Raw genomic sequence first — 57671 nt, 5'->3', positions numbered from 1 at the left:
CGGATCGGGGGCTGGCGAAAGTTCTCCTACGTCGTCCGCATCGATACACCCGGTGACATCGACCTCGGTGAGCTCGCGCTACCGTACTGGGATCCCGAACGTGAGTCGTACGATGTCGCGAGCGCACCCCTCGGCACGATCAAGGTCCGGCCGAGCGCCGACGTGGCCGCGCTGACCGCGCCCGAGGGCGACGCGATCGCCGACGCCATGACCCCGCGCAAGAGCCTGGGTGCCGCGGGCGGCACGCGATTTCTCCTGTCCGACGACGCCCGCTTCTGGTGGGCGATCTTTCTGGCGCCGCTCGGGGTGGTCTTGGCCGGAGCCGGGAGAAGACTCGGCAAGCGCCTGTCCGTGAGGCTGCGCGAGCGCGAAGCGAGCCATGGCTCCCTCGCTGCGCGCGCGCTCGCCGACGCGCGCGAGGCCCTGGCAAAGAGCGACGAGGCCGGAGCCGCAACCGCCAGCGAACGCGCGGTGCTGCTCGCGCTCGAGGGAGCGACGGGCCTCGCGGCGCGCGCGGTCCTGAAGAGTGAGCTGGCTGAAAAACTCGCGGAGCACGGGCTCGCGTCAGGGCTCGTCGACGACATCGTCATCTTGCTCGAGCGATGCGACGACCTGCGCTTCACCGGTGGCGAAGTCGAGGGTGGTGCGGCTGACCTGGTAGCGCGCGCGCAGACCATCGTGAAGGCCATCGCTCGCGGCGCGGGCAAGACATGAAGCGGAGTCGGCACGTCATGCTGCTTGCCTGTGTCGGCGCGCTCTTGACCGCAGCCGCCGCGAGCGCGGCCGACGCGGGCCCGGACAAATTGTTCGCCGACGCCCTCGCAAGCCTCGAGCGCGGCGCGCACGACGACGCCATCGACCGCATGGAATCGCTGGCGGACAGCGGCTTCGCTCACCCCGACGCGAGTTACAACCGTGCTGCGGCCTACGTCGCCCGCGCGCGTTCCGCGAACGCGCGCGCCGGCGACCTCGGGCGCGCCGCGGCGGCGCTCGAGGAGACACTGCTGCTTCGACCCAGCGACAGCAACGCCGAGCGCGCTCTCGAGCGTGTGCGCGGGGAGATCTCGCGCCGGCGCGCGCGTCAGGGGGCCGACCCCGTCGTCGCGAAGACCACGCTGGGAAGGGCCGTCGTGGGCCTCTTGTCGGAGACGGTCTGGACCATCCTCGCGGCCCTCGGTTCGCTATTGTCGAGCGTGGGCCTTGCGGCGCGGTTGATGGCGCGAGTGGACCGCCAACGCCTGGCAGCAACCACGGTCGCCAGCATTGGGGGGGTGCTGCTCGCCGTGTGTGGCGGCCTCGCGCTGACCGCGCGCCACTACAGATTGACGTCCCACCTCGCGGTGGTCGTCGTCAGTGACGCACGCCTGCTCGACGACACCGGCAAACCGCTGGTGCAGAAGGGTGGCGTCCCGGAGCACGTCTCCATGCCCGAAGGCACCAGCCTCTTCGTCCGCGAACGGAGCGGGGATCTCGCGCGCATCGACTGGGGCTCGACCGAAGCCTGGGTGCAGAGCGCGCAGCTTCAGGTGCTCAGTGATCGCTGAGGGCGCGGTGTCGCGCGAGCAACGACCGGGCGGGACGGATGTGTCGCGCGGCCGACTCGCGCGCACCGCGCTGCTCTGCAGCTTCTTGGCGACGCCGGCAGCCGGCGCCCAGACCTCGGCGCTGTGGGGGGTTCACGGAGAGCTGTGGAACCCCGCGAGCCGGCTGCCCGACTTCTCGTTCGCAGGCTATCGCGCTGGCGATCAACCCTTGCCGGTCGTCGCCGTGGTGGTGAACGTGCTCGACTTCGGCGCGAAAGGCGACGGCTCGGCCGACGACGCGCCCGCGATCCAGGCGGCCATCGACGCGGCGAGCACGGGCGCGGTGTTGTTGCCCAAGGGGCGCTACCGCATCGGCACGGTGCTGTCGGTCGACAAGAGCGGCGTCGTACTGCGCGGGGAGGGCTCGGGCATGGACGGCAGCGTGCTCGTGATCGACAAGAGCCTGAGCGACGTCTTTGGTCCTGATCCGAAGTGGTCCTACAGCGGCGGCTTCGTGCACTTCCACTCGGCGCAGATCGGCGTGAAGCTCGCGGCACTCGCGAGCCCCGCCGCGCGGGGAAGCCGCGGCATCACCCTGGCGTCCGCAGCGGCGCTTTCGCCGGGTCAGCTCATCGAGTTGCGCCAGGTCGATGGCGGCGACGGCAGCCTGGGACGCCATCTGCACGCGGAGCTCGCCGACAGCGGCACCTGTGCCTACCAGCTCCCGCTGCGCTTCGACTGGCCGGTGCGAGTCGAGTCCAGCACCGGGGCCGAGGTGACTCTGCGGCAGCCTCTCCGCACCGACGTTCGGGCGGAGTGGTCGCCCGAGCTGTGGACACTTCCGGCTCTCGCGGAGGTGGGTGCGGAGCACCTACGCATCGAGTTCCCGGACGTGCCGTACGCCGGGCACCTGAAAGAGCCGGGCTACAACGCTTTGTTCTTCAGCGATGGAGTGGTGGACAGCTGGCTGCGGGACGTCACGGTGGTCAACGCCGACGACGCGTTCTTGACTGAATCACGCGTAAAGAACCTGAGCGTCGTTGGCGTTCGGACGCTGGGCCGCCCGGGCCACCACGGGTTCAACTTGAACCAGAGCGCCGACGTATTGATCGACGGTTTCGAGATGGCGAGCGAGTGGTGGCACACCGTCACGATCGACCATCGCACCAACGGCACCGTAGTCACCCGTGGCACGAGCGCGCTGCCGATGAGCCTGGATCACCACCGCGACAGTCCGTTCGAGAACCTGTTCACGGAGCTATCCGCGTACGGTTTTCAGAGCGGAGGCTCCACCTGCGCGGGTCCGCAGGCCGGTGCGCGCAACACCTACTGGAACCTGGCCCCACCGATGAGCGCTCCGCTCTTGTGGACCGTGATGCAGAGCAACATCATCGGCAACCTTTCGCCCGACCTGACACCGAGCCAGACGCCCGACCGCGAGTGGATCGAGTCTCTGCCCGAACCGGACCCGCCGAACCTGTACGACGCCCAGCTCGCCGCGCGACACTGTGGCACCGCGTCGAACCCCTGCGCGCGCTACGTCTGGGCGCCGAGCGACGGAAGCTGTGAGGAGAGCCCACGTCCCGAAGGCGCGGCGTGTGACGACGGCGATCCCTCGACGACCGGAGACATCTGCAGCAAGAACACGTGTCGGGGCACCGCGGCGGACGACGATGCAGAAGCGAGCGGTTGTGGGTGCAAGCTCCAAGCGAGAGCGCCCGCCCACGGCAGCGGCCTGGCGTTGATGGCGTTCTCGTGGGCACTGCTCGCTGGGCGAGCACGCCGCGGCCGGACGGCGGCCGTTCTCGAGCGCGCTTCGCGCCGCTCTCACCGCGCCCGGGCCCGCGCGCTCAGACGCCGCCGTTCGTGGTGAACACACATTGTCCGTTGGAGCAGCCGAGCGGGGGCGGTTGCACACACGACGGCACCGGGCACGGGTTCTTCTTCTCCCAAGCCGTGCAGTGTTTGGTCCAGGCCGTGCCTCGCACGGTCGCCTCCGCAACGGTCAGCGGGGTCGACGGGCAGAGCAGGCAGTAACACTCGGCTTCGGACGTCACGAGCTTCGAGTACACACTGGCTGTGCAGTCGCTCGGGCTGCTGCAGGTCGAGGCACCGCCGCCGCTGCCGCCGCTCGCGCCGCCGGCTCCGCCGCTCGCGCCACCCGAGCCGGCTGCGCCGCCGCTCGCGCCGCCGGAGCCCGCGCTCCCGCCGGAACCCGCAACGCCGCCGCCGGACCCCGCAATCCCGCCGCCGGAGCCTCCGGTTGCCCCGCCGCTACCACCGGCGCTCGTCCCACCGGCGCTCGTTCCGCCGGTGCTCGCGCCGCCAGTACTCGCGCCCCCCGTGCCCGAGCCACCGTCACTGCTGTCACCGCCACACGCGGAGAAAGCCCCGAGCACGAATACTCCAAGAATCAAGCGTCGCATCGGTCACCTCTCGCGATGAAGGTCAGAAGGTTGAAGCGTAACACACGGAGCCGACGCGCGGCACTCACTGCGGAATGTTGCCGCAAATGATCTTGGCGTCGGCGAAGTCGGAGTTGTTGCCGTCGTTGCACTCGGCAATGGTGTTGTCGGGATCGACGACCGCGTAGATCAAGACGGACAGCCCCTGCGGGAACGTCGTCATGGTCGGCGTGAGCACGACGTTGCCGCCGGCGGGGATCGGCCCAGGCACGAGCTCATCGTGGATCGGCTTGCCACCCGACTGTGGGTCTCCGGCGTAGTACCGGACCAAGACGTTGCTGGCGGGCGCCGAACCATCGTTAGAGACGGTGGTGGGCACGGTGGGTTTCGTGCCCGGCGGGCAGCCCGTGGGCACGCCGATCTGCACCCGCAGGTCGGGCAGTTTGGCACCGGCCGACACCGGCTTCTTGAGGGTGTTGTTGGTTTCGTTGCACTCCCGCGCCTGATTGCCGTCGTCGACCACGACCTCGATCTGACCCGGCAATACACCAGGAGAGTTGTTTACCGCGTCGTAGCTCGCGGTGATCCAGATCACGTCGCCAGGCTCGAGACTCTGGGTGATGACGAAGGTCAGCGGCGCCCCGCCCGACACCTTGAGGGCCTCGGACAGGAGCGGCGAGAACCACTCGCCGTAGAAACCCAGCACCACGCCGGGGCCCACTCGCAGATCGCCGATGTTCGCGAGCTGCACCGTGATGTCGAGCTTCTTCGACAGCTGTCCGCAGGTTGCATCCGGCGACGACACCTGGATGGCCTCGACCGTGAGATCCGGCGCGACACCGCTCGAGCGCGGGTTCGAGCGATAGGTGTTGTAAAGGCGGCCGTTGTGCGGCTTCCAGCTCTCGGGCTCGAACAGCGGGATCGCGCCGTTCTCGGTGACGTTCGTCACGTGATAGGCGTGCTGGTTCCAGATCCGACGCGCGCTGACCCAGGTGTCCTTGGAGTCGCCCCAGACCTCGATGCCCGCGTTGTAGACGCCGGTCTTCTTCTCCGAGCAGAACCCACTCTCGGTGCTGGTCGCGAACACGATCTCCGCGTTGCCGTCGTTGTCGACGTCCGCCACCACCGGCTCCTCGATGCGAGTGCGGCTCTCGCTCGGTTGTTTGAACAGCTCCCCACCGTTCAGCCCGTCGTAGACCCGGAAGTTGCACTCGTCGTTGTAGATGACCTCGGCGGCCCCATCCCCGTTGAAGTCGAACACACTCGACCCGGTCACCCGGCTGGAGTCGTCTTCGGTGGTGCGACGCCAGCTGTTGTGCAGGCACACACACTGGCTGGTCGACTCGTTGCAAGAGAACTTGGCGGTATCCCCGCAGTCGCTGTCCTTCAGGCAGGTGGCGGCCGGCGGAGTGCGGGGTTTGTTGGTGTTCGAGTCCGTCACCGCCGTCCAGGCCGGGCACTCGGTGGCCGCCGCCTGGAGGTCGAACACGACGTAGGCCGCGCCGAAGGCCGTGCCGACCTCCGGGAACCCGTCGCCGTCGAAGTCGTCGACGTTCGGCGCGCCGCCGTTCAGCCCAGCCGCCGGATCGAGGTTGAGCATGAGCTTGCCCGTCTGCCCGTTGAACACGAGCAGCCGACCGTTGGCGACCAGCACGACCTCCGCCGCGCCATCCAGCGGGTTCTGTGGTCCCGGTGGTTTGGTCTGGTCCGTGCCGAGCACGTCGGCGATGGCACAGAAGCCTTCGCGATTGGTGGTCGGCAACACGGCCGTGGTGTTCACGGTCTGCCCGTCCCAGACCACCACCAGCTGACCGTCACACCAGGTCTTGCTCTCACCCGTCTCCGACCCCGTGCAGTCCGCGCGCTTCTTGGCTCCCGCCGGCGGCGTTGCCATGCGGTAGACGGTGCTGCCGGCGATCAGCTCCTGTTTCGAGTCGCCGACCAGGTTTGCCACACACGACACCGGGCCCTGCCCGTTCGTGCCGTTCATCAGCGAGCCCTCGAAGCGATCGAGGATCTTGAGCTTGCCGGCCGTATCCTTCTCCAGCGTGAAGATGCTGCGTCCGATCACGATCTCTGCGAAGCCCGCGTTGTCGACGTTGACGATCGCCGGCGTCGGGTCAGCGCCGTTGAACGAGTAGTTCGCGCTCTTCGAGATCGGCACCCCCTTGTTGTCGAAGATCAGGATGCCGTCGGTCTCGCTGATGCCGACGATCTCGGGCTTGCCGTCCCCGTCGAGGTCGCCCGCCGCGAGCACCGCCGTCGAGTCGAGCTCGCCGTTGGCGCAGGGGCACGCCATCGTGAGGGGGTCGCCCTCGTGCCAGACGGTGCTGCCGCAGGCCGCGAAGTAATCTTTCCCCTTGTTCTTGCCGCCGCCGTGCACGGCGCGGAGGGTGCCGTTGGAGGTGAACTCGGAGGCACAGAACGACGCAAACACGATCTCCGGGAAGTCTCGCTCGTCGATCACCCCGTCGCCGTTGTCGTCGTCCAGGTTCACGACCAGCGGTGTCATCACCACCTGAGTCGAAGCCGGGAACGGGCTGCCGACAGCCTGCGGGTTGGCAAAGGTGCCGCCCCAGGTGATCTCGTTGGTGGGCAGCACCTTGGTGAAGGGCTCAGGCGGCAGCGAGCAGGTCGGCGCGACGCCGGTTCCCTGACAGCTCGACACGTCGCACTCGGTGTACTGCGGGCAGTCCCAGTCGTCCTCGCACGGACAGCTCGCGTTGCCCGAACCGTCGTCCTTGCACGTGCTCTGAAAATACGGCGAGCCGCTGCCGCAGGTGACCTTCTTCTGGGTGCCGCTGCCGTTGGGTTTGCACACCAAGAGCTCCTGCCCCTGGCACTTCTGCTGCCCGGTCGTACACACGTCCGCCACACAGATGGTACCGTTGCAGTACTCGGTCACGGGACAGTCGACGTCGCTCTTGCACGAGTTGTCCTCGCAGTACGCACCGGCATCGACGACCACACACTTTTCGCTCGCCTTGCAGCCGAGCGCCGTGCAGTCGTTCGGCACGCAGGTCGCCGTTCCGCTGGTTGGATCACAGTGTTGTTCCTTGGGGCAGCTGGCTGTCGCACAGGGATCGGCATCAGGCAGCGACGTGTCTCCTGCGCTGCCGTCCAAGATCAGGCCTCCGGTCGCACCGGTACCGCCGACTCCGCCGCCGCCGACTCCACCGCCGCCCGCTCCGGCAGCACCGCCACCGCCCGTGCCGGACTTGTTCGCCACCTCGGCGTCCCCGCCACACGCTAACGGCAGCACGGATCCCAGAGCCACGCACCCAATCGCCCAAGCGAGTCCTCGACGCATGGCCGAATGATAGCGCGACTCGGGCCCCAACGGCTCGGCGGTTGACACATCGGAGCAGGAGCCCTCTCGTTCGACGCTTCCGCCACCAAGGGGACACCAGAATGCAGACGCAACAACGACGAGCAATGGTTCGAACCACGACCTGGGCGGTGCTCCTGACCGCCGGCGCGTTGCTCGCTTGCAAGGGGGGCAAGGCCAAGACCGAGACCTTCGCGGCGCTCGACAAACACGCGATCGACTACGGCAGGTGCGAGGTCATGAACGAGTCCAAGGAGGAGGTGAACGGCAAACCCGCCTGGATCGCCGCCACGCTGTGCCGCGCGCAGTTCAAGAAGAAGGTGATGGACGAGCTCAGCGACACCAAGAAGTTCGAGGAGTACTTCGAGGAATGGAAGAAAGAGAAGGGGGCCAAGGCGATCGCCGACGCCCGCGCCGCCCCCGCCGACACCTCGGCGCCGGCTGCTGCCGCCGGTTCGGACGACTGCCCGAACGGTGCCGGTTGTCTGAACCGCTGCCGCTCCGAGTGCGAAGGAAAACACGGCAAGCTGATGGATCTGGACAAGATGCGCGACTGCACCAAGGGCGGCGGCGGAGCCGAGTGTGTCACCAAGGCGACCAACCAAGAGACGCGCAAGTGTTTCTTCGGTTGCCGCGGCCTACCGATGCCCGATTGACGGTTCAGAACGGCGCGGCCTCCTTCGCAGAGATTCACAGGAAGGCGGAAGGACAGTGATTCAGCGGGATTCGGAGGACGCAGCACGGACACGCGCAAGCCCCGCTCAAATCCAAATCCTCCGCCCTTCCGACTTCCTGTAAAATTTCTGCCTCTTCCTCACCTCTAGAACGCCGACAAATCCTCGAACGCGCCCCGGGACATCCACAGCCGCGCTCGCAACCGAGTCGGTGCATCACGCGAGACCTCGAAGCTGAAGGCCATCGGCTCCTTGCCCCGCGCTGGCAACCTTCCAAGCCGCTCGCGGCGCCAGCCCCACGGTTCGGACATGCTGACGAACCGCAGCAGCCCGCCAATGCCGGCGAGACTGGTGAAACCGCCACCGCGCACGTCCGCGTCGCTCCAGGCCTCGGGCGGAAAACGCTCCGCCGGGCGCGCGGACTTCTTCGTCAGCTGCGCCATTCTCGCGAGCATGGGCCCCTCCTGAATACCGAAACCGACCCAGGTTCGCTCCCCATCAGGCAAGAGCACCACCACGATGGAGTCGTTCGGCGCGCGTTCCGGCGGCTGCACGCGCCAGTGACGCACACAGTCGTCGAAGAACTTCCCTGGTAGCGGCAGCTGATACACCGCACTGCCCCTGGGGAAACCCCTCGGCGCGGGCTTCTTCCTGATCTTGCCGAGGCCTGCGCAGAGCCGCGGTAGCTCGCGGTACGCCAGCTTGCCCAGGTCGCCGCGGTTGTAGGCATTCATCCCTCGATCGAGCATCAGCGCCAGCTCCGCTGAGCGCTCGGGGAATCCGATGAGGTGCCAGCCGTAGACGGACAGCGTCTTTTCCCACAGCCCACGTCCGCTGTGCCGCACCGAGGTGGTGTCTTTTCCAAAGGCGTCCCCCTGCGCGTACAGATACGGCCCACGCTGCAGGAACGTCCGGACGACGAGCTCCAAGGACTCGCGGCTCACCGGAGCGCCCCACTCGGCGCGCAGCCACTGCTCGAGCGACGCCTGCGCTTCGTCCGCGCGCGCAAGGGATGCCCCCGAGAAGAACCCCGCGATGTCCGTGTCGTCCGGCAGCGAGCGGAACATCGCGACCAGCTCGCTGTTCCTTGGCTGGAGCGTGGCGAGTGTCCTCGTCGTCCACGCTTTCCTTCCCTCGAGCACGGCCTCGAGCTCGAGCTCCACCCCGGGACGCGACGGCTCCCCCGCGCGTGCGCTGAGCCGCAGCTCGGCGAGGTCGGACCAGAGCTCGAGCGCATCGTCCAGCAGCACCGGCAGCGCGCGCTCCAAGCCTGCCGAGTCGTTCTGGCGCGCGACGAGCACGCGCGACAGGTTGCGCAGCTTCTCGAGCTCGAGCTTCGGAACGCGCCGGGGATACAACACGACCACGAGCGGCTCGGGCCCGAGCTCTCGGGTCGGCAGCCCGCGCGCTGCGTACGGTCCCAGTCGCTCGAGCGCGTCCACCGAGGTGCCGCAGATGAGCCGCGCGCGGGTGGGGCCTCGGGCCACGGCGAGCCAGCAGGCCGTCGGCGCCGTGCTCGCCGTCGCGGTGAAAGCGAGGCGCTCGCGCGTGGAACGGCCGAGCTCCACCTCGCCCGCGAGCGCGAGCGACTCGAGGGCGGCTCGCGTCGCTGCGAACGACACGACCGCGATCGAGACCACCACGTCGGGCCCACCGGCAACGAGCTCGGCGGCCGACTGCACTCCGAGCGCGAGCTCGATCGGGGCTTCGGCGAACAGCTCGCGGGCGAGCCCCGGAAGGCGGCGGTCGATGAGGCGCAGCGGGTTTTCCTCGAGCCCGTTGCCGGGAGGGAGCAGGTTCGAATTGCGCAGCGCGGGGCCATCGATGCGGGCCGCGAGCAGGAGCGACTGCGGTTCACCCACGGCGCTCGTGTCGAGCGGCGCCTCGCGCGTTGGCGGTGGCGGCTCGGCGTGATGTACGGCCGCAGGCCGGCGCGGCGCGGGCTGCGCCCCGGCGCACGCCGCTGCGGAGAGCCCGAGCGCGAGCAGCCAGCGCTTCATTGGGGTTTGCCCGCTTCCGTTCCCTCGCCCTCGGCACCCTCCGGCTCGGGGCACTTCTCGCCCGTGTAGCCGGGCTCGCCCTTGGGCACGTTGCACGGGTGAACGATCACCCGGCGCGTGCGCGCCTTGTACACGACTTTCCGTTTGTCTTCGCGCTTCGTGCCGTCCGCGAACGTGACCTGACGGGTCACGAACACCGTCCACCCGATCTGGCCCGCCTCCATGGTTTTGTCCTTCTCCGGCGGCTGGGTGAGATCAGGGATGTATTCGATGGGCGCTTTGACCAGGTTCTGCTGCGGCGAGACCTTGATCGAGACCTTGCGCCCGCCGTTGTCGCCGAACACCTTCACGGTGATGTGGTCGTCGCCGTACTCGGTCCAGATCAGCGCCCCCGCTTCGCTGTCGTTCTTGAATGCAACGTCGGGCTTGGGCCACGACAGCGTGGCGTCACGCCCCATCGGGTAACGCGCGAACCAGTAGGTGTGTGGCATGCGCTCGGTGATGTCGTAACCACCCACGAACAGCGCGTTGAACAGCGTCGTCGCGAACTGACTCACGCCCCCACCCAGCGAGTCGACCATCTCGCCTTCTTCGATGGTCGGCGCGGGTTTGAAGCCCAGCTTGGCGGAGCGCGGACCGATCAGCGCGTTGACACTGAAGCTCTCGCCGGGTTTCACGATCTGGCCCCGGAGCAGGTCCGCGATCAGGTGAATGTTGTCGACCCGCGGCTGGCAGCAGGGGTGATGGGTGGTGTATTGGCCGACCAAATGCCTGACGTTGAGCGCCGCGAGTGCCTCTTTGCTAAGCTCTGGCGCGGCGCCCTGCTCGAGTGGCAAGGGCCCGTTCCTGCCGGGCAGGGCTGCCGCCTCCAGCAGCTTCGCCGCCACCGTCTCGGCCCGCAGCACGGCGCCGGGGCTTCCTGCCTCGATGCTCACGCGGTCGCCCTTCTCCACGATGAAGTGAGCGTTCACAGGCGGCGCCTCGAGCCCCGCCCGAACTCGAGCCAACTTCTCTTCCACGACTGCGTTGTCGAGATACAGCGTGACGCGCGGCGCGGCGGGCGTTGGTGCACGGCTGCGCAGGGCTCGCGTCAGCTCTTCCTTCTCGAACCGAAGCACACGTTCCCCCTCACCGCTGAACGTCACGGGCTCGGCGAGCAAACGCTTGGCCTCCTCGACCGCGCTCTCCACCGCACCCGCCGCAATGAACGGCTCGCGCTCCACGAGCGGAACCTCGACGGGCTCACGCGGCCAGCTGGCGAGCCCGCGCACGAGCGACGCGACGGCGCTGTCGCCATCGATGACATGACCCTTGCGTGGAGGGTCCGCTCGGACGCCACCGGCATCGGCCACCACGCCACCGCTGAACGGGAGATCGACGTGCGCCTTCTCCCACTCGTCGAGCAGTGCTCGAGCCCGGGTGAGGTCGAGGGAGATCTCCAAGGGCAGCCGGAGCGGCGAGGAGAACCGCGCAACCCAGAAGCGCAAGTCACGGAACACTCCACCCTCTCGCCCTGCTGCCATGGCACGGCGCGCCGTCGCGGCCGGAGCCACCGAAAGCGTGAGTTTCTCGGGATCGACGCTGACCTCGCTGGTTCGGACCCGAGCTGGGAGCGGGGTCTTTCGCAGCCGTTCATCGAAATCGGTAGCAACGCGCGCAACCTCGGCCTCGCTCATGCCGCCCACGTCGACGTCGCCGATGTGCACTCCTCGCACCACACGCCCGGAATGACGCGCGCGGTCGAGCGTATAACCAGCGGCGAGCACGAGTGGCAGGAGTACGAGCGCGAAGATCGCTACGCGACGCCACTGCCAGCGGCGGCTCACTGACACCTCGGGCTCGTCCTCGGGTGTGTCCCCCGTGGCGGGCCCGGGTGGCGTACTCTTCCCTGCGTTCGCTGCCACGCTTCAAGTCCCGGTGAAGCACAGGGAATCTCGGTCAAGCGGGCGTCGAACACAAGCCTCGACTGGGTCCTCGGGCGTGACAATCGCGCATTATTGAGCTTGCACTCTGGACCTCCGTGCTAGAAAGAGAGTCAGAGTGTGGGTCCGTAGCTCAGCCATTCGTCCCGTCCCTTCGTACGCACGCGTGCCAACCCACGCGCTCGAGTCGGTGCGCGAGAGCTTGGCGGAAGATGACGACCGCGCGCGCGAGCAGCTCGACGCGGCATTCGAGCGCTTCGAGCGCTCACAGCCGGCTCTCGCAGCGCGGGTGGCCGAGACTCTGGGCAAGCCCCTCGACGAGACCGCGCTCGCGCTCGGGTACTTCCTGGCGCTGGCAGTCTGGCTCGCGTTCGAGAAGATCCACGGCGAGTACGTGTCGGAGATCCGAGAAGACGAGATCCAGGCAACGGAAGAGCTCCTGAGCCTGGACGAAGAGCTGCGCCGCGCCGATCCGGCCGAGGCGCTCGACAGCGACGACGTCATCGGCATGGAGCAGCCGCACCTGGTGGAGTTCGTGCACGAACACGTGGACGCCACCCTCGAGGCCCACGCCGACGAGGTCGACGTCGATGACGTCCACCTGGTCTACCGCACGGTGCTCATCGAAATCCTCGCGCTTTCCTACGCGGTCCAGCGTCCGAGCGGGTACCCCGTCGCGAAAACCGAGCTTTTGGCGTAGCCTTCGGCCGCGAGCGACCCCCCGTCGTTCGTCTGGAGCCGACATGCGCCACCGCTACGCCTCGAGCTCATCGAAGCTCAACTTGCTTTGGATGTTCGCAGTCCCCTCCGCCCTCGCGATCGGGTGCGGCGGCGTCACTGACATCGGTTACCAGGGACCCGACGCCAGTGTCAGCGGCAGTGGTGGCGGACCCATCACCGGTGGCGGCACGACTGGCGGAGGCGGCACCGGCAACATGGCGGGCACCGGAGCGGGCGGCATCGCCGGCTCGAGCGGAGTCTCCGGCGGCGGCACCGGCAACGTCGGCGCAACGGGTGGCATCGGTGGCTTGGGCGGCAGCGGTGGCGGTGTGTTCTGCGGGGGCACGAAGTGCGACCCGCCGGCGATCCCCATCGGCCAGGTCGACGCGTGCTGCGTTGGTGACAAGTGCGGCGTCAGCTCGAGCCTCATCGGTGGGCAGTGCATCGAGCTCGGCCAGACCGGCAAGCTCGACCCGACCTGTCCGCCGCAGTCGATCCAGGGCATCACGCTTCAGGGTTGCTGCAAACCGACCGGGATCTGCGGCCTGCTCGACACCTTCATCGGTGTCGGCTGCGTCGATCCCGCTCAGGTGGGTCTGCCCCCCGGACCGAAGTGCGGCGGCGGCGGAACCGGCGGAACCGGCGGAACCGGTGGAACCGGCGGAACCGGCGGAACCGGCGGCGTGATGACCGGTGGAACCGGCGGCAGTGTGACGGACGCAAGCACGGGTGGAACCGGCGCAGTTTCGGCCGATGCCGGCCTCCCGGGCGAGGTCTACTGCGACAACGCCCCGAGCGCGATCGTGTGCGGAGCCACGCAGAATTGCTGCCTGCTCAACCCGGGCGCTGAGTACTGCACGGACAAAGCAAAAGCTTGCGCGTGCACCCAACCGAACTGTGATGCCACGACGGTGAGCTGCGACGGCGCGGAAGATTGCGGCGCGGGCGAGGTTTGTTGCGGCACGTTCTCGAACCAGGCCAACGCCTACACCACGCTCAAGTGCCAGAAGACCTGCGCCGCCACGCTCGAGCGCGAGATCTGCAAACCCAGCGGCACCTGCTCGCAGAGCGGCCAGAGCTGCTCACAGTCCTCGTTCTTGCCGAGCTACATCTGGCGCTGTAACTGAGAGCTCGGGGCCGCGGCGGGCGGTGACGCCCAGCCGACTCCGCTCGAAATCACAGCCCGAGCACGTAGACCGCGCCCGTGCGCTCCGCGACCAGGGGCGCGCCCACGACCAGGTGTTTGGGGGTGAGCGCGAGGGTGTAACCGAACCAGTCCTCGTTCTTGCCGTCCGGCGCGCGCACGGTCCGCTCGAGCTTCCAGCCGGCGGCGCTCTTCTTGTAGAGCAGTACCCGACCGGCCTCGACCAGGTGGAAACCCACCGCGAGCAGGTCGTCGGTGAGCGCGAGGGCGGCATCCGCGAGGCCCACGGTCAGCGCCGGCGTGATCCGCGCGCTCTCCTGCCAGCGCCCGTCCTTCTCGGCGAACACACTGATCTGTTTGTTGCTCGTTGCCGCAAGCTGCGCGCCGTGGACGACGACCGAGCTGCCGAAGTGCCCCAGCTCCGCCGCGCCGGTCTCGCTCAACTCCGCTTGCTGGTGCAGTCCAGTCTTGTCCTTGCGGAACACGAACACCGCGCCTTGCTCCGAGACTTTGCCCGTGAAGGGCGCGCCGACGACCACGAGCTCACCGCTTGCGCTGAGCATCTCCGCGGGACCACTCGGGTGGCGGAACGGCAGCGGGGGTTTGGCCACGAAGCCCTGTTTGCCGCCCTCGAAACCATACAGTGCGCCGCCCATTTCGCGGGTGTTGGTCACGATCACGCTGCCGCCCGCGAGTGCCACACCAATGCCGAAAGAATCGTCCTTCTTGCCGTCCGAAGCGCTCAGTTTGACCGGCTTGGCCCAGGTCGCGCCCTCCACCGCAAACACGTAGGCCGCGCCGGTCTCCGGGCTCTTGCCTCGATCATAGTGGGCGCCAGTCACAGCCAGCGTGCCGTCGAACGCCAGCGCGTTGCCGATCTGATGCGAGCCCTCGACACCGAGCTCCGTCTCGAACGCGAGCTTGCCCGCTTTCACCTGGTAGACGAACAGCGAGCCAGGATGGGAGTCCTCGGTCTTGCCTTTGCGTTTGTGGGCGGCCACGACCACACGCTCGCCCGCCGCAGCCACCGCGTAACCGAGCTCGTCCCCGACCCCCACGTCGGCCGGCAGACGGATCACGTTGGCGCTGTCAGACTTCCCGTCGGCACTCGGTCCCTCGGCGCTCGACGACGCACTCGGCGTCGGGCTCGAGCCAGGAACGGCTGCGGAGCTCGGCGCCGGCGCCGGTGCTGGCTCCGTCTTGCATCCGACCCAACACGGCGGGACGACCCACACGAAAACGAGCGAACCGAGCAAGCGACGTGAAATCGAAATCGGTGCCATGCATCGCCCCGAGACGTCAGCCCTCGTCCGCGCCGGCATCGCGAGCACCCTTGGCCTCGGCCAGACGCTCACCGATGATCCGCCGCAGCGCCGGCAGATCATAGCGCAGGGGACGGATGTCCTCGGACTGGTGCGCAACCTCGCGCATGATGGCGTCGGCATGCTCCCGAGGTTTTTCCGGGATCTTGAGCGCGTCGCCGAGCTTCTTCAGCGCAGCGACCTCGTCTTCGGACACATCGCCGTCCAGCCAGGTCATCCACGACGCCACCGCGTACACGAACAGCTTGTCCTCCTTGGACATGCCGCGCCGATCGATCTCGCCGATTTCGACCCGGGACTTGGTCGCTTTCTCGAGCTCCTCGACCTCCGCCAGCTCGAGCCCCTCTTCCATGGCGGTTCGAACGATCGCGTCGGCCTCTTCGGGGTCCAGATCCCCGTCGGCCCAGCCGATCGCCGCGAGCGCAATGTATACGTCCAACCCGAGCTTTTGCTTTTCGTCCGCCATCCGAGCCTCCGACAGTGCCTGCTTCTACCACGGGCCAACTGGGGCTAACATCCCGCCGAAAATGTCCTTCCTTCCTCGCCCGAGGCTGTCGCAATCGGTGCTCACCGCATGCGTCTGCCTGCTCGTCGCTCCGTGGTGTTTCGCCGGCAAGGCGGACGACAACGCCAAGAAGACTCTGCGCGAGGCGATGGAAGAGGACTACCTCGCGACGAACATGAGCACCGCGGTGGCCAAGCTGCGCAGCGCGCTCGCGGTCTGTCAGAAGAGCACTTGCAGCAAGGACACTCACGCCGCACTGCAGGGCGCCCTGGGCATCGTGTACGCCGCCGGGCTCAACGCCCACGAGGACGCCGTTGCTGCGTTCAAGAAGATGCTCGAGGCCGATCCCAAGTCGGTGCCTCAAGCTGCCTACATGACGGTCGACGTGCAGGCCGACTTCGATCGCGCGCGCGCCGAGACCAAGGGCGCGGCCAACCCGACCCCAGCGCCCCCCAGCAACGTCGCCGTTCTGAAGGAGAAACCCTGGACCGAGCAGGCGACCTACCACCCCGTGCCGGTGTTCGTGTCGGCACCCGAGGACGTGAAGGTGTCGCGCGTGGTCGTACGCTACAAGGCCCCCGGCGACTCGGACTGGCGCGAGCTTCCGATCAACAAACACAAGGCAGGGTTCGGCGGTCTGATCCCCTGCGCCGCGGTGGAGCGGCCCGGCGCGCTCGTGTACTACGTCACCGCCTTCGACTCGAACCTCGACCGCGTCGCCAGCGCCGGGTCCGCCGAAGAACCGCGCAAGGTCGAGCTCAAGGCCGCCATCAGCGGGCGCCAACCTTCGCTGCCTGGCAACGTTCCGCCGGAGGAATGCCCGCGACCCGTCCAGGGCCTTTCGTGTGAAACGAACGACGATTGCCCCGGGGACAAGGTCTGTCACGAGCTGGCGTGTGTCGATGAATCCAGCCTGGAAAAACCCAAGAGCGACGAGCCTGTGGACAACACACCGCGCAAGCACAACTGGCTCTCGCTCTCGTTTTCGCCCGACCTCACGGTCGTCACCAGCGAGAGCGACGCCTGCAGCGCGAAGGCGCAGCAGGGCGGCAAGCTCGCCTGTTTCTTCAAGGGCGACGTGCAGTACAACGGCTCACCGCTGACCGGAAATGGCAACTCGTTGAAGGGCGGCGTCGGCCTCGGCTCGATGCGTGTGCTGGTCGGTTACGAACGCCTGATCGGGACCCGTCTCACACTCGGCACGCGACTCGGGTTTGCGTTTTCGGGAACGCCCAAGCGTGCCGGTGGCAAGACCTTCTTGCCCTTGCACGCCGAGGCCCGCGGCGCCTACTGGCTGGGCAAGGATCCGTTTGCCAAGGCCGGCGTGCGCGCCTACGTGCTGTTGAACGGGGGCGTCTCGCAGGCGTCGGCCCGGCTCACGACCGAGGTCGTCGAGGACGACGGCACCGGCAATCGCTCGACCCGCAAGCTCGACGTCTACAAGACGAGCGGCCCATTCTTCGGCGGCGCCGGCCTCGGTGTGCAGTACGCCGTGTCCCCCGAGGCCGCGATGGTCATCGAGGTCGCGGGCCGAGCCATGGTGCCGGACTTTGCGCCGGTGATTGCGCCATCCCTCGGCTTCGCCTACGGCATCTGAGATGAAACTCAGCGCCGACGCCAAGCTGCCCTTCCCTCGCCCGGTGGTGTTTGCTGCCTATCGCGATCACCTCGTCGATCTGGTCGAGTTTCTGCCGAACATCCGCAGCATCGAGCAGAAGAGCCGCAAGGACGACGGCGCGGTCAGCGAGCTCTTCAACGAGTGGCACGGAGGCGGCGAGATCCCGGCTGCCGCCCGGGCCTTTCTCAGCGAGAACATGCTGTCCTGGTCGGACTACGCCACCTGGAACGAAGCCGAGTGGACCTGCAGCTGGCGCATCGAGACCCACGCCTTCACCGAGGCGGTGCACTGCACCGGCAAGAATCAGTTCATCGAGGTCGACGCTGGCACTGAGCTCCAGATCCGCGGCGACCTCGACATCGACGGGAAGAAACTCAAGGGTGTGCCGTCGCTGCTGTCCAAGACCGTGGCACGAGCGGTCGAAGATCTGCTGATCAAGAAGATCACTCCCAACCTGCTCAGCGTCAGCGACGGACTCCGCGAGTACCTCGAGCAGCAGCAATGAGCGCCGTGCGCGTGCTCTATTTCGCCGGGGTCCGCGACCTCGTCGGAGCCGCGGAAGAGGAGCTCGAGCTGCCGGAGGCCGTGCGTACCCTCGAGGCGTTCGTGCCGGTACTCGTGCGAGCCCATCCCCAGCTCGAAGGGCGACTCGTTGGCGTGCGGTTTGCTATCAACGAGACCTTTGCGGCGGCGGCAGATCCGGTCGCGGGTGGCGACGTGGTCGCGGTGATCCCGCCAGTCGCGGGGGGCTAGCCCGCGCCCGCCGGGGGCGCGGCGGCGAGGCTTCGCGCTCGCTTGCGCACTCCTTACGCTCTCCCCCCTCCCGCTGGTGGTTCCTCGTCTCCGCAAGGAGCTTGTCATGGCAAGTATTGCCCGGACGAGGCACCCGCGTCCCGGCCATCCACCGCACCTTTGGCGCGGACCACAATCCATGCGTGGACGCGATCGACATGATCCAGCTTTTTCGCCAGCGGATTGAACCCCGTCCGAACCAGAAGCAAAAATTTCCGCCCAGTCCGCTATGCTCTCGGCCCGTGCCGAACAGCTACCGGATCGGCGCCGACGAAAATGGTCTGGGCGCGCGGCTCGGTCCGCTGGTCGTGACCGCCGTGCTCGCACGCGTCGAGCCGGAGGCGGTGCGCCTGTTCACCCGCAAGCTCCCGAAGTCGATCGCCGAGCTGATCGGTGACAGCAAGGAGCGCATGAGCCACTCGGACGTGGCGCTCGGCGAGGCCTGGGCGCGCGCTCTCTCGGCCCCGAACCTCGAGACCCCCGACGCGATCTTCTCGGCGCTCTCCCTCGAAGGCGCGACGCGGCTGCGCGCTCCCTGCCCGCGCCAGGCCGAACGGCAGTGCTGGTCGGTCGAGGGCGAGTGGTTCAGCGCGGACCCGGCGCTGGTTCAGGCCGCCCTCTCAGTTCGAACCGAGCTCAGCCGGCGCGGGCTCGAGCTACTCTCGGTCAAGAGCAGCGTGGTGTGTACCGAACGCCTGAACGATGCACTCTCGCGTGGCAAGAACCGCTTCGTGACCGATCTTCACGCCATGGAAGCCCTGGTGCTCGATCACCGCGAGCGCGCCGGCGCGGATGTGCTGGCGGTGTGTGGCAAGGTCGGCGGCATGGGCGACTATTCGCGCTTCTTCGGGCCGCTCTCGGGGCGTCTGCACGCGGTCATCGAACAGCAGCGGAAGCGCAGCGCCTATCATTTTCCGAAGCTGGGCGAGCTCCAGTTCGTGCAAGACGCCGACGCACGCGATCCACTGGTCATGCTGGCGTCGCTGGTGGGCAAATGGGTGCGCGAGCTGCTCATGGCTCGCATCGGGCGCTGGTACGCGACCGCTGCCGACGACGGTGTGGCCTTGCCCAGCGGTTATCACGACCCCGTCACCGCGCGCTTCGTCGAGAGGACGGCGCTGGTGCGCGCGGCGCGGCGCGTCCCCGACACCTGCTTCGAGCGCACGAAGAGCGGTGATGGCTGACCCGAGCTCCCGCATCCGGACCGGCCCGATCCCGTTCGAGGTCGCGCGCTTCGGTGCGCCTCTCGCCTTGGGCATGGGGCTTCAGGTCACGTTCAACCTGGTCGACGCCTATCTGATCTCGCGCTTACCCCACGACGTGGCAGGGCCTGCGCTCGGCGCCATCGGCATCTGTGATCAGCTCGCCGCCCTCGGCACCATCGTGAGTTACGGACTGAGTGTAGCAACGGCGGCCATCGTCAGCCGAAAACAGGGCGCCGGCGATCCGGCCGGGGTGCGACAGACGGCGTGGCAGTCGCTCCTGTGTGTGCTCGTCCTGAGCGCGATCTTCTCGGGCCTGGGATTGTTCGGCGCGCACTGGCTGGTCGCAGATCTGGTGGGCGCGAAGGGTCAGGTCGCGGTCCTGGGGGCCGAGTACCTGAAGGTGATGCTGGCCGGCAGCTTCACCATCTTCTTGCTGCTGCACTTGACCACACTCCAACGTGCCCTCGGCAGCAGCAAGACGCCCGCCTCCCTCCTGGTGCTCGCCAACGTGCTGAACTTCGTGTTCGCAGTGTTGCTGGTCTACGGGCCCGGTGACGCTCCCCCGCTCTTCTCCTGGGGCCCGCCCGTCGCCCGAGTCCTGGGGATCCCGCGGCTCGAGCTGCTCGGCGCCGCGTGGGCGACGGTACTGGCTCGCGTGGTCGTGCTGATTCCGCTGACGTTCTCCCTGGTCCGTCGTTTCGGTCTGTTCGGCAGTGATGGCCGCGGACGACCGGACCTTGGTGCCATGCGCTCGCTCTGGCGTGTCGGCTGGCCGTCGAGCACACAGCTGGTCGTACGCATCGCGGCCATGCTGGTGATGCACTCGCTGGTTGCACGCGCTTACACCACGGCCGCCGACCAGTCGGCGACGACCGCCCTCGGCATCGTGTTCCGACTCGAGACCATGGCGTTGTTCGTCGGGCTGGGCTGGGGCAGCGCCGCGCAGACCTTCGTGGGCCAGAACCTGGGTGCAAAGAGCCCCGAGCGCGCCAAGGCGAGCGGCTGGTACGCCGCCCTGTACAACGCGGCCATGATGGCGCTCCTGGCCATCGCGTACCGGGTGTGGGGCGGGGATATCGTGGGGTTCTTCGACCGGGATCAGCAGGTGATCGACCTCGGCGTGAGCTACGTCGGCACCGTGGGTCCGAGCTACATCGGGCTCGGCATCGGCATCGTGCTCGGCGCGGCGATCCAGGGCGCCGGCGCGACGAAGCTGACACTCAGCCTCGACAGCCTCGTGGTGTTCGGCTTCCAGTTGCCGGTGGCGTGGCTCGTCGTGTTCGGCTGGGCTCAACCGCTCGAACGACTGTGGGTGGTAGTGGCGGCGACCTACGCGGCCTTCGCACTGGTGTACATCGTGGCCTACCGGCGCGGGGCCTTCCTGAAGACCGCCGTGTCCTGAGCCGCGAACCGTCAGCTCACTTGCCGTGCCCCGGGCCAGTGATTTGCTTCCAGGCGTCCTCGGCGCTCCAGTCGCTCTTGACGTGGGGCGGGTGGTGGCACTCCGTGGCGCACAGCGACTTCGAGGGGGTGCGCGTGATCAGGCTCTTGTCGGCCGGCGAATCGGCGTGCCGCGAGCTCGGTCCGTGACAGACCTCGCAGCCGATGTTCTCGAGCCCGGCGACGTGGGTCACCGTCGAGCCGCCCGGCTTGTCGTAGCCGGTGACGTGACAGCTGACGCAGTCCAAGTTGAACTGTTTGTCGTCCACCTCGAGCGTTCGGTAGGCCTTCGCGTGCCGCGTGGTCAGCCAGAACTTGTGCTCTTCGCCGTGACACGAGACACACTTGGCGGTGCCGATGTATCCCGATTTGCCCTCGGGCACCGGCGGCGGTAGGCGATCGGCGAAGGCCGTCTTGTTGTGTTCGTTGACCCGTTTGTAATAGGCCTTCATGCGCGTCGCGACGGCAACCTCGACGCCCGCCGCCTCGCTCACGCGCTCGAGCTCGTAGCGGAAGAAGCTGCCTTCGGCCGGTACCTCCGGCGGCTTCTGCTCGGCCAGCTGCTTGGCGAGGCTCTCTCGGTCCTTGCGCCGAGCCGCGAGATCTTCGGGCAAGACGCCGCTGCCCGGTTTCTCGGCCTCGCCGATGCGCCGCTCCAGCTCTTCGAGCCGACGCTTGAGCGCGTCCTTCTTCTCCGTCTCCGCCAGGCCTGAACCATCCTTGAAGCGCACGTCGTCGCCGCGCACGAACAGATCGACGATGGCGACACTCTGCAGATGATTCGGCGTCTGCACGACCAGAGTGTCCCCGACCAGCGTCGGCGGGACGGGGCCGTCGTTTGCCTCACCGCGGTCGACCCCCTTGCCGACGATCACCAGCGAGAAGCCACCGACACCGTCCACCAGCCGCATCGCGTCACCGCGGGGCATGGCGAGCAGCGCGATTCGAATGCGCGCGCCCTCGGCGTCGAAGGTCTTCTTCGCGGCCTCGAGCGCCGCGCGTGCATCTTTGACCTCCAAGCCCGCCGGCGCCGCGCCAGACTGAAGCGGCAACGACAAACCGACGACGCCCACCTTGTGGCCCTGGGCATCGACCACCTTCACACTCGTAGCACCCGCGCTCGCACCGCCAAGATTCGCACCCAGCATCGCCGCGCCAGACCTGCGCTTCAGGCGCTCGAGCTCTTGGACGCCGGCGGCCCAATCGTTTGCGCCCGGCGCCCAGGCCACCAGGCCCATGTCCTTGAGTGAGTCGGCGATGGCCTCCGCTTTCCAAAGCACCTGGGTCCGCGAGTCTTTTTCGATCACGGGATCCAGAAACAGCGTCGGGCCAGCGGCCAGCAGCAGCGTCGCCGCCGCGCCATCCCGACGAGCCTTCACCAGCTGCGCCGCGTGGTCGATGCCGCCGAGCATGTCCTTCACACACCCGCAGGGCTCGAGGGCGCCCGCCATGCTCGTCACCACGAAGATCCTCAACGTTGGAGTCTTCGGCGGACCCGCTGGCGCGGCCGGTGCCCGTTTGCAGCTCACGGCCACGGCACAAGCAACGGCCGCGGCCGCAAGCAAGACGAGGACTCCCCGGAGGCGAGGCATGGCCCGATCTCTAGCGCAGAATCGCCACGAATTCAGGCCATCGAGCCTCGGGCCACAGCAGTGGATACGGATGTGGCGAGGCGAAGGGGCGCGACTGCCGCTGCCGAGGTATGCACCAGACTAGCGGGAGCGGCCATGGACGCGACATAATGCCCGGCGAGATGAGCGGGCAAGGCGACGCCAAGGAGCACGCCACTCCGTTTGGCCCCTTCGTTCTCGAACGACGCCTGGCCGTCGGCGGGAGCGCCGAGGTGTTCCTCGCGCGTCCCAAGACGGGGCTCATGCCCGCGCCGAAGCTGGTCGTGAAGCGGCTCCTGGCCGGCAAGAATGAGAGCCAGTTCGACGTGCTCGATCACGAAGCCGAGCTGAATCGCGCCGTCTCTCACCCGAACGTCGTGACGGTGTTCGGCGCCGGCATGGTCGGTCAGGAGCCATACCTGGCAATGGAGTACGTCGAGGGCGTCGATCTGTATCGCTTGCTCCGACACCTCGAGACCGAACAGCTGCGCTTACCCCTCGGTGTCGCCATCTACATCACGCGGCGGCTCACCGCCGCGCTCGCGGCCATTCACTCTGCGTGCAACTCCGAGGGTGTACCCCTCGCCATCGTCCACCGAGACGTCACACCGTCCAACGTCTATCTCTCGGTCGACGGTGTGGTCAAACTCGGCGACTTCGGCATCGCGCGCGTGAGTGAGGCGATCAAACCCGCGACGATGGACGGTGGGCTGAAGGGAAAATTCGGCTACCTTGCGCCAGAACAAATTGCCGGCGAGCCGTTCGACCATCGCGCGGACCTGTTTGCGCTGACGGCAATCCTCGGGGAGATGTTGCTGGGTGAGCGCGTCTTCCCCGGCAGTGGTCAGCTGGCGGTGTTGCTCGCGATCCGCGACGCCAACATCGAGCCGCTTCGCAGTCGCTCCGCGCTGATGCCCCCGGGGCTCTTTGCCATCTTCGAGCGAGCCCTCGCGCGGGCGCCGAGCGATCGCTTCGCAACGGCGGCCGAGCTCGGCGCGGCGCTCGAACCGTTCGAGCTGCCCGCAGGCGACAAACTTGCGATTGATCTGGCCGCGGTGGTGCGCGAGGCCGGCGATTCGAAGAAGATCGCGCGCCAGATCAAGGACAGTGTGGACCGCATGCGCGCGGTCGCCGAGCGCGGGCCAGCGGAGCCCGCCATGCCCGAGTCGGTTCCGCCGGTGCCGGTCTCCCGGCAACCCAGAGCCCCATTGCCGGCCGGACTCGCCGCTACCGGGCGCGCGGCGCCAGCCGGCACTGCGGCTCGGCCAGCGCGAACCGTGGAGGTCTCCCGAGTGCGCCGCACCGACGGCCGAGTGCTCGAGAACCTGAGCCTGCCGCGTTTGCTGGAGCTCGTCGCCACAGGTGAGCTCATGGGTGACGACGAGGTCGCCTTCGGAGACGGCGCCTTCGGCAAGATCCGCGAACACGCAGAGCTGGCGCGCCACCTGCTGCCCTCGACTACTCAGACCACGCGAGACCTGCACGCCCCCGGCGCGCCAGACTACCGTTCACTGCTCGGCGACACTCCGATGATCGACGTGCTCGCGCAGATGCGGCGCGAGCGCGAGAGCGGCGCGTTGTTCGTCGAACGAGCGGATCGAACCGGAGCGCCGCAGCGCAAGGAGCTCTACCTGAGGAGCGGGCGCCTGCATCACGTCGCGTCGACGGATCGCAGCGAGCTCCTGGGTGAGTACCTGGTGCGCCGGCACGCCCTGACGCGCGAGCAGCTGGACACCGCGCTCGCCTCGCTGAGTGAGTTCGGCGGACGTCTGGGTGACACCGTAGTGGGGCTCGGCTACGTGCAGGCCGTCGACATCTTTCGCGCCATCCGCGACCAGGGCCGCGACCGCGTCGCTGCGCTGTGTGGCTGGACCCGGGGTTCGGCGGTCTTCTATCGCGGCACGGAGCCGGGACACGTCGAGTTCCCTCTCGATCTCGATCTGGCCAGCCCGATGATGGCCGGCGCCATCGTGCAGACCAATGGCGAACCGCGGGCCCTCTTACCCGACGGCGACACGCCGCTCGCCCCCGGTCCCCGGCACTACGCCGCGTTCGACCCGGCCGAAGTGGGCACCGTGCCCATCTCGCTGCGCCGGGTGCCGGAGCTCGCGGCGAACCGCGTCAGCGTCTCGGTGGCCATCACGGAGCTCACGACGCCCCGCCCCTCCGCCCGAAAGGTCGGCGAGAAAGAGGCCCAGGCCGCCTTGGTCGCCGCGAAACATCTCGGCTGGGTCGATTTCTGAGGGCGACGGGAACCTCTCAGCGCGCCTGTCGTGAAACCTCGAAGCGATGATGGCGGTGATGGCGACGACTGAGCCCGGAGCGCGAGCCACGCCCGGGCGCGAGCTCGATGCCGTGACCCTCGAGCGGGCGCGCGCCGGCGACCCACTGGCGTTCCGCGCCTTCGTGGTCCGCTACGAGCGGCCGGTCTTTGCGCTTCTCTCGCGGCTCTTGGGGCGCGGCCGCGAGGTGGAAGATCTGGCTCAAGAGACGTTCCTGCGAGCCTTCCGCGCTTTACCCCGCTTCGATCCGGCGGGCCCGGCCCGCCCATCGACCTGGTTGCTCACGATCGCCACGCGACTGGCGCTGGACGCAAAGAAGAAGAAACAGCCCGCACCAACCCCCCCACCCCCCCGGCCGCGCCTGAATCGGAGCCGGACCGCCCAAGAGCTTGCCCCCCCCCCCCCCCCCCCCCCCCCCCCCCCCCCCCCCCCCCCCCCCCGCCCCCCCCCCCCGCGCCGCCGCCCCCCCCCCCCCCCCCCCCCGGCCCCCCCCCCCCCCCCCCCCCGCCCCGGGCCCCGCCGGGGTGGAACCCGGGGCTCGTTCGTCGTGAAACCCGGCGACGCGCGCTCGGAACCGCACCCAGAACCCCCAAAGCCCCCGCGAGCCAGCCTCCCGGCGAAGGGGACCCGAGCCCCGGCCCAACGCCAGAGCAAGCGCTGGCAGCGCAGAAGAGAGCGCCCCGACGCCTGGCGGCGGCCAACGAAAATCTGGCGGAGGACATCGCCGTCCTCAATCGCAAGCTCAAGAGCCTCGAGAAGGAGCGGTCCAAGCTCGAAGGGCAGCTGTCGAACGCCGAACGAGAGCTGGCGCGTCAGACCGATGGCGGCGCCGCCCGGGGCCGGAACGAGTTCGACCTGGATCAAAAGGACTGGGCCGAGCTCGCGAAGGACGGAACCATCAAGTATCGCCACCCCTGTTTCAAGCCCGACGGCTGGAAACCGGATCCCGAGCGGCTCGAGGAGCTGGGCCTGTCGCCAGACGACGTGGAGCCGATCAGCGCGGCCTACAAGCACTCGTACGAGCGGGTCTGGAAGACCATTCGCCCGCTCTGCGCAAAGGCGGTCGGCAACGCCGACGTCGTCGACGCGCTCGGACCGGATACCTGCACGCACGTGGTGATGGACGCCCTGCGCAAGCAGGAGAGCTCTGGCGTGAGTGAGGCCATGCGCCAGGTCACCGAGGTGCGCGCTGGGCTCAGGCCGGCGCCCGCCTCCGGCAAAGATCAACACCCCGTGTTCGAGCTGTTCTGGGCACTGACCGGCGAGCTCGGTGCGTTCGAGGGCGAGCTGGCCCAGAGCTTCGGGCCGGAAGAGGCCAAACGGCTCGCCTACTCCAAGGCAATCTGCGCCGGTCACAGCACGTTCGGCGGGCCCGGTCCGCGCGAACCGTCGAAGTGAGCCGCTCCCGCAGCGGCGCGATCAGCTCGACGGTTTCTTGGGGGTGACCGCGGCGAACGCCGGCGCCCCCGGCTCCGTGGTCTTCTCCTGTTCGGAGTCGACGAGCATTCCGGGCGTCACGAGCTCGCGATCCGTCGAGGCCACACTGTCGCTGGGTCTTCCGAGCGCAGGCCCGCTGCGCACGGCCAGCTCGGTCTTGGCGAAATCCAGGGGTGTTTCGACCACGACGACCGGCTCCTCGAACTGCACGTCGATGGAAACAGCGTCCTCGTCGGGTGGCGCCGGCTGCGCCGAGAGCAGCGTTGCGCTCATCAAGGCGTCGCCGGGCCGCGGCTCACGTTTGCCCGGCTCGGCCCACGAGGGTTTCGCGCTGACGGCATCGGAGCTGACGGGCCCGCGAACGAGCGCCTGATAGGCCGCGCGCGTCTCGCGCTGCATCAGCCGCGCGGTCTGGTGACGTTTCTCTTTTTCGAACGCGAGCGCCACGTCGACGAGCTCGATGACGGAGGGTGGCAGTCCCGGCCACACCTCTTTGATCTCGGGCGCGGATTCGCTCGCCGCCGCCGCCCGTCGCTCGGCGCTGCTGTCGCCCGTGTGCACGGAGCGCGCGGTGAGCGCCGTGAACAAGAGCGCGCCCACGGACCAGATGTCCGCACGCCAGTCCACTGGAGCTTCTCCTCGGGCTTGCTCGGGCGCGCTGAAGCTAGAACTACCGAACGGGCCCTCGTCTTCGGCCAGGGCGGCCCCCAGCGCCTCGCGGCGCATGCGCGCAACACCGAAATCGAGCAACTTGATCGGTCCAGCGCTGGTCAAGAAGACGTTCGCGGGCTTGATGTCGCCGTGACTGATGCCCTTCTCGTGGGCCGCGACCAGCACGTCGAGCACCTGGTCTGCAACGTAGAGCGCCTCCTCCGGAGGCAGCGGGCCCTTCTGTGCGAGGCGCTGCTCGAGGCTCACACCCTTCAGCAACTCCAGCACCAGGAACGGCGCCCCGTCCTCCGCCGTGTCGTCATCGAGGATGGTGGCGGCGCCCGGGTGTTCGACGGCGTTGGCCACGTAGCCTTCGCGCAGGAACCGCTGGCACAGATCGGGATCCTCGGCGAGGTCGGAATGCAACACCTTCAGGGCCACACGCCGGCCGTTCTTGTGGCTCCCGCTGTAGAGCGCAGCAATGCCCCCGAAATCGAGCAGACCATCGACGTTGTATCGCTGCTTGAGGACGGTGCCGATGCGCGCCTTCAGGCTCTCGCGATTCACGACGATGGCAGACATGGCGGCGGCTGATCGGAGTCCTCGAGTCGGCCGTCTGTCAAGGTGAAAGCGGGCGAGACCACCCCGGTGTCTGTCGACTCACCCAGCCGCGGCCGTGAGCCGACCTCACGCCAGCAGCTCCGTCAGCACCCCGCGCGGCAGGCTCGGATCGCCGAAATCGTCGATCGGGCTGCCGTCGCTCTGCTTCAGTCCCGCAGCGCTGCCCAGGGTGCCGAGCATGCGCGCGATGTTGACCTCGCTCTTGTCCGTGAGCTCGAGCGACAGGCCCTGCTTCAAGAAGCCGTTGGCGCTGCCGGCTAGCACGAAGGGCACGTTCTTCGCGCCGTGCGGCGGCCCGCTCGAGTTGTCGTTGTGCCAAACCGCGACGCCGTGCTGCAAGAGCTGCTTGCCGCTCGGCATGACGTAGGCGCTCAGCTTGTCCAGCAGGTACTTGAACATGCGAGCGAAGTGCCGGTCGACGTGGCTGTGCAGCAGGTCCGACCCTGCGATCACCGAACCGCTCGAGTCGTGCGACTTACGACGATGCGAAATGTAGTGGTAGTTGTCGGCCATCAGCGCGCCAGTGTCGGGGTTCGGATAGCGCGTGCTTCCGTCGTTACCGCTGCCCACCTGAATCGCCACCGAGCGGGTGTAACCGCAGGCGATGGCGAGCGCGGCCACGTCCATGTGCAGCTTGGTCGTCGCGATCACGACGTCGCCGTCGGAGCTGTCGTAGCCAGCGGACTTGCCCTCGAGCAAGAGCTCCTGATCGGCGGCCATGCGACACGTCAGCGCGATCTCCAGGTCACGCACACTGTCGAAGTGCAGCTGCAAGCGCTGTTTGTCGCTGGTCGACAGCTCGGGACGGGCCATCAAGCTCTGCAGCTGCCCGCGCACCAGGTCGTTGACGCTCTTCTGGCGACCGACGACCTTGGCGCGTGCCTCGGGGGAGATCGAGGCGTCCCCGCCGATGATGGTCTGGTAGGCGGCCCAGGGATTGTGGAGCGCCGAGCGACGGGTACCCGAGCCGCGATACGAGATGCAGGGCCCTCCGAGCCAGCCGCCGCTCTTGCCTGCGTACAGGAACAACGAGTCCCTGCCGCCCGGGTTCAGCTCACGCCCAATGCGGTGATCGATGCTCTCACCGTCGGCCTCCGAGTCCCCGGCGGCCCCGGCGACCGTGGGTCCGCGGGCGGTCAGGCCCTGCAGCGCGCCGCGCGCGTGGCCGTCACCGAAGTTGTAGTCCTTCATGTTGACGCCGCGGACGACCAGCAGCCGATCCAGGTACGGGCCGAGCTCGTCGATGGCGCGCCCCGAGACGTTGTCCGCGCTGAGCGCGCCGACCGATTTTGGCCAGAACCGCTCCGGCTCGTCGCCGACCTCACTCTTCAGCGCGGTCGCGACCCCGTTGGCCTGTCGCAAGAAGATGGCAAACGGCTGCACCTCGTCGGCGGCCTTTGCCTCGCTGACCCCGAACGACTCGAGGAACGGCAGCCCCAGAGCCACACCGCCGAGTCCCTTCAGCACCAACCGGCGAGAGATCTTCATTTGAGTTGCTCCTTGGCGCGATTCAAAAATCCCCGGCTCACGACCAGCTTGGCGATCACGTCCTTGATGCCGGCCCCGCCTCGGCTCAGCTCGCCGATCTCCGAGATGGTCTTTGCGTCGGCCTCGACGCTCTTGCGCCCGAACGTGTACTCGAGCCAGTGCTCCGCGTAGCAGCGATGCGCGGCCGGGCTGGCCGCCAGTTTTTCGGCCAGCTCGACCGCGCCCGTGACCGCTGTCGGTGTGTCATCGAGCAAGGGGGATGCCGTTGCATCCACCGGCTGCCCGTTGTCGTCGTCGCGCCACGCCCCGACGGCGTCGTAGTTCTCGAACGGGAACCCAAAGGGATTGATGTGCTCCGTGTGGCAGTTGGCGCAGACCGAACCAGGAGTCTCGGTGTGAGCTTGCACGTTTTCGCGGTTGGTCTTGCCAGAGGCGGCCGGCAGGGGCGGGACGTTGCCCGGCGGCGCGGAGATATCGATGCAGGCGATGCGCCGCGCCAGGTACGCCCCCCGGTGAATGGGATCGGGGTCGGCGGCCGTGGCGTTGGCCGCCAGAAATCCCACCTGCGTGAAGATCCCCCGGCGTTTCTTGGCATCGAGCTGGACCTTCTCGAAGCCCGTGCCGAACGAACCCGTGAGCCCGTAGACGAACGCCAGATCCGCGTTCACGAACGTGGTCGTCGACGTGAGCAGCTCCCTGAAGCCGCCGCCGCTCTCGAATTGGTCTCGCACGAACAGCTCGTTCTCCATCAGCGCCGACGCTCCGAGGGTCGGTGAGACTTCCGGGAACAGCGAAGTGAACGGCTTGATGCTCTCCATCTTGCTGCCGTCGAACAAGGCGTGATGAAACAGAGTGACGACCTTTTCGGCGCGCGGGTCGTCGAGCAGGCGGCGCGCTTCGGCCTCGACACCGGAGGCCGTCGCGAGCTTGCCCGCGCTGGCAGCGGCAAGCAGCGCTGCGTCCGGCATCGAGTTGATCAGCGTGTACGAGAGCCGCGACGCCAGCTCGTAGCCGTCGAGCGGGATCGCGTCCCCCACGACCTTCTTGCTGGCCTCGATGCGATACAGGAACAGCGGTGACTGCAGGACGGCCTGCAACAGCAATCGGACTCCCGCCTCGAAGGGTGCAACACCGGCGTAGAGCGACGGCGCACTCTGGAACAGCTCCAGCAGCTCGTCCTTCTCCGCCTGCGTCAGCGGCCGTCGGTAGGCACGCATGCCCAGGTCGGCGATCAGGCTGCGAGCGCGCGCGTCTGCGTCCCCGGTGTCGGGCGGCAAGAGCTTCTGAAACGCCACCGAGTCGCCGACCAGCCGCTCGATCACGGCGTCCGTGGCGCGCTGATACGCGGACCAGAGCGCCTGATCCACGCTCAGGGAGCCGGCGTCGTTGTCGAACAGGAAACCGGCGGTCTTCGGGTCCTTGGGGAACTCCGTGAACAGTGGCTCGGGGCTGGTGATGCCCAGCAGATCCCGCACGCTGTTCTCCCACTGGGTGTGGGTCAGCCGAGCGAGCCGGGGCGTCGCCACCAGGCCGGCCTTGGTGCTCCCGTTGCTGGCACCCGAGCCAAAGCCGCCAAAGCCGTCCTGCGCGCCGGGCTCCGAGATTTCCCCCGTACAGCCGGCAAACAGCGCCACGCCAAGCGCGGCAATCAGCGAGAAACCTGGCCTTCTGCTCGGATACCTTCGCTTCGTCATGGGTAGCCTCCGGAGTCAGAGTCCGGACCGACGCAAGTCGGCCCAGCTTTACGTACAGTACCGGTGGGGCACACACACTGTCATCCAGGAACCGACGTCGGCCATGTCGCTTTCCGGGCTGAACGCAAAGTTCCGCAGCACCGCGGAGCGCATGCGCGCTCGCATGCGGACGAGCCGTTCACGGCGCGCAGAGCTCGCGAGTGCGCTCGCATGCGCTCGCGTGTACTCGCGCGGACTCGTCAGGGAGTCGGCGCAAACGGCAGGATCGTCTTCAGATCCTCGTCGTTGAACTTGAGCTGCAGACCAATGAAGTAGTCGCGGCGGTCCGGGCTCAAGATGTCGTCCATGCCGGCGAGCAGCCACAGCCGTGACACGAACTCGTAGCCGAGTGAGACACGCCAGCGCGGGAGCACGACCTCACCGAAGCCGAACAGGTCCTGTCGCACTTCGAAGCGATCGTCGAACAGCAGCGTGTCGAGGCCCACACCACCGGTGGACTCCTTGATGCCAAAGCGCCCGACGAACGGCCCCATGCGCTGGGCAAACTGCAGTGAGAAACGGAACGAGTTCGTGGTGACCGTGCGCACCTCTCGATAGTGCGGCGGATCGTTCGGGTTGGTCGTGTCGACGTCGATCTGCTCGAAGCGCGTGAGCCCGCGCGGGTCGTTGACCACCTCGATCGAGTAGTACTTGTCCTCGCGGGGCTGCAGTCGGAGCTCGACGTAGCTCTTCACTGTGCTGGCCAGGAACTGATAGTCCGTACGCAGCGCGACGATGGTCTGCAGGCGGTTGATCCCGCCGACGAACTCGCCGACCCCTTCGGCGACGCCCTCGACCTCGTTGATGAGCTTCTCGTCCTTGCTCAGCCGACCGAGTGTGCCTTCACCCCGCTCGAGCCGCCCCGTGACCTTCTCCATGTTGGAGAGGGTCTTTTCCAGGCTCATGCTGGCGCGGTTGACCCGCTCGATGACCTGCCGGACTTCTCCCGGCGAGGTCTGACCTTCTTCGCCCTTCTGCAGCAGCTCGCGCACCTCTTTGGTGGCAACCCGCACATTTTCCAGGATGCGGTCGACCTCCGGCTCACCCTTCTGGGTGATGCGCTGCACGTTGCTCAGGATGCTCTTGATGGCGCCGCGGTTCTCTCGCACCGTCTGGTTCAGCGCGTCGGTGACCTCCGCCAGGTTCTGCAGCGTGCTCTTGAGGTTCTCCTCGCCCTTCTTGGTGCCGATGGAGCCCGCCAGGCTGTCCGCGACCTTCTTCACCTGAACGGTGATGTCGGCCACGTTCTTCAAGATCTGGTCCGTCGTCGCGGCCTCGGTCACGGCGTTGATGCGATCGCCGTTCTGCAGCTGAGGTTTGCCCTCGGTGCCCGGTGCGACGGCGAGGAAGTATTCACCCAGCAGGCTCGAGCTCACCTTGGCGACGGCGGCATCCTCGTACAGCGGAACGTCGGCCCGGATGCGGATGTCGATGCGAGCTTTCCCGTCCTGAAGCCGAATGCTCTCGACCTGGCCGATGGGGATTCCGGCGACCTTCACCTGAGAGTTCTTCGGCACGCCCGTGGCGTCGCTGAGGAGCGCCCACACGACATAGCCACCCGACCCAGCCGTCTGTTTGCTGACGAAGCGATAGATGAACAGGCCCGCGACCACGGTTGCGATCGCGAACACCCCAACTTTCGCAGCTGTGGAAAACCGGTTCATGAGGGCCCGGGCACCCGGGAGCCTATCAGGGGGGGGCGGAGCGGTCGACTTCACGGCAGTTTTCGCAGGGTTCCGCCGCCTCGCCACGACCTTCGCTAGGCTCGTCACCGTGCGCTCGGTCCCACTCGTTCTGCTCGCCGGTCTCGGGTGCTGCGCGCCGGCGGACCCGCCTCTGCCTCCGGCCCGAAGCCCGGTCGCTGCGACGCCGGATGCGGCGGCGCCGGGCGCCGACGCCGGTGAGGGGGGCTGGCAGGGGGCCACTCGCTCACCGGAGGCGAGCCAGACCCAGGGGCTGGCCCGGGCGCTGGTGCGCCTGTGCGCCCGCGGCGACGGCGCGCTCGATCGGGTCGCCGCGAGCTTGGCCGCGCGGCAGGCACCGAGCGACGCCGTACTCGACCCCGCGGAGCTCGGCTTCGAGCTGCGTCGCGCCGGCTCGCCCCACGTGTGGCCCCGCTCGTGGTCTTACGCGGGTCAGACTCTGAACGCCGAGGACACCCTCGCTCGGGCCAAGCGCTGGCTCGGTACGTTTCGCGAGGGCGGCCAGCGCACGTGTGGTGCGTTCCACGCGAAGACCAAGGACCAAGAGTCCGCGACCTTGGTGGCGGTCGACGCGCTCGCCGATCTGGATGCCCTGCCCTCGAGTGCGCGCGCCGGACAGTGGCTCGACATCACGGCGCACATGCTCGTGCCGGTCCAGGACGCGAAGGTGCTGGTGCTCGGGCCTCGCGGCACACCACGCTCCATTCCGACTTCGCTCGACTCGAACGTGATCCGCGCGCGTTTCGCGCCGAACGGCCCCGGCACTTGGTTGGTGCAGGTCCTGGCCGACGTGGAGCGAGGGCCACGCCCGGTGCTCGAGGCCTTGATTCACGCCGATCAGCCGCCGCCTTCAGCGTTTCACGGCAGCGCGGCCCCGGGTGAGAGCGCCGGAAGCGGGATGGCTGATGGCGCCAGCGCGCTGTTTGCCATGGTGAACCAGGCGCGCAGCAGCGAGGGAGCTGGCGTGCTTCAGCGCAACGCCGAGCTCGATCGCGCGGCTCTCGTTCAAGCCGAAGCGATGCGAGACTCCGGCACACTCGGGCACGATGTTGGTAAGGGAACGGTGAAGGACCGCCTCGAGGCGCTGGGGCTGACGCCGCTCGCGTTCGGCGAGAACGTGGCGCGGGCGGCGACCCCGGAACGTGCACACCGCGCCATATGGGCAAGCCCGTCACACCGCGGGAACCTGCTCGAACGCCGCTACGACTCGGTGGGCATCGCCGCCGTGGACGGGCCCGGCGGTGTGTGGGTCACCGAGGTGTTCGCCGAGCTACGCTGACGCGGAAACCAGAACCGTCCGGCCTCGCGTCCGCAGTGTCCAATCGAGCCGCCGCCCCGCGGCATGGCCCATTTCGAGGCATTCGGGCTTTCAATGCCAGGGCCCTCGGAGTAGCTTCCGGCCGGGTGCGCATGCTCGATTTCGTCCATAAGCTCGATGTTCTTGGCTCCCGGCTCGGCCGCGTAGCACTGGCTCTCGCGGCGGGGCTCTGCCTGCTCACTAACGGAAAGCCGGCGGCTGCCCAGACCAACACTTGGTACCTCGACCGCGCGCAGATCTCGGGCGCACCGGACGACGGCTTCATGGTGTGGCGACCGTACATGGCCGAGCGCTCTCGTTTCTACGGGATGATGGCCCTCGGGTACACGCTGAACCCCCTCAGAGACACCGCCGTCACGAGTGATGGCAATACTCAGGAACGCATCCAGAACCCCGTCGCGGGTCAGATCATCGACTACCTGAGCGTGGGCATGGAGCTCGCGAGCCGCGCCAGCTTCAACGTCGCGCTCCCCATCGCCTTCTACCAGTTCACCGGACAAGATCCCCAGTCGCGCGGTGTGAGCAGCGACGGCCTGGCCGTGAAGAAGGTCAGCATCCACGATCTTCGCATCGACACCCGCGTCAAGGCCTACGAGTCCAACAATCACAAGTTCCGCTTCGGTCTCGGTGGTGCGCTGTGGGCCCCGACCGGCGACCCGAACTCGTTCACCAGTGATACCAAGACGACTGGCTGGATCTTCGCCAACAGCGAGTACGACGCCGGGAAATTCTTGATCGCGGGCCACATCGGTCCCCACTTCCGGCCCGATCGTTCGATCGGCGGCCCGAACGGTGATCTGTTCCTCGGCAGTGAGCTCCGCTTTGCGGGTGGCGTGTACGTCCCCATGCGCAGCGGGCGTGTGCGCCTGGGCGGTGAAATCTTCGGCACGACCGGGTTGTTCAACAAAGCCGGCGGACCGGAGAGCACCTTCTTCAGCGGGCACAACACCTCGCTAGAGTGGATGGCTCAGGGTCGTTTTGGCCTCGGCGAGAAGCAGAAGACCTGGGCCATGATGGGCGCCGGCACTCGCTTCTCAGGCGGCTACGGCGCGCCGGACCTGCGCGTCCTCGTGTCGATTGGGCACTACCTGAACATCGGCGATTTCGACCCGAAATCTCCCGACAAGAAGGTCAAGGTTCGCCCCGATGTGGACGACTACGCCGCCGATCGCGACAAGGACGGCTACCCGGACGACATCGACAAGTGCCCGGACGTACCGGAAGACGGCAAGCCGCCGGATCCGTCCGACGGCTGCCCGGCGGGTTCGGATCGCGACAACGACGGCATTCCGGATGCCGCCGACGCCTGCCCGGACAACCCCGAGGACAAGGACGGAATTCAGGACGCCGACGGCTGTCCCGAGGACGACGCGGATAACGACAAGATCCCCGACGTGGAGGATCGCTGTCCGCTCGAGCCCGGTCTGAAGAACAAGAACCCGGAGAAGAACGGCTGCCCCGGCCTCACCAAGGTGACCGAGGATGGCGAGGTCGCGCTGCTCGAGCCGATCCAGTTCGAGACCGGCAAGGCCGTGATCAAGGCAGTCAGCTTCCCGATCTTGGACGAGGTCGTCGCGCTGATGCAGGCGCGGCCCGCGCTGAACATCGGCGTCTACGGCCACACGGACGACGTCGGTGCCGACGCGATGAACATGAAGCTCAGCAAAGATCGCGCGGCCAGCTGCATGCGCTATCTCACCGGCAAGGGCATCAAGGCCTCGCGCCTGTCGAGCGAAGGGTTTGGTGAGACCAAGCCGCTCGTGCCGAACGACAGCAAAGAGAGCCGCGCCAAGAACCGGCGGGTCGAGTTCAAGATCCTGAGCGGCGAGTAGCAACGGGCTCGCAGTCCGGAAAACGGGGCCCGCACTCGGGGCCCCCCTCGCTCCATCTTCGGGCGCGTCGGAGGACGCGCCCGGCCGGAGCTACGCTCGAGTCGTGAAGATGCCCAGACTCACTTGCTGTGAGGCGGCATCTTCGCTTCTTTGAACGGAACGTGTTTCCGCGCCACCGGATCGTACTTCTTCAGCTCCAGCTTGGTGGTCTGGGTCCGCTTGTTCTTGGTGGTGTAATACGTGAAGCCGGTGCCGGCCGAAGACACGAGACGGATGTTGTCGCGCATGGGGGCGTGCGAGTATCACTCGGCGCGGGGCGAGGCAAGTCCCTGCGCGAAAGTGCAGGGGTTTCGGGCCGGCGTTCGCCGCAGCGCTTGACTCGAACGGTTCCGCGTGGCTGACTCCCGGCCCCTCGACGCGCCGGGCTCGGCAAAGGCGATTTGGCCTTGCTCCCCGGCAGAGCGGGTAACGTCATGAAGCGCACATTCCAGCCCAGCAACACCAGCCGCGCCCGCACTCACGGGTTTCGTAAGCGCAACAGCACCAAGGGTGGAAAAGACGTGCTGAAGAGCCGCCGCCGCAAGGGGCGGTGGCGCCTCGCCGTCGCCACCTACAAGAAGTAGTGCTCTGCCCGAGCGGTCGGTTTCCGCCCGCACAGCGCATTCGCAAGCGGGCCGAGTACCAGGACATTCAACGCTCGGCCCGGCGTGTATCAACGCCGTGTTTCGTGCTCTTGGTGTATGCACGCGCAGGCTCCGACGGCGCGCGCCTCGGTATCGTGGCCTCGCGCAAGGTCGGCAACGCCGTGGCGAGAAATCGCGCCAAACGCCTGGTCCGCGAGGCATTTCGCACGAAGCGTGAGCTGTTCGACGCGGACATCGACGTGATCGTGATCGTCAAGCGAGCGCCGGCGGAGCTGGGCCTGGCCGACGTCGTGCTCGAGTGGGAAAAGGCCAGCGCGAGCATCCGGGGCCGCAGCGCCGACGCACGCTCCGACCGGGAGCGCCGCGCAGCGCGGCAGGCCTTACCCTGAGCCGGCAAAAGGCGCAGACTCCGACGCCATGGTCGCCCGGTTCCTGATCCTGCTGATCCGGCTGTACCAGCGGCTTCTGTCGCCGTTCCTGGGCAACGTGTGCCGTTTTCACCCGTCTTGCTCCCGCTATGGCCTGCGCTGCATCGAGCTCCACGGGGCGCTAAAGGGCAGCTGGCTGACGATCCGGCGCCTTTCCCGTTGCCATCCGTTTCATCCGGGTGGATACGATCCGCCGCCACTCCCGGAGGGCCACCCCGATGCGGAACCCCCTCCGCCGAGCCCCCCGGAAGCGGCACCGAGAGCGGGCGCGATCGAGCGACCGACTCCGCCTGAACTCACGAAGACCTCTCCTCGACTCTCGAGCAAGACATGGAACGAAGCGGAATCGTGCGGTGGCTCTTCATCGGGCTCACCGTGCTCTTGGCGGTCACCTTTTTGCCGAAGCTCCTCGGCGAAAAATCCGCCGAGCATCAGCCGCTGAAGTTCGATGGCACCGCGGTCCCGGCCGAGCGCAAGCCCGAGCAGCTGTGTGATCTCTGGGGTGAGCGGTTTCACGCGCAGATCAGCACCCAGGGTGCCTCGCTCAAACACTTCTATCTCGGGACCGCCAAGTACCAGCCCAAGGGCAAGGCGATCGATCTCTCGACCACGCCCGACGTGGAGCTGCGCCGCCAGCTGCGTTTCCACTTCAGGAACGAGCGCTTCCAACCGGCGGACGACTGGCAGATCGACTTCGACGAGGTCGACTACGAGCTGGTCAAAGCCGAGCCCAAGAGCTGCGAGTTCGTCTACCGCGACGCCAAGGTCGAGGTGCGCCGGGTCGTGCGAGCCACGGGCCGCCCGTACGAGCTCGAGGCGGAAGCGACACTCACCAATCTCTCCGACAAGAAGCTGAAACACGCCCTCACGGTGCACTCGGACGCCTGGCGCACCACCCACGAAGTGGAGGGTGGCATGTTCCGGGTCAGCCCGTTCTTGACCCACGTCGAGTGCATATCCGACGGCAACAAGGCCACCCGCCTGCGCCCTCCAGATTTCGAACCGGATCAGTTCAAGGGCGAGGCATTCAGCGGCCCGCTGAACGCGGGGGATTGGTCCGAGATCAAACAAGCGCCGGCGTATGCCGCGGTCTCGAACGCGTATTTTTCCCACGCCATTGCGCCGCTGACGGCGCCAGGGGGAGCAAAACCCACCTGCCAGCTGCAGATCGAGGACCGCTGGGACAGCGCCCACTTCAAGTCGAAGAGCGCCGACAAGGCCGGCGGCTCGATGTACCGGGCACGGCTGGCGTACCCCGTGGTCGAGCTCGAACCGAAGGAGAGCGCCAGCTACTCGGTGCTCAGCTACATCGGCCCGAAAGAGCGCGATCTCCTGGCCGGCGTGGGCGGGGAAAAACACGATTTCACCGAGCTGATCGATCTGGGTTTCTTCAGCGTCATCGCCAAGGTGCTGGTCGGGTTCCTGCTCAAGGTGCACTCGGTGCTCCCGAACTGGGGTCTCGCGATCATCATCCTGACAATCACCGCGCGCGTGCTCTTGTTCCCGCTGGCCGTGCCCAGCATCAAGAGCATGATCAAGATGCGCGAGCTCAAGCCGGAGCTCGACGCGATCACGGAGAAGTTCAAGGACGACGCGCAAGCCAAGGGCTTGGCTCAGATGGAGCTGTGGCGGAAGCACAACGTGAATCCGCTGAAGGGCTGTCTGCCTCAGCTCGCCAGCATGCCCGTCTGGTTCGCGCTCTACACGACGCTGCAGACCGCGGTCGAGCTGTACAACATCCCCTTCCTTTGGTTCCCAGACCTGTCTCAACCGGATCGGTTCTTCATCCTGCCGTTCATCATCGGAGCGACCAACTTCGCTCAGCAGAAGATCATGCCCATGCAGGGTGATCCGATGCAGCAGAAGATGATGCTGTATTTCATGCCGGCAATGTTCACCGTGTTCATGCTGTTCTTACCCGCCGGGTTGGGCGTCTACATGTTCACGAACGGGCTCTTGACCATCGCCCAGCAGCAGGTGGTCGAGCGGTACGTGCGTCGTCAGACCGAGAAGAGCGAAGCGGAAAAAAAAAGCCGTGAAATCGGCGTGAAGATCAAGGAGGGGGCGAGCAGCTGAGCCCGTACGCGGGCCAGCCCATCGCCACCCTCTGCTAGGGAAAGGCCAGACAAATGAGCGAGTCGGACCAGGAGCTCGACCAAGAGTGGGCGGAAGAACAAGACGGCAACGGAGCGGAGGCGTCCGACGAGGACGGCAGCGCGCCGCGTGACGATGAGCCGGATTTCATTCCGGAGGACGACGAGCGTGCGATGAACGCGCTCGAGTTCGTCGCGGACGTCGTAAAAGAGATGGAGATGGATTGCCGGGTGCGCCTGCGCCGTCCCAAGGACGACGACGAGAGCCCGGAGATCTTGATCGAGATCTCCGGCCCCGACGCCGGTCGTATCATCGGCAAGAAGGGCCAGGTGCTGATGGCGCTACAGTTCATCACCCACCGCGTCGTCAACCGCTCGGGGCTCGACAAACGCCACGTGCTGGTGGACGCAGAGGGCTACCGCAACCGTCGCGATAACTCGCTGGCGAGCATGGCGCGCCGCCTGGGCAAACAGGCCGTCGAACAAGGCAAGATCATCACCTTCGAACCGATGAACCCCCGCGACCGCCGCGTGGTGCATCTGGCGCTCGCCAAGTTCGAGGGCGTCGTGACCAAGAGTGACGGCGAAGGCGCGAGCCGACGGGTGCAGATCATTCCGGTCCGGCGCACGACGGCCCAGCCTTCTTCCTGAGCCCACCGACAAAACCCGCGGCAGAACGGCCGCCCCCGCGCGGTCGCATTTGACGCCGCTGGGGTGGCCGTGCTCCATTGACGGTGATGGGTCGGGCGCACGGCATCGCGGTGGGCGGCGCAATTGCGCTGGCCGTTGCGCTGTCATCGAGCCCCGCCCGCGCCCAGAGCGCCGCCCCCGGCAGCCACTTCGGTGAACGGGACGAGTTCATCTTCAGCGTCGAGAAGCTGTTCGGGTTCCAGAACCAGAAGTTCTCTGACGACGGCGGCAGCTACGAGTCCAAGGGCTTCCATCCAATCTACTGGGGCGGCGTCGGCCTGTTCAGCATGAGCGCGTCCGGGCTCAACTTCGGCGTGCTGTTCGGAGTCACGCGTTTTCAGTTCGACCTGGGCGACAACAAGGTGACCTCGAACGTGATCCAGCTCCGCCCTCGCATTGGTTACGGCGGCACCGAGAAGGCAGGACGCTTCGGCTACTGGATTCGGGGCGGACCGACGTCGCTGATCGCCTTTTCGAAGAACGAAGACACCAATTCGACGGGCAACAACAGCTCGGAGAACAACAGCGCCTACACCTTCGGCGTCGGCGCCGAGGCCTACGCGGTGTTCTTCCCGGTCCCCCACGTCGGCATACTGGTCGGACCCCACGCCGACTTCCACATCGCGGGCGGCGGTGACGGCGACCCCAAGTACAGCGCCTACGGTCTGACGACCGGCATCATGGGGGAGTTCTATTGAAACCGCTCCTCCGACTCGGGCTCGGTGTTCTGGCCGCGGGGACGACCCTTTGCGTCACACAGCATGCGTTTGCGGAGGGAGCGGGGCCGGTCGGGAGTCGCGATTCGCTCGTGCTGTCGCTCGAGCACCTCGGGGGTTACTCGTACCAGCGCGTCAAGCCGGAATCGGGCGACGCGACCACGAACCACCAGTTTGGTTTGTTCACCCCGTTCCTGGGCCCGTTCGGCTCTCATTCGCGCATCGGCGTGCACTACTTCGTGGCGCCGCCGGTCTCGATCGGCGCCCTCCTGAGTTATTCCGACAACGACAATTTTGGCACGTTCATGTTGTTCGGTGCACGGGTCGGCGTCGCACTCCCGATGTCGGGCTCGACCAGCCTCTGGCTCCGCGGGGGCATCGCCTACGCCCGAACCGAGCTCTCCTTCGGAAGCTTCGAACAAACCTACACCGGCCTAGTCCCCGGCGGAGAGGTGCTCCTGGCGCTGAAGCCCCTCGAGCATTTCGGATTCTTGGTCGGCGGCATGTTCGAAACCACGCTCGGCGGCAAGGCCGAGGTCAAGAGCGAGCTCACCTCCGACCAGAGCCAGGACTTCTCCCAGACCGAGGCGGCTTTCACCCTCGGTGCGTTCATCGAGTTCTAACGCTCACTCGAGCGCAAAACCGTTGCCGTCGAACTTGTATTTGCGCGCGCTCGAGCTCGTCCACGGCAACAGCAGCGGCTCTAGCCCGCCTGCGGTAGTGGTGTCCGTCGGGAAGGGATAACTCTTCTCGGTCCAGCCGACGGCGCGCCCCGGGCGAAGCTCGATGCGCACGCCCGTCTTGTCCGGCAAAAAAGCCAGCGCGCCGACGATGCGGTTGTCCTTGAGCGCCCGCCCGGTCTCGGCGGCAAACACTCGGCGCACGCCGCCGTCGGTCACCTGGTAGACGAAGAATGCGTAGCGATCGACCACGTCGCCGCCGAGCTCTTTGCTCGCCTTGGCGTGAAGCAGTCCTCGCACGATGATCTCGGCCTTGCCGTCGCCGGTCAGATCCCGCGCCGTGACGTCCAGGATGTCCTTCGGATCCGCCACACCGATGCTGATGAACGAATACGTGGTACCGGCCCGGTAACCCTTGCCAAAGACCACGATGTCCCGATCGTGAACCAGCACCCGCTCGGTCTCGCTGCCGCTCGCGACGTCCGTCACGAAGTCGAAGCGCGGGGCCTTGGCGCCGACGTGGCGGTCCTTGCGATAGAGCGCATACAGTCGATCCAGCATCTCGTCGGCGGTCGGCGGTCGCGGCGCGGGCGGTTGCGGCGGACCGCTCGGCGCCTTCGTGCCCTTGGGTTTTTTCCCGCCCGACTTCGGGGTCTGGGTGCCTTCGTCGATCTTGCTGAACTGTTTGCCGTCCCAGGCGAAGGTGCGGCTCTTGACGCTCTCCCAAGGCAACAGCGCGCCCGGCATGTCACCAGAGACCAGCTCGGCGTAGGTGTCGGGCTCGAAGCCGTCGGCCTTGCCCTGTGAGATCTCGATGGTGGTCTGCTTGCCCTTCGAGCCGATGCTCACCTGATTTTCGATCTTGCCCTTGTCGGTGACGATGGCGATCTCGTGGGAAAAAGCCGCCCACGGCGCGTCGTCGGAGCCTAGCTTCAGGATCTGGAGCACCTCGCGGTACTTCGTCGACGACCCGAGCCGCTTCTGGATCAGGATGTCGTCCTTCTTGTCACCATCGAAGTCCCTGACCTCGAGGCGAGTCACCATGCTGGCGTCGGACACACCGAGCTCACCGAAGTAGAACTGATTCCCTCCGCGGTAGTGCGAGCCGACGATGGTCAGGAAGCCGCCGTACACGGCGACGCGCTCCATCATCTTGTCCCCCGCGACGTCCCCGTACGCAACGCGAGAGGCGGCGGGCAGCCCCTTCCCCCGGATGATGCTGGTGTCGAGCCCCTGCTCCCCTTCGAGCAGGAGCGCCGGCATCTGCCCGCCACTGCCGGTTCCGGTGCCGATCACACCCTTGACCGAACCGGGTGAGTCGGAGTCGGTGTAGCGCAGGGCGCCCCGGAGCCCGACCCGCACCCGGCTCGCCGCCGGCAGCGCGCTCCACGGGATCTTGGCCTCGAAGAGGAAGCCGTTCTTGGTCGGTGCTTCGACCAGGGTTGCGCCGCTGACCGCGCCGGACTTGGTGCGGACCGCGCCGGCGCTCTTGCCGGGATCACCTTGAAAGAGCAAAAGCTCTTCGGTGGTGAATCCACCCTTGCCCGTGGGGAATGCGATCACGAGCGAAGCGTGATCTTCGCTCGAGCCGTAGCCCGAGGTACGGACCAGGGTCCTGTCATTCACACGGAAGGCGACGTACAGGTTCGAGTCGTCGTAACCGACGTGCCCCGATGCCGAGTCCGACGACCCTTGCAGCGTCTGCGACAGGTCCGTCATCTTGCCGGGCCATTCGCGCAGATCACCGTCGATGCGGATTTTCGTCCCGGCCATGGGGATGGCCTCCAGCGCCCGACCTGCGGCGAGCGAGGTTGGTGCCACGAGCGCGGCAGCCAAGACGACCAGGGTGAGCCGACCGCGTTTCATCCCGAGCCCCATCTCGCTCAGCGCTTCATGCGGAGCTCCGCCTGCTCCTGGGCCTCGAGATCGGCCAGCGCGCGAGCCAGCTCCTCTTGCTCCGCGGCGTCGAGCTCCGGCATCTCTTCTGCGTTTGCCTTCGCCTCGACCCGGACCGCCTCGCGAGGCGCCGGTGCCGCCTCCGGTGGCAGGACTCCCATCTTGCGCTTGAGCGCCTCGAGGTCCTCGTCCGCGCCCGCGGTCTGTTCGAGCTGGGCGAACTTGGTCGCCAGCACGTCGCCGCTGTACTCCTCGGCGATCTCGGCGCCAGCCTCGGCCTCGGCCTCGATCTGGTTGATGCGCTGCTCCATCTGGTCGAACGCCTCGAAGGCGCTCGCGTTCTTGAGCCCGCTCATCGTCTCTTGGATCTGCTTCTGGGCCTCCGCGCGCTTCTTGCGGGCGATGAGCAGGTTCTTCTTGCGCTTGGCCTCCTCGATCTTGGAGTTCAGCGCCCGGAGCGCGAGCTTCAGCTGATCGACGGACTGCTTCTGCTTCTGCCACTGCAGCTTGTACTGCTCGGCGAGAGCGCCGTGCTCCTTGCGACGGGCCAGGCCTTCCTTCGCCAGCGCGTCGTCCCCGGCGCGCACGGCCATCATGGCGCGGCGCTCCCACTCGGCGGCGGTAGCGGCCTCTTGTTCCGCCTGTTTCGCCAGGCGTTTTTCATCGGCAATCGAGGCGGCGACCTGCTTCTTCGCCTCGATCAGCTGCGCATTCATGTCGATGACGATCTGATTCAGCATCTTCTCCGGATCTTCGGAGCGGCTGATCAGATCGTTCAGGTTGGATTTGATGAGACGGGCGAGGCGCGCGAAAATTCCCATGGTCGTTGCTCCGGAGGGGCTACTTCTTGATCAGATCGCGCAACATGCCGACGTGTTTCGACTGGGCCATGCCCATGTCCGCCAGCACCGCCTCGATTTCGTTCGAGTCCAGATTTTCTAGCTCGAGCGCCGCGACCAACACGATGCGACCATCTTCCAGCGCGTAGGCTGCGTGCAAGAGGTCGGTGGCGTTCAGCTGCAAGAGCTTGCGAAACAGCGCGGCCTCGACCGCCGGATCGCCGGTGGGTGCCCCACCGATGGCCACCTGCGCCACCAGCACCGGCGTTGCGAGCCGGAGTGCAACCGGCGCCAGGTTGGAGCCAATCGCGACGAGGAACGTGCCGTTCTCCAGGCGTTGGAAGTTTCGTTCGAGCTTGGTGAGTAACCTCTCGAGATCTTCTTCGGTCTTCAGCATCGGACGCCTACGGTACCATGCCAAAGGCGCGAGGTGGGCCCCCGGAAAGCCGGTCCAATCGCCGGATTTTCGCCGCTCAACCGGTGCGGCGAATCGGCGCGCCGTCGCGGCTCGAACGCACACTGACCACCGCGTCCGGCGGCGGGGCTTCGGGCTGGATCGTCACGTGGTGCAGCCCGAACTCGGCCTTCAGCTTGTCTGCCACCGAGCGACAGACATCCACACCGTGGGCCCCGCGCGTGAGGGTCACGTGCACCGTGAGTGCGTCGAAGCGATCCGAGATGCGCCAGACGTGCAGGTCGTGCAGCTCACACACTCCGGGGCAGCTGCGAATCGCAGCTTCGATGGCGGGCACGTCCAGGTGAGACGGCGTCGCTTCGAGCAAGATGGTCGTGGTCTCACGCAGCACACGCCAGCCGCTGTAGGCAACGAGCGCGGCGATCAACACCGAGAGCGCGGGGTCGGCGCGCCGCATGTCGAAGAACAGCACACAAGCACCGGCGATCAGCGCCGCTACCGAACCGACCGCGTCGGTCGCCACGTGAGCGAACGCCGCCCGAACGTTGAGGCTCTCGCGCTGTGCCCGCATCAACACGGCGGCCACGACGAGATTGACGAGAAGACCGATGCCCGCGATGGGCAGCATGACTTCGGCGCGGATCGCGGTCGGCGCAAACCAACGCTCGACAGCCTCCTTGACCACCCACAGGGCGGTCACCGCCAAGGCAATGCCGTTCACGAACGCCGCCAGCACCTCTGCTCTCCGAAGCCCAAAGGTCGAGCGCTCGGTGCGGGGTTGCTGCGCCCAGCGCTGCGCGGCCAGTGCCAGCGCCAGCGCTCCGGCATCCGCCAGCATGTGGCCTGCATCGGCGAGCAGCGCGAGGCTTCCGCTGAGCAGCCCACCAACGAGCTCGACGAACATGAAGCTCGCGGTGAGCACGAGCGCGATCCCCAGCGCACGCGTCGGCGCGTGCCCGTGCCCGTGCCCGTGCCCGTGCCCGTGCCCGCTCTCTCCTTCACCCGCGTGCCCGTGCCCGTGCCCGTGCCCGTGCCCGCTCTCTCCTTCACCCGCGTGCCCGCTCCCCTCCGCCTCCTCCGCGGCGCCGCTCTTCTGTGCTTGAACGTCCAAGACGCCCCAGTCTAGCGCCGTCCACGAACGCGTTCGCCTTTGGCGAAGCCGCTCGCATCGGAAGCCTGGTTTTCCATCACAATCGCAGCAGAACCGCGGGAGCCGAGGAGTCGCCCGAGCCCCTACCAGGCTCGCCTTGTCGCTTTCGCTCAGCGGAATAGCCGCAGCGACGGGGTTTCAGGGCCCGAGCCCGACGCCTCAGCCCGCCGCGCGCCGACGCCAAAGCCAGAACGCTGCGATGGCAGCGGCCCCGAAGATCCACGGCACCGGCTTCGCCGGACCGCTGAGGCCACCAAGACTGCAGCCACCGCTATCCGACGAGTCGCTCGCCTTCTTGGCTTGGGGCACACAGACCTTCAGCCCGTCATCACAGCGGAGGCCGCTGCCACAAGCGTCCGCCGCCGGATCACACTGCTTCGCGCAAGCACCCGTCTCGCCGCCGCCTGATGCAAAGCAGAGATACCCGCCCGGGCACGGGTCGGTGTTGCCGCACGCCTGACCTTGCGGATCGGGTCCCGCGTCCGGCGCGCCGGCATCCGGCTCTACCGGTGGAGGCCAGCTCACACCGGTCGTCGCCCAGAAGGGCGGCTCGTACCCACCCGACTTCGCCGCCTCGAGCGCCGTCGCGATGATCAGATCCTTCCACTGGCTCACGTCACCGTAGGTGGCGTTGCCACAGGGCTGCGGTCCGCGCGACAGCACCCCCATCACGCGTCCTTTGTCGTCGAGGGCGGGACCGCCGGAGTCCCCGGGGCAAGTGCCTTCCCCGCCAATCCACTCGGTATTGGTGACCTGTTGACCGAGCGGGCCGGTGCAGTCGTTTCCGACACACACGACCTCGAGCCCCTCGAGCCGCATGCGCGTGCCGCTCGAATTTCCGCTCTTGTCGTTCGGGTCAGTCAAACCGAAACCGACCGCCGTGTACTTCTCCAGGGGCTCCGGCCGCGTGTCGATGCGGGGAATGATCGGCTTGGTCTCACTGGCAGGGATGCCAGCGCCTTCGAGGGTGATGAGCGCGATGTCGTTGCCGCAGAACTCCTTGTCGGGCGGCACGACCACGCTGACCCCCTTGTAGAACTCGGGGCCATCGACCTTGGGGCGCACGGTCAACGTCGAGACCCGGAACCAGGTGCCCGGGTTGGTGGCCGGCGCGGTCGTCTGACCGCAGATGACCGAGCTCACCTGGTTCAAGCTCAGTGAGACGCAGTGCCGTGCAGTCAGCACCAGGTTCGGTGCGATCAGCGTCCCGCTACAGTGCCCTGAGAAGTAAGCGTTGAAGACGCTGAACGCCAGGCCCACCGCGGCCTTGTCCGTGTCATCCACCTGCCCCGCGATGATCCGCCCCTGGGTCGAGCCGGGTTCGGGCGGCTCCTCGCGATCGGCACCACCGCAGGCGACTCCGAGCAAAGACAAACCCACGACGCAGGCAACGCGCTTCATTGGTGGCTCCAAGGCAGAGCATGAAATGTACAGGCCTCTGCCGTCGAAGCAAGAACGTCCGTCAGCTTCGGATTTTGAGGCCCGTGCCACCCTTCCGACTCGGCCAACTCGGGGGTATGCTGCAGCATGCTTGACGGTGAGCTCAGAGAGTGCCTGACGTTCGACGACGTCATGCTGGTGCCGGCGTACAGCGACGTGCTGCCGGCGCAGGTCGACGTGAAGAGCCGCGTGAGCCGCGGCATCGAGCTGAACATCCCGCTGGTCAGCGCCGCCATGGACTCGGTGACGGAGGCCCGCGCCGCCGTCACCATCGCCCGGCAGGGTGGCATCGGCATCCTCCACAAGAACCTGCCACCACGCGACCAGGCCATGGAGGTCGATCGCGTGAAGCGCGCCGAGAGCGGCATGATCGCCGATCCGGTGACCGTGCGGCCTTCCCAGTCGCTGCGCGAAGCGCTGGCGGTGATGCACGACAACGACATCTCCGGTGTGCCCGTGGTCGAGGGCGACACCCCGGTCGGCATCCTCACCGCGCGCGACATTCGCTTCGAGAAGAACCTCGGTCAGCCCGTGAGCGCGCTGATGACCACCGAGCTAGTCACGGTCAGCCCGGGTGTCACTAACGACGCCGCGCGACAGCTGCTGCACAAACACCGGATCGAGAAGCTGCTGGTGGTCGAGGGCGGCAAGCTGGTCGGGCTCATCACGATCAAAGATTTGCTCCAGGCCGAGCGCAATCCCTCGGCGCTGAAGGACGAACGCGGTCGCCTGCGCGTCGGAGCGGCCATCGGCCCAGGACCGGAGGGTGTCGAGCGCGCGGGGCTGCTGGTCGAAGCGGGCGCCGATCTGGTCGTCGTGGACACGGCGCACGGCCACACCCGGGGTGTGATCGAGGCGGTCCGCCATTTCAAGGAGCGCTACCCGAGTGTGCAGCTGGTCGCGGGCAACATCGCGACGGCGGAGGCCACCGAGGCGCTGATCGAGGCCGGGGTGGACGGAATCAAGGTCGGCATCGGCCCGGGCAGCATCTGCACCACGCGCATCATCGCCGGCATCGGTGTGCCGCAGATCACCGCCATCTCGGACTGTGTGCGGGTCGCGGATCAACACGACATCCCCGTCATCGCCGATGGTGGCGTGAAGTTCTCGGGCGACGTCACCAAGGCCATCGCCGCCGGGGCCTCGGCCGTGATGATCGGCTCGCTGTTCGCCGGCACCGACGAGTCACCCGGTGAGCTCGTGCTCTATCAGGGTCGAAGCTACAAGGTCTACCGCGGCATGGGCTCCATTGGTGCAATGAAGCGCGGCAGCAAAGATCGCTACGGTCAAGCCGGCACCGCCGACGAAAAACTCGTGCCCGAGGGCATCGAGGGTCGCGTGCCGCATCGTGGGTCGCTGAAATCCGTGATCGATCAGCTGGTCGGCGGACTGCGCTCCGGCATGGGTTACACCGGGTCTCGCACCATCGCGGAGCTGCGCAAGAACGCCAAGTTCATCCGTATCACCGGCGCCGGCCTCAAAGAGAGCCACGTGCACGACGTGATCATCACCGAAGAAGCACCCAACTACCGCGCGTAGCTCGGCCGGGGATTGGCAGCCTCGCGGCGACCGCCCGCGTTCAGCGGCGCGCCGTGCTCGTGCCTCGGCTCCGCGCGCGCGCGCCGTTGCCGGAGCTCTCATCCAGATCGAAGCGATACGCAAAGCCGATGCGCGCGCCCAGCGACGTGATCGAACCCGAGCCGGGCGCACAGCTCTCCACGACGCCGCCGGTCTGCCGGTGCGCCGCGGCGTCGATCCCGGTGACAAAGGCCAACGAGCGGCTCATGTCGACATCCAGCCCGAGGCCTCCGCCCAGGGCAATTCCAGGGCCGTCGCTGCCGCTGCAGGAGTACGGCTCGGGGGGCCGCACGGACGTACCGGTGTCGGCGGTGCCGGTGCCGGTGACGTGCTGCCACGAAGCACCGAGCCCGAGCCCCACGAAGATCCCCACGCTGTCGGTACGCCACGGATAAGCGCGACCTCGCAACCAGATGGCATCGAGATCGCGCCGCACGTCGATGCTGTTCAGATCACCATTGGAGCGATCGCCCCCGAGGGACGAGCGTTCGTAGGCGAGACCGAAGGACCAGAGGCGGCTCGGCGCGAGCCACACGCTCGGACCAAACACGAGCCCACTTGACTCCTCACGATTCACATCGAAATCACTGCTGCCACCGAGGCGCGCATTGATGCCGATGCCGAGCTCGAAGCCGAGGGTCATCTCCGGTGGCGGCACCGATTTTTTCGCCGCGGGTGCCTCGTCCATGGGTGCCGGCGCGAACGCGGGCATCACGGGCGGAATGATCATCGGCGCGGGTTGAGCCGGTGGCGGCTCCGCGGGTGGCGCTGCGGGAGCAGGCACAGGTTCGGTTGGTGCAACGGGGGCGCCCTCGGCTGCTGGCGCACCGGTCGGTGGCACAGCGGGCGCGGTGCCCGGCGCTGCTTCCGCCGGAGCGCCTGGCGCAGCGGGCGGCGCTCCTCCCTCCGGTGGTTTTGTCTCCTCGGCGGGCGCCTCTGCCGGTGGCAGCGGACTACCCGGTGCGACGTTCGGCGGCGGCACCTGCGCGAGCGCGACCGAACCAAGACAGGAGACGAACCCGAGCACCCCCAACTGCAAGCCCCGCAACATCACGGCGCCGACTATCGCTCGCCGCGTCGGCGCGGGCAACGCGCACGCCTGAGCCAAAGACCCTCACACCCGAGAGGGCGATCCGGGAGCGGAGCAGGCCGAGTCGGAGAGTCGGGGCGCCCGGAGACAGGCTCGGCCGGGCGACCCGCAGGGTCTCGGCCGCCGCGACCGAGAACATCAGCACGAGCAGCCCGAGCAGTACGAACGCGGAGCCAATCGGGCCGAATGCGCTGAAAATCCCGTCAAACATGGCTGCCTCCAATACAAACTGGCCGGTTGGTATGTTTTTAACCAGCATGGCGCGGTGTGTCAATGGGGACAGCTCAGGTTGGTCCTGCTGCCCGGCGCAGGCTTCCGGGGAATCAATGGGGGGCCCGCCCGGGGCGCGCCGACAACCGTCGCGACCAGCCCGCCTTGTTCCCTCAGGCGCTGCCAGAGCACGGACGCGCATGGGGGCACGCCGACCCTGCGCGACCGTGCCCGCGCGACGAGGAGCGCGCGCATCCGGCAGCTCGAGCGCTGACCTCAGCTCGCTCAGTCCGCAATCAACGACAGCGCGATGGTCTCGATGGCCGAGAGCACCACATCGTGGTCGGCCTCGTCCATCGGATCGAAGAAGTCATGCAGCGCCAGCCCGTCGAGGATACCGAGCACCAACCGCGGCATGACATGGACGGGAACCCGCGGAGTGATCCCGAGCTCCCGAAAGCTCTGCTCGAGGTGGCTACGCACCTCCTCTCGGTTTGCCGCAAACATCGCCGACAGGCTGGCTCGCAGCTTGGGATCGTGGATGCCCTGCGCCATCAGCTCCGCCAGCACGCGCATCTCACTGGTACCTTGGGTGCGAGCGTCCCGCATTTCCTGGAGGGCGCGGCGGACCTTCTCCTCGGGTTTGGCCGAAGCATCCCAGGCAGCGCGTACGCGTTCGCGCATGACGTCGGCACAGTGCACGAGCACCTGCGCGATCAGGTCGTCCTTGTTGGCAAAGTGATAGTGGACCGCGCCCTTGCTCATGCCGGCCGCCTCCGCGATGTCGCTGACACTCGTGCGCGCGTAGCCGCGCTCGGCCAACGCGCGGACGGCGGCGTCGAGGACTTGTTGCCGGCTGGCCTCGCTCTTCTTGTAGGTTCGGCGGGGGCGGATCACGGTGGTTTCCCGTGGAATCATGCCACTTTGTGGGACGCGCGTCCGACGTTGACAGGCGCAAAATCGGCTGCCAAAGTCCGCCGCGGAGAGATGACCGAGTGGCCGAAGGTGCCTGATTCGAAATCAGGTGTACCCTGACGGGTACCGAGGGTTCGAATCCCTCTCTCTCCGCTGCCAGCCTGGGTTGACGTAACGCTCAGACCACTTTTAGTGACCTGAACCGAGACGCCGACTCGGACCCCGGAGTGCCTGTGCGCCGGAGTCCCCACCTTAGGAGAGGTGACCGAGTGGCCGAAGGTGCATGATTGGAAATCATGTGTACCTGCAAGGGTACCGAGGGTTCGAATCCCTCCCTCTCCGCAAGTAGTTTTCCCGAGCCCTCGCTAGAACCAGCTGGCGACGGCTCCGCCGACTTCGACGCTACGCCGCGCCGACCGACAGCTCCGCCATCACCTCACCCGAGTGATCCGTGCGGTGGCCGCCGAGGCCGGCTGCGTCGCGGCGGAAGGCTCGGCCTCCAAGGGCGTTGATCAGCCGTTCGACGCGCGGGTCGCGCGCAAGCTCGGCGGACAGCACCAGATCAAAACGCTCTTCGGCCACCGGCACGAAGTCGAGCCCGAGGGCTTGCGCCGCACTGCGGATCGACAGGCCCACGTCTGCAACTCCGTGCGCCACCAGCTCGGCGACCTCGGCGTGGCTTCTGGCTCGAGGACCGGTGGGCAGGGAGCGCTTCGGGATCCCCGCCGCGCGCAGCATCGACGTAAGTAACAGGCTCGCGCCTGCGCCCGCCTCGCGCTGCGCAACGCGCAGCTCGGGTCGCGCGAGCTCGGCCGCGCCGCGGATGCGTCCGGGGTTGCCCGCGGGGACGACCAGTCCGGCTTCCCAGCGTGCCAGGTTGATCAAGAGCATGCGGCGCCGAGCGAACCGCCGGCGCACCGCGGCCACGTTGTACTCGCCGGTCGTTTCATCGAGCAGGTGGGTGCCCGCGATGTGGACGTCGCCGCGTTCGAGTTGCTCGAGCGCCCGTGTGCTGCCCGCGTGCACCCATCGCAGCGGCACCTGACTTCCGTCGCGCTCCAGATGCCGGGCGAGCACACCAAGCGCTGGAGCGCAGCCGGCCACCAGCAAGTTCCGTTCGAGCTCCGCCGGCGCCAGCAACGGTTCGACCCGACCCGCGCCCTGGTCCGCGCTCGCCACGACCGCATCCGCCGCGCTGAGCCAGGTCTCCCCAAGCGAAGCGCGCAGTGGATGGGCGACCCAGCGCCCACCGACCCGACCCACGAGAGCGCGGGTCGAAGCGGGTCTTGCGTCGGGCGCCTCCGCCCATCGAACCCTCAGGCTCTCCGGGGTTCGATCGAGCTCGAACAGATCCTCCACCCGGCAGCCGAGCGCCGCGGCCAGCGCGAGAGCGATGGCAGTCGAAGGCACGCTGCGCTCCGCTTCGATGGCGATCAACGTCTGCCGCGTGACCTGGGCTCGCTCCGCGAGCGCAACCTGCGTCAGGCCGGCTCGCTCCCGCGCCGCTCGCAGCCGACACAACAGGCTCACTCGGACTGGAGTATGGTATGCAGTACGTAGTGTCAAGCCTGCGTTACATCCCGCGGCGCCGGTTCGTTGTGCTGCCGTGGCTGCTCTGGGCGGGCTGCCAGTCGAATCGAGCCGCGCTGGCGGTGTTTGCGGCCAGCTCCCTGCGCGAGGTCTTCGACGAGCTTGGCCGCGACTTCGGGGCGAACCACCCAAAGAGCACACTGCACTTCGACTACGCCGGGAGCCAGGAGCTGCGGCTCCAGGTCGAACACGGAGCGCCCGCCGACGTCGTGGCCTGCGCCGATCGTGTGCACATGCACGCGCTCACCACGCAGGGACTCGTCGGCCCATCTCACATCTTCGCGCACAACACCCTGATCGTCGTCACCCCGCGCGGGCAGCAGCTCAGCAGTCTGGCCGACCTCCCGCAGCTCCGCCGCATCGTGATCGCGGCACCCGAGGTGCCTGCCGGACGCTACGCCCTCTCGATGCTCGACCGCGCCAAGCTCGTGTACGGCGCGGACTTCCGCGCCCGGGTCGAAGCCCAGGTCGTTTCGCGGGAGCCCAACGTGCGTCAGGTCCTGGCAAAAGTCGTGCTCGGAGAGGCGGACGCCGCCATCGTCTACCGCACCGACGCCATGAACGCTGGACCCAGCGTCGAGCGCCTCGAGCTACCGGAGAACGTCAGTGTGCGCGCGGACTATCCCATCGCCGTGACCCGGCGCTCCCGCGAACCCGAGCTCGCCCAAGCATTCGTTCAATCGCTGGCCAACGAGACTGGGCGCGCCAACCTGGCGCGTCACGGTTTTCTGTTGCCGGAGGGCAGCGCCGAATGAGCCGCCGTGTGTGGAGTGCCTGGGTGTTCGGAGGGGCGGCGCTGCTGGTTGTGTTTCTGGTGCTGCCGCTCGCGGCGCTGCCGCTCGGAATGAGCTTTGGCGAGCTGACGCATGGCCTCGCTCACCCACTCGCGGCGGCCGCGCTGAGGCTCAGCCTGCTGACCACCTTCGTCAGCCTCACGCTCGTCGTCGCCCTCGGACTGCCGCTCGCGTGGCTCCTTTCACGCAGCCAACGCCGCCTCGCCCGGGCCATCGAGACTCTGATCGAACTGCCAATGGTGCTGCCACCGGCGGTCGCGGGAGTCGCGCTGCTGCTGGCGTATGGGCGGCGCGGAGCGCTCGGTGGGCTGTGGGGCGAACACCTCTCAATCGCGTTCTCTCCGGCGGCTGTCGTGCTCGCGCAGGTGTTCGTCTCGGCACCGTTCTTCGTGCGCTCCGGGACGGCGGCGTTCCGACGGCTGGACGAGGATCTCTTGCGCGTCGCACGTTCGTTCGGCGCTTCGCCCGCGCGGGTCTTCTTTCGCATCGCGTTGCCGCTCGCGGCGCCGGGGCTGCTCACCGGCGCCGCCATGAGCTGGGCTCGCTCGCTTGGGGAGTTCGGCGCGACCCTGATGTTCGCCGGTAGCAACATCGGCCGCACCCAGACCTTGCCCCTGGCCATCTACGCCGCGCTCGAGACCGAGCTCGACGCGGCTCGGGCCCTGTCCGTGCTCTTGTTGGTGGTCGCGTTCTTGCTGCTCGTCGCCGCGCGCGTCGTCGATCGCGCGACGCTCGCCGGCGCGCGCGGAGGCGGTGACTGACGTGCTCGAAGCAAGCTTCAGCGGGCGCGTCGGCAAGCTCGAGCTCGAGGTGGAGCTGCACCTCGACGAAGGACCGGTAGTCCTGATCGGCCCGAACGGCTCCGGCAAGACCAGCTTGCTCGCCTTTCTGCTCGGCGCGCTGCGCCCCTCGCGGGGGCGCATCAGCCTGAATGGGCGCGCGTTGTTCGACTCGCAGGCGGGCATCGATCTGCCAATGGAAGCTCGGCGGCTCGGCTACATGCCGCAGCACTACGCGCTCTTCCCCCACCTCAGCGTGCGGCAGAACCTCGAGTTTGCAGGGTCGGCCCGCGGCACCGGGTCGACGGAGCCGGAGCTGACGCGCCTGCTCGACTCGTTCGAGCTCGCCGAGCTTTCGGAGCGACGCCCCGGCACGCTGTCGGGTGGGGAGAAGCAGCGGGTCGCCCTCGCGCGAATGCTCGCGGGAAACCCCGCGGCGCTCCTGCTCGATGAACCCCTCGCAGCCCTCGACGCCCCGGCCCGCGACCGGGTGCGAGGCCTCGTCGCCGACACACTCCGCAAGCTCCAACTGCCCACGCTGACGGTGACCCACGATCCGCGCGACGCGCGCGCTCTCGGCCAGACCGTGCTGGTGCTCGAGGCCGGGCGCATCACTCAGCGCGGCACACTCGACGAGATCTTGCAGGAACCCCGCTGCCCCTTCGCGCGGGAGCTGGCCGCCACGAGCACGTGAGCGCTACGCCCCAGAGCCTTCGCGCGTCCAGCGGAGGCGCGGCTGGCGGGCGGCGCGCGCCTCGTCCAGGCGCCGATGGCGCGTGGTGTGCGGTGCACCCTTCACCAGCTCGGGCGTCTCCTTCGCTTCGCTTACGATGGCCTCGAGCGCGTCGACGAACGAGTCCAGTGTCTGTTTGGTCTCGGTCTCGGTCGGTTCCACCATCAGCGCGCCGCGCACCACCAACGGGAAGTAGACCGTCGGCGGATGAAAGCCGTAGTCGATCAGGCGTTTGGCCACGTCGAGGGTCTTGACCCCCGTTGCGGCCTCGAGCTCGCGATCGGTGAACACGGCTTCGTGCAGCGAAGCGGTGGAGAAAGCCAGCGGCAAGACGGCCTTCAACCGCGCCGCCAGATAGTTGGCGTTCAAGACGGCCATGTCGCTCACACCCTTCAGCCCCTCGGCGCCGAGCTCCCGAATGTAGGTGTACGCGCGCACCATCATGCCGAAGTTGCCGTAGAACGAGCGCACGCGACCCACGCTCTGGGGGCGATCTCGGTCGACGTAAAATCCGTCGCCCCGGCGCACGATGACCGGCGTGGGCTGGTACGGCTCGAGGATCTTCTTGAAAGCGACGGGACCGGAGCCGGGACCGCCTCCGCCGTGCGGCGTGGTGAACGTCTTGTGCAGGTTGTACTGCATCACGTCCACACCGACGTCGCCCGGTCGCGCCCGACCGAGCACGGCGTTCATGTTCGCGCCATCGCCGTAGACCAGGCCGCCGCGCTCGTGCACCAGCGCGGTGAGCTTCGGCATCGCAGTTTCGTACAGCCCGAGGGTGTTCGGGTTGGTGAGCATCAGGCCCGCCACCTCACCCGCTGCCCCCTCGAGCGCACGCGCGAGGGTCTCCGGCTCGACGATGCCCGCGCTGCCGGCGGGGAACCCCACGCTCTCGTAGCCGTTCAGGGTGGAGCTCGCCGGATTGGTGCCGTGGGCGCTGTCGGGGATGAAGACCTTCTTCGGTGAGCGTCCCTGTGCGTGGTGGTACGCGCGGATCATCATCAGACCAGTGAGCTCACCCTGCGCGCCCGCGGCCGGCTGCAGGTTCACGCCATCCATGCCCGCGATCTCCGCCAGCAGCTCCTGCAGGCGGAACATCAGCTCGAACGCGCCCTGCGCGAGGTGGTCGGGAGTACAGGGATGCAGCTTGGCAAAACCATCGAGCCGCGCCGCCCACTCGTTGACCTTCGGGTTGAACTTCATCGTGCACGAACCCAGCGGATAAAACTGGGTGTCGATGGAGAAGTTCCACTGACTCAGGCGGACGAAATGCCGGAAGGCCTCCGGCTCGCTGACCTCGGGCAGGGCTGCCGGAGTCTTGCGCGCGAGCGTGCCGAGTGCTCGCGTGACGTCGACCGCGGGCACATCGAGCACCGGCAGGCTCGCGCCGCTACGTCCGGGCGCGCCGCGCTCGAAAATTGGTGGTTCTTCGAACTGGAGGCCAGAGGCCGCTTCAGCCGTCATGTCGAGTCCCGATGTCAGTCGACCGCGGGCGGCATGTCGCCGTCGTCTTTTTTCTCTTCGTCGCCCGAGCCGCCGCCCGAACCGCCGCCCTCGGGTTTGCCACCCGGAGTGTCGTCCCAGCCCCCGCCCTGACCGCGCCCTTCGAGCTCGTCCGGCATCACCGAGTTCGGATCTGCCTTGCGGTTGAGCTGTTTGACGCCGTCCCACTTCATGCCGGTCTCGTCCGTGTTGAGACCCCACTCGCCCTTCACGAGGTGCGCCTCGTCGGCCTTGGGTACCGAGTACTTGAAGTAGCCACGACCGGTGCGCGTTGCCATCGGGCCCACCATGCCGATGCGGTGCTCCTTCCATTCGAACTTCAGGAGATCGCCGGTGACCTTTCCGCTCAGCTCGCCCCAGGCGTCACCCGCCGTCGTGCGCCACTTGCCGCTGACGGTGTCGCCCTCCTTGATCATGTGCAGGTAACCGTTGGTCTGATCGTAGTAGACCCCGGTCCAGTCACCGCCCTCCGGCATGTCGCCGGCCTTCACCGTGGCGACCTTCGGAGGAGGCGTACCACCACACGCAAACGCGCCGACTGCGAGCGGCGTCGTGAGGGCCACCGAGAACATCAGGGGGATGAGTGAGCGCCGGAAAAACATGGCGCGGAGCCTACCACGAGGGCGGGGCGCGTCGACCCTGGTTCGCCGGGAGCGCAGCGGCTGCGAAAAACCCGCGTGCGAGGCCCAAGGGCGCCAAAACCCGCCGGAAGAGCCAAGACCCGATGCCTGTACGCGCCCGACCCGCGCGCGCCGGGTACCTGGTCGCCTACCGAGATTGGCCCTAGGCTCGAGCGGCGATGACGAGGCCGGCGTGAAACCTGCGGACGCACTTCGGCGTCCCCTGACGGTCGCGGTTTGCGCGCTCGTCGTGACCCTGGGCGGTGCGACCAACGCCGACCCCGCCGCGGACGCCGGGGTGGACGCCGTGGTCGTGCGCGTCGGGCAGAGCGAGGTGCGGCGGAGCGAGCTCGCCTTTCTCTTGCTTCGACTGCACGAGTTCGAGCGACGGAGCTACGGCGACACACCCGACCAAGTTCGGCGCGGCTTCATCGAAAAGCGGCTGATCCCCGAGCTCTTGTTGGCGGAAGAGGGCAAGCGCCTGAAGGCCGGCGACAAACCCCAGGTTCGCGGGAAAATTCAGGGCGCGCTCGTCGATGCGTTGAAAGACGACATCGAACGCGACATCGATCACAAGCTCACCCGAGCCGAGCTCGACGCCTATTGCAAGAGCGAAGGGGGGCAGCACGACGCCGGAACGTGCCGCGGAGATCCAATGGGATACAGGGTCGCGCTCCGGCGCACCCGGGGGAGCGAAGAGCTGGCACGCTTGGACGAGCAGCTCCGCAAGCGTGAGGTCAAACAGATCGACTACGCGCTACTCGGCAGCTTGCCAGTCGACCCGAACACCCCGGCTCCGTAGAACACCGATCAGCTTGCGCTGCTCGTGTTCTAGGACCTTTACGTTGGGGCTGCGCCCCAAACCCCCGGCCTGCGGCCGTGCGCGCTCCGCGCGCGAGCGCCGAACACATTGCAAGTCGCTGAAAACAAACGACGTTCAACCTGTTCGGCGCTCTAGAGCCGCTCGGGGCGACCCAGCAAGAGCGCCCGCGAACCCTACGCGCGTTGAGCGTTCCGCCCGCGACGCCGACGCCCGAGCGCCAGAGCCAGACCCGAGAGCAGCCACAGAGCTGACGACGTCGGCGCAGTGGGTTCGGTGCGGCAGCCGCACCCGCCGTCATCGCTCGAGTCACCCGACTTCTTGCCACCGCTCGCGGCACCGCCGGCCGAGACGCCGCCGCTCGAGGCGCCGCCCGCTGAAGCGCCGCCACTTGCGGCACCGCCCACCGAAGCATCCGGTCCCGTCGAGCCCGCGCTTCCCGCGCTCCCACTCGAACCGGCCACGCCCCCGCTGCCACCACCCGCCACACCGCCGCCGCCGGCCGCGCCGCCGACGCCAGCGTCGGGGATGGCCCCACAGACGTCCGGTGACTTGTTGATCGTGATGGAGTCGATGACCTGATTCGCCTGCGGGAACGCACCCCAGGTCTCGAGCTTCAGCTTCTCGTTCTGGATGTCGACCAACAGGTAGTGATGGTCTCCCAGGCACTTCGCGCGCCCGGCGGTGTTGCCGCACAAGAACGCGGGAATGGTGAACGCGCCAGCGCCTCCGCTGACCAGGTACACCGTTCCGCCAGCGAAATTAGCGGCGCCGA

At 67.5% G+C, this 57671-nt stretch carries 51 protein-coding genes and 2 tRNA genes (2 of these 53 only partly in view); 29 read left to right on the top strand and 24 right to left on the bottom strand.

From position 1 onward, the window contains the following. The 3 genes in view from IPI67_38410 to IPI67_38400 are tightly spaced (at most 7 nt apart) and all read left to right on the top strand, a layout consistent with a single transcriptional unit that may run on beyond the window. Positions 1–714 carry the end of a BatD family protein gene (locus tag IPI67_38410; GenBank protein MBK7586047.1) on the top strand. Its footprint begins 1170 nt before the window's first position, so 714 of the gene's 1884 nt are visible here — the last part of the coding sequence; its start codon lies off the left edge, out of view; its stop codon occupies positions 712–714. Next, positions 711–1544, top strand: a complete 834-nt coding sequence (locus tag IPI67_38405; protein ID MBK7586046.1) for a hypothetical protein — start codon at positions 711–713, stop codon at positions 1542–1544. Before IPI67_38410 ends, IPI67_38405 begins: the two co-directional genes overlap by 4 nt. Positions 1545–1551: 7 nt before the next feature. Beyond that, positions 1552–3396 (top strand): hypothetical protein, encoded by a 1845-nt coding sequence (locus IPI67_38400; protein MBK7586045.1) that lies wholly within the window; start codon positions 1552–1554, stop codon positions 3394–3396. Here the strand turns inward: IPI67_38400 and IPI67_38395 are convergent. Continuing rightward, a complete protein-coding gene (locus IPI67_38395) occupies positions 3374–3949 on the bottom strand; it encodes a hypothetical protein (protein ID MBK7586044.1) in 576 nt (191 codons plus the stop codon). The two genes, IPI67_38400 and IPI67_38395, sit on opposite strands and share 23 nt — an antisense overlap. A gap of 64 nt (positions 3950–4013) precedes the next feature. Further along, positions 4014–7238, bottom strand: coding sequence for a hypothetical protein (locus IPI67_38390; GenBank protein MBK7586043.1), 3225 nt, complete (start codon positions 7236–7238; stop codon positions 4014–4016). Positions 7239–7363: 125 nt separating this feature from the next. Between IPI67_38390 and IPI67_38385 the strand changes: the two genes are divergently transcribed. After that, positions 7364–7912 (top strand): hypothetical protein, encoded by a 549-nt coding sequence (locus IPI67_38385; protein ID MBK7586042.1) that lies wholly within the window; start codon positions 7364–7366, stop codon positions 7910–7912. 164 nt (positions 7913–8076) lie between these two features. Here the strand turns inward: IPI67_38385 and IPI67_38380 are convergent, their stop codons facing one another. Beyond that, complete coding sequence (locus tag IPI67_38380; protein ID MBK7586041.1) at positions 8077–9930, bottom strand: hypothetical protein; 1854 nt, start codon at positions 9928–9930, stop codon at positions 8077–8079. Further along, positions 9927–11834 (bottom strand): VanW family protein, encoded by a 1908-nt coding sequence (locus IPI67_38375; GenBank protein MBK7586040.1) that lies wholly within the window; start codon positions 11832–11834, stop codon positions 9927–9929. Before IPI67_38375 ends, IPI67_38380 begins: the two co-directional genes overlap by 4 nt. A 136-nt stretch (positions 11835–11970) precedes the next feature. On the opposite strand from IPI67_38375, the gene IPI67_38370 reads away from it, so the two are divergent. Together IPI67_38370 and IPI67_38365 are read left to right on the top strand one after the other, a co-directional pair. Next, positions 11971–12552, top strand: coding sequence for a hypothetical protein (locus tag IPI67_38370; GenBank protein ID MBK7586039.1), 582 nt, complete (start codon positions 11971–11973; stop codon positions 12550–12552). A gap of 43 nt (positions 12553–12595) precedes the next feature. Beyond that, positions 12596–13699 carry a hypothetical protein gene (locus tag IPI67_38365; protein ID MBK7586038.1) on the top strand — a complete coding sequence of 368 codons (1104 nt, stop codon included), beginning with the start codon at positions 12596–12598 and terminating at the stop codon, positions 13697–13699. A 49-nt stretch (positions 13700–13748) separates the two neighbouring features. On the opposite strand, the gene IPI67_38360 is transcribed toward IPI67_38365, so the two are convergent. Then, positions 13749–14951 carry a hypothetical protein gene (locus tag IPI67_38360; protein ID MBK7586037.1) on the bottom strand — a complete coding sequence of 401 codons (1203 nt, stop codon included), beginning with the start codon at positions 14949–14951 and terminating at the stop codon, positions 13749–13751. A gap of 64 nt (positions 14952–15015) precedes the next feature. Continuing rightward, the gene (locus IPI67_38355; protein ID MBK7586036.1) at positions 15016–15504 is read right to left on the bottom strand and encodes a TerB family tellurite resistance protein; all 489 of its coding nucleotides are present in this window, start codon (positions 15502–15504) and stop codon (positions 15016–15018) included. Between the two features lie 97 nt (positions 15505–15601). On the opposite strand from IPI67_38355, the gene IPI67_38350 reads away from it, so the two are divergent. The 5 genes from IPI67_38350 to IPI67_38330 all read left to right on the top strand — a co-directional run bounded on the left by IPI67_38350 (position 15602) and on the right by IPI67_38330 (position 20560). Continuing rightward, positions 15602–17140 carry a hypothetical protein gene (locus IPI67_38350; GenBank protein MBK7586035.1) on the top strand — a complete coding sequence of 513 codons (1539 nt, stop codon included), beginning with the start codon at positions 15602–15604 and terminating at the stop codon, positions 17138–17140. 1 nt (position 17141) lies between these two features. After that, positions 17142–17666, top strand: coding sequence for a hypothetical protein (locus tag IPI67_38345; GenBank protein ID MBK7586034.1), 525 nt, complete (start codon positions 17142–17144; stop codon positions 17664–17666). After that, the gene (gene moaD / locus IPI67_38340; GenBank protein MBK7586033.1) at positions 17663–17914 is read left to right on the top strand and encodes a molybdopterin converting factor subunit 1; all 252 of its coding nucleotides are present in this window, start codon (positions 17663–17665) and stop codon (positions 17912–17914) included. Before IPI67_38345 ends, moaD begins: the two co-directional genes overlap by 4 nt. A gap of 281 nt (positions 17915–18195) precedes the next feature. Then, the gene (locus tag IPI67_38335; protein MBK7586032.1) at positions 18196–19137 is read left to right on the top strand and encodes a hypothetical protein; all 942 of its coding nucleotides are present in this window, start codon (positions 18196–18198) and stop codon (positions 19135–19137) included. After that, positions 19130–20560, top strand: coding sequence for an MATE family efflux transporter (locus tag IPI67_38330; protein MBK7586031.1), 1431 nt, complete (start codon positions 19130–19132; stop codon positions 20558–20560). Before IPI67_38335 ends, IPI67_38330 begins: the two co-directional genes overlap by 8 nt. Positions 20561–20576: 16 nt before the next feature. On the opposite strand, the gene IPI67_38325 is transcribed toward IPI67_38330, so the two are convergent. Then, the gene (locus tag IPI67_38325) at positions 20577–22190 is read right to left on the bottom strand and encodes a hypothetical protein (protein MBK7586030.1); all 1614 of its coding nucleotides are present in this window, start codon (positions 22188–22190) and stop codon (positions 20577–20579) included. 161 nt (positions 22191–22351) lie between these two features. On the opposite strand from IPI67_38325, the gene IPI67_38320 reads away from it, so the two are divergent. Next, positions 22352–24451 (top strand): protein kinase, encoded by a 2100-nt coding sequence (locus IPI67_38320; GenBank protein MBK7586029.1) that lies wholly within the window; start codon positions 22352–22354, stop codon positions 24449–24451. Positions 24452–24497: 46 nt separating this feature from the next. Continuing rightward, the gene (locus tag IPI67_38315; protein MBK7586028.1) at positions 24498–25610 is read left to right on the top strand and encodes a hypothetical protein; all 1113 of its coding nucleotides are present in this window, start codon (positions 24498–24500) and stop codon (positions 25608–25610) included. A gap of 299 nt (positions 25611–25909) precedes the next feature. Here the strand turns inward: IPI67_38315 and IPI67_38310 are convergent, their stop codons facing one another. The 4 genes from IPI67_38310 to IPI67_38295 all read right to left on the bottom strand — a co-directional run bounded on the left by IPI67_38310 (position 25910) and on the right by IPI67_38295 (position 32084). Then, complete coding sequence (locus tag IPI67_38310; protein MBK7586027.1) at positions 25910–27160, bottom strand: serine/threonine protein kinase; 1251 nt, start codon at positions 27158–27160, stop codon at positions 25910–25912. Positions 27161–27265: 105 nt separating this feature from the next. Continuing rightward, positions 27266–28687, bottom strand: coding sequence for a DUF1552 domain-containing protein (locus IPI67_38305; GenBank protein MBK7586026.1), 1422 nt, complete (start codon positions 28685–28687; stop codon positions 27266–27268). Further along, positions 28684–30381: a DUF1592 domain-containing protein gene (locus IPI67_38300; GenBank protein ID MBK7586025.1), complete on the bottom strand. Its 1698-nt coding sequence runs from the start codon at positions 30379–30381 to the stop codon at positions 28684–28686. The genes IPI67_38305 and IPI67_38300 overlap by 4 nt, the downstream gene beginning before the upstream one ends. Before the next feature lie 239 nt (positions 30382–30620). Next, complete coding sequence (locus IPI67_38295; GenBank protein MBK7586024.1) at positions 30621–32084, bottom strand: MCE family protein; 1464 nt, start codon at positions 32082–32084, stop codon at positions 30621–30623. A gap of 109 nt (positions 32085–32193) precedes the next feature. Here IPI67_38295 and IPI67_38290 point away from each other — a divergent pair, with 109 nt between their 5' ends. Both IPI67_38290 and IPI67_38285 read left to right on the top strand, forming a co-directional pair. Next, positions 32194–33402 carry a CAP domain-containing protein gene (locus IPI67_38290; protein MBK7586023.1) on the top strand — a complete coding sequence of 403 codons (1209 nt, stop codon included), beginning with the start codon at positions 32194–32196 and terminating at the stop codon, positions 33400–33402. Positions 33403–33527: 125 nt separating this feature from the next. Continuing rightward, complete coding sequence (locus tag IPI67_38285) at positions 33528–35273, top strand: OmpA family protein (GenBank protein ID MBK7586022.1); 1746 nt, start codon at positions 33528–33530, stop codon at positions 35271–35273. A gap of 119 nt (positions 35274–35392) precedes the next feature. Here IPI67_38285 and rpmG read toward each other — a convergent pair whose 3' ends face one another. Next, entirely contained in the window at positions 35393–35560 is a 168-nt protein-coding gene (rpmG, locus tag IPI67_38280) for a 50S ribosomal protein L33 (protein ID MBK7586021.1), read from the bottom strand. Between the two features lie 186 nt (positions 35561–35746). Here rpmG and rpmH point away from each other — a divergent pair, with 186 nt between their 5' ends. From rpmH to IPI67_38245, 7 genes are all read left to right on the top strand, one after another. Then, positions 35747–35896 carry a 50S ribosomal protein L34 gene (gene rpmH / locus IPI67_38275; GenBank protein ID MBK7586020.1) on the top strand — a complete coding sequence of 50 codons (150 nt, stop codon included), beginning with the start codon at positions 35747–35749 and terminating at the stop codon, positions 35894–35896. Beyond that, positions 35896–36306 (top strand): ribonuclease P protein component, encoded by a 411-nt coding sequence (gene rnpA / locus IPI67_38270; protein ID MBK7586019.1) that lies wholly within the window; start codon positions 35896–35898, stop codon positions 36304–36306. The genes rpmH and rnpA overlap by 1 nt, the downstream gene beginning before the upstream one ends. Before the next feature lie 28 nt (positions 36307–36334). Next, positions 36335–36787: a membrane protein insertion efficiency factor YidD gene (yidD, locus tag IPI67_38265; protein MBK7586018.1), complete on the top strand. Its 453-nt coding sequence runs from the start codon at positions 36335–36337 to the stop codon at positions 36785–36787. Next, a complete protein-coding gene (gene yidC, locus IPI67_38260; GenBank protein ID MBK7586017.1) occupies positions 36676–38421 on the top strand; it encodes a membrane protein insertase YidC in 1746 nt (581 codons plus the stop codon). The genes yidD and yidC overlap by 112 nt, the downstream gene beginning before the upstream one ends. Positions 38422–38474: 53 nt before the next feature. Then, entirely contained in the window at positions 38475–39089 is a 615-nt protein-coding gene (locus IPI67_38255) for a KH domain-containing protein (protein ID MBK7586016.1), read from the top strand. Between the two features lie 86 nt (positions 39090–39175). Beyond that, the gene (locus IPI67_38250) at positions 39176–39826 is read left to right on the top strand and encodes a hypothetical protein (protein ID MBK7586015.1); all 651 of its coding nucleotides are present in this window, start codon (positions 39176–39178) and stop codon (positions 39824–39826) included. Continuing rightward, positions 39823–40467, top strand: coding sequence for a hypothetical protein (locus tag IPI67_38245; GenBank protein ID MBK7586014.1), 645 nt, complete (start codon positions 39823–39825; stop codon positions 40465–40467). Before IPI67_38250 ends, IPI67_38245 begins: the two co-directional genes overlap by 4 nt. A gap of 3 nt (positions 40468–40470) precedes the next feature. Here IPI67_38245 and IPI67_38240 read toward each other — a convergent pair whose 3' ends face one another. The 5 genes from IPI67_38240 to IPI67_38220 all read right to left on the bottom strand — a co-directional run bounded on the left by IPI67_38240 (position 40471) and on the right by IPI67_38220 (position 46225). After that, positions 40471–42390, bottom strand: coding sequence for a hypothetical protein (locus IPI67_38240; GenBank protein MBK7586013.1), 1920 nt, complete (start codon positions 42388–42390; stop codon positions 40471–40473). A 17-nt stretch (positions 42391–42407) separates the two neighbouring features. Next, positions 42408–43241 carry a PspA/IM30 family protein gene (locus IPI67_38235; GenBank protein ID MBK7586012.1) on the bottom strand — a complete coding sequence of 278 codons (834 nt, stop codon included), beginning with the start codon at positions 43239–43241 and terminating at the stop codon, positions 42408–42410. 19 nt (positions 43242–43260) lie between these two features. Further along, positions 43261–43656, bottom strand: a complete 396-nt coding sequence (locus IPI67_38230) for a CesT family type III secretion system chaperone (protein ID MBK7586011.1) — start codon at positions 43654–43656, stop codon at positions 43261–43263. A 76-nt stretch (positions 43657–43732) separates the two neighbouring features. Further along, on the bottom strand, positions 43733–44785 hold the full coding sequence (locus tag IPI67_38225) for a cation transporter (protein MBK7586010.1): 1053 nt from the start codon (positions 44783–44785) through the stop codon (positions 43733–43735). A 198-nt stretch (positions 44786–44983) separates the two neighbouring features. Further along, entirely contained in the window at positions 44984–46225 is a 1242-nt protein-coding gene (locus IPI67_38220; protein ID MBK7586009.1) for a trypsin-like serine protease, read from the bottom strand. Between the two features lie 126 nt (positions 46226–46351). Here IPI67_38220 and guaB point away from each other — a divergent pair, with 126 nt between their 5' ends. Next, entirely contained in the window at positions 46352–47803 is a 1452-nt protein-coding gene (gene guaB, locus IPI67_38215; protein ID MBK7586008.1) for an IMP dehydrogenase, read from the top strand. 40 nt (positions 47804–47843) lie between these two features. Here the strand turns inward: guaB and IPI67_38210 are convergent, their stop codons facing one another. From IPI67_38210 to IPI67_38200, 3 genes are all read right to left on the bottom strand, one after another. Continuing rightward, the gene (locus tag IPI67_38210) at positions 47844–48572 is read right to left on the bottom strand and encodes a hypothetical protein (protein MBK7586007.1); all 729 of its coding nucleotides are present in this window, start codon (positions 48570–48572) and stop codon (positions 47844–47846) included. 223 nt (positions 48573–48795) lie between these two features. Beyond that, the gene (locus IPI67_38205) at positions 48796–49143 is read right to left on the bottom strand and encodes a hypothetical protein (protein ID MBK7586006.1); all 348 of its coding nucleotides are present in this window, start codon (positions 49141–49143) and stop codon (positions 48796–48798) included. 284 nt (positions 49144–49427) lie between these two features. Then, positions 49428–50039, bottom strand: a complete 612-nt coding sequence (locus tag IPI67_38200) for a TetR/AcrR family transcriptional regulator (GenBank protein MBK7586005.1) — start codon at positions 50037–50039, stop codon at positions 49428–49430. 84 nt (positions 50040–50123) lie between these two features. Between IPI67_38200 and IPI67_38195 the strand changes: the two genes are divergently transcribed. Next, positions 50124–50210 (top strand) — tRNA-Ser (locus tag IPI67_38195). Positions 50211–50312: 102 nt separating this feature from the next. Then, positions 50313–50399, top strand: a tRNA-Ser gene (locus IPI67_38190). Positions 50400–50459: 60 nt separating this feature from the next. Here the strand turns inward: IPI67_38190 and IPI67_38185 are convergent. Then, positions 50460–51587: a helix-turn-helix domain-containing protein gene (locus IPI67_38185; GenBank protein MBK7586004.1), complete on the bottom strand. Its 1128-nt coding sequence runs from the start codon at positions 51585–51587 to the stop codon at positions 50460–50462. A gap of 17 nt (positions 51588–51604) precedes the next feature. Between IPI67_38185 and modA the strand changes: the two genes are divergently transcribed. Genes modA through IPI67_38170 form a run of 3 tightly spaced genes read left to right on the top strand, consistent with a single transcriptional unit; the run spans position 51605 to position 53914 of the window. Further along, complete coding sequence (gene modA / locus IPI67_38180) at positions 51605–52402, top strand: molybdate ABC transporter substrate-binding protein (protein ID MBK7586003.1); 798 nt, start codon at positions 51605–51607, stop codon at positions 52400–52402. Beyond that, positions 52399–53202 (top strand): molybdate ABC transporter permease subunit, encoded by an 804-nt coding sequence (modB, locus tag IPI67_38175; GenBank protein MBK7586002.1) that lies wholly within the window; start codon positions 52399–52401, stop codon positions 53200–53202. The genes modA and modB overlap by 4 nt, the downstream gene beginning before the upstream one ends. Position 53203: 1 nt before the next feature. Then, a complete protein-coding gene (locus tag IPI67_38170) occupies positions 53204–53914 on the top strand; it encodes an ATP-binding cassette domain-containing protein (GenBank protein ID MBK7586001.1) in 711 nt (236 codons plus the stop codon). Positions 53915–53917: 3 nt separating this feature from the next. Here IPI67_38170 and gcvPB read toward each other — a convergent pair whose 3' ends face one another. Both gcvPB and IPI67_38160 read right to left on the bottom strand, forming a co-directional pair. Beyond that, positions 53918–55417 carry an aminomethyl-transferring glycine dehydrogenase subunit GcvPB gene (gcvPB, locus tag IPI67_38165; GenBank protein ID MBK7586000.1) on the bottom strand — a complete coding sequence of 500 codons (1500 nt, stop codon included), beginning with the start codon at positions 55415–55417 and terminating at the stop codon, positions 53918–53920. 14 nt (positions 55418–55431) lie between these two features. Beyond that, the gene (locus IPI67_38160; protein MBK7585999.1) at positions 55432–56058 is read right to left on the bottom strand and encodes a hypothetical protein; all 627 of its coding nucleotides are present in this window, start codon (positions 56056–56058) and stop codon (positions 55432–55434) included. A gap of 211 nt (positions 56059–56269) precedes the next feature. Here IPI67_38160 and IPI67_38155 point away from each other — a divergent pair, with 211 nt between their 5' ends. After that, positions 56270–56878: a hypothetical protein gene (locus IPI67_38155; protein ID MBK7585998.1), complete on the top strand. Its 609-nt coding sequence runs from the start codon at positions 56270–56272 to the stop codon at positions 56876–56878. A 194-nt stretch (positions 56879–57072) separates the two neighbouring features. Here the strand turns inward: IPI67_38155 and IPI67_38150 are convergent, their stop codons facing one another. After that, positions 57073–57671 carry the final stretch of a metallophosphoesterase family protein gene (locus tag IPI67_38150; protein MBK7585997.1) on the bottom strand. Its footprint extends 1039 nt past the window's final position, so only the last 599 of its 1638 coding nucleotides appear in the window; the start codon falls outside the window, past its right edge; the stop codon is at positions 57073–57075.

The organism is Myxococcales bacterium, from assembly GCA_016706225.1.
In the GTDB taxonomy this organism is placed as follows: Bacteria; Myxococcota_A; Polyangia; order Polyangiales; family Polyangiaceae; genus JADJKB01.
This window is presented reverse-complemented; position numbering and strand designations above follow the sequence as displayed.

Coding starts and splice junctions, on each gene's coding strand:
- yidC (MBK7586017.1), top strand. CDS start 36,676: ATGGAACGAAGCGGAATCGTGCGGTGGCTCTTCATCGGGCTCACCGTG.
- IPI67_38220 (MBK7586009.1), bottom strand. CDS start 46,225: ATGAAGCGCGTTGCCTGCGTCGTGGGTTTGTCTTTGCTCGGAGTCGCC.
- IPI67_38305 (MBK7586026.1), bottom strand. CDS start 28,687: ATGAAGATCTCTCGCCGGTTGGTGCTGAAGGGACTCGGCGGTGTGGCT.
- gcvPB (MBK7586000.1), bottom strand. CDS start 55,417: ATGACGGCTGAAGCGGCCTCTGGCCTCCAGTTCGAAGAACCACCAATT.
- IPI67_38320 (MBK7586029.1), top strand. CDS start 22,352: ATGAGCGGGCAAGGCGACGCCAAGGAGCACGCCACTCCGTTTGGCCCC.
- IPI67_38230 (MBK7586011.1), bottom strand. CDS start 43,656: ATGCTGAAGACCGAAGAAGATCTCGAGAGGTTACTCACCAAGCTCGAA.
- modB (MBK7586002.1), top strand. CDS start 52,399: ATGAGCCGCCGTGTGTGGAGTGCCTGGGTGTTCGGAGGGGCGGCGCTG.
- IPI67_38300 (MBK7586025.1), bottom strand. CDS start 30,381: ATGACGAAGCGAAGGTATCCGAGCAGAAGGCCAGGTTTCTCGCTGATT.
- IPI67_38345 (MBK7586034.1), top strand. CDS start 17,142: ATGAAACTCAGCGCCGACGCCAAGCTGCCCTTCCCTCGCCCGGTGGTG.
- rpmH (MBK7586020.1), top strand. CDS start 35,747: ATGAAGCGCACATTCCAGCCCAGCAACACCAGCCGCGCCCGCACTCAC.
- IPI67_38405 (MBK7586046.1), top strand. CDS start 711: ATGAAGCGGAGTCGGCACGTCATGCTGCTTGCCTGTGTCGGCGCGCTC.
- IPI67_38355 (MBK7586036.1), bottom strand. CDS start 15,504: ATGGCGGACGAAAAGCAAAAGCTCGGGTTGGACGTATACATTGCGCTC.
- IPI67_38210 (MBK7586007.1), bottom strand. CDS start 48,572: ATGATCATTCCGCCCGTGATGCCCGCGTTCGCGCCGGCACCCATGGAC.
- IPI67_38295 (MBK7586024.1), bottom strand. CDS start 32,084: ATGAACCGGTTTTCCACAGCTGCGAAAGTTGGGGTGTTCGCGATCGCA.
- IPI67_38235 (MBK7586012.1), bottom strand. CDS start 43,241: ATGGGAATTTTCGCGCGCCTCGCCCGTCTCATCAAATCCAACCTGAAC.
- IPI67_38385 (MBK7586042.1), top strand. CDS start 7,364: ATGGTTCGAACCACGACCTGGGCGGTGCTCCTGACCGCCGGCGCGTTG.
- IPI67_38160 (MBK7585999.1), bottom strand. CDS start 56,058: ATGTTTTTCCGGCGCTCACTCATCCCCCTGATGTTCTCGGTGGCCCTC.
- IPI67_38240 (MBK7586013.1), bottom strand. CDS start 42,390: ATGAAACGCGGTCGGCTCACCCTGGTCGTCTTGGCTGCCGCGCTCGTG.
- modA (MBK7586003.1), top strand. CDS start 51,605: ATGCAGTACGTAGTGTCAAGCCTGCGTTACATCCCGCGGCGCCGGTTC.
- IPI67_38315 (MBK7586028.1), top strand. CDS start 24,498: ATGATGGCGGTGATGGCGACGACTGAGCCCGGAGCGCGAGCCACGCCC.
- IPI67_38250 (MBK7586015.1), top strand. CDS start 39,176: ATGGGTCGGGCGCACGGCATCGCGGTGGGCGGCGCAATTGCGCTGGCC.
- rpmG (MBK7586021.1), bottom strand. CDS start 35,560: ATGCGCGACAACATCCGTCTCGTGTCTTCGGCCGGCACCGGCTTCACG.
- guaB (MBK7586008.1), top strand. CDS start 46,352: ATGCTTGACGGTGAGCTCAGAGAGTGCCTGACGTTCGACGACGTCATG.
- IPI67_38325 (MBK7586030.1), bottom strand. CDS start 22,190: ATGCCTCGCCTCCGGGGAGTCCTCGTCTTGCTTGCGGCCGCGGCCGTT.
- IPI67_38330 (MBK7586031.1), top strand. CDS start 19,130: ATGGCTGACCCGAGCTCCCGCATCCGGACCGGCCCGATCCCGTTCGAG.
- IPI67_38390 (MBK7586043.1), bottom strand. CDS start 7,238: ATGCGTCGAGGACTCGCTTGGGCGATTGGGTGCGTGGCTCTGGGATCC.
- IPI67_38365 (MBK7586038.1), top strand. CDS start 12,596: ATGCGCCACCGCTACGCCTCGAGCTCATCGAAGCTCAACTTGCTTTGG.
- IPI67_38205 (MBK7586006.1), bottom strand. CDS start 49,143: ATGTTTGACGGGATTTTCAGCGCATTCGGCCCGATTGGCTCCGCGTTC.
- IPI67_38380 (MBK7586041.1), bottom strand. CDS start 9,930: ATGAAGCGCTGGCTGCTCGCGCTCGGGCTCTCCGCAGCGGCGTGCGCC.
- IPI67_38255 (MBK7586016.1), top strand. CDS start 38,475: ATGAGCGAGTCGGACCAGGAGCTCGACCAAGAGTGGGCGGAAGAACAA.
- IPI67_38395 (MBK7586044.1), bottom strand. CDS start 3,949: ATGCGACGCTTGATTCTTGGAGTATTCGTGCTCGGGGCTTTCTCCGCG.
- IPI67_38310 (MBK7586027.1), bottom strand. CDS start 27,160: ATGTCTGCCATCGTCGTGAATCGCGAGAGCCTGAAGGCGCGCATCGGC.
- moaD (MBK7586033.1), top strand. CDS start 17,663: ATGAGCGCCGTGCGCGTGCTCTATTTCGCCGGGGTCCGCGACCTCGTC.
- yidD (MBK7586018.1), top strand. CDS start 36,335: ATGGTCGCCCGGTTCCTGATCCTGCTGATCCGGCTGTACCAGCGGCTT.